Raw genomic sequence first — 57,671 nt, 5'->3', positions numbered from 1 at the left:
CAGATCGATAATGGAGATGGTGTCATCTTTCTCATTGGAAACATAAGCTGTTTCTGCATAGAGAGTAGAGGAGGCTAATAAGCTGCCTACAGCTAATGTCATAAGTGATTTTTTAAAATTCATAATTATTCCAATTTTTATTTGCTAGTGTCGGTGCAATCAGTTTCTTTGCGATCAAATCCTAAGGTATCCAGTTCATTGGTTGGGTGTAAGAAGCCGTCTTGCGGCGACATAGATACCAAGGAGCGAGGATGTACTAATGGAATAGTCTGTCTAAGTTGTCCATTCCAGCCACGAAAGTCAAGCTTGCGACCTTTAAAACCGGCTAACTGAAACTTGTCCGATTTTATATACGCTTTATTTGTTTCTGCATCGTTTGTTTGTGTGCGTGTAACCGCTTCTGCCACACTGCGAACCGCCGCCCATGCAGAGTAATCTTTACTATTCATCCAGCGCTTCGTGTTTTTCTCAAAGCGACTCTGCAGCTGTGCTGCACCATACTGCTCAACCACACGGTGCCATGCAACGGGGGTTAGCCCTTGGGTGCCAACCACGGGTCTTGGCAGCCACGTGTTGTACAGTACATATTCACCAAAATCACCACGCTCATCGGCGACAAACACAACGTCATAATCACGATGTTGTGTAAATAAAGGCATTTCCGACTGGGCCGTTCTACGTAAATCGGTATCAAAACTCCAGTCTTTTTCTTTTACGATAGACAAGCCAAAGCGTTTTGCTGAACGCTTAAACGCACGGCTAAATGCTTTATCATCAGACGTGGCGCCGGTAATCATAAAGATCTTTTGTAATCGTTTTGCTTTAAGCCATTGGGCCAATGCATCAGCTAACATCGCCCGGCTAGGCATGGTATGAAACAGGTTAGCTTCACAGGTGTGCAGTCTCAATTCATCTGCACTGGAGCCAGCGTTAAAGATGAGGGTATCTTTACCGAGTGCCTCTGTAAATTTCCTAAGCGTTTGAGCGTCGGTGTTAACAACAAAATACCTAATGCCGGCCTCATATTGCGCTTTTGCTTTATCAATTAATGCCTGAGGATCAGTACTTGTGAAGTCTTGTAGCTGATATTTGTGCTTTAAAAAACGGCCTGTCGTATTGCTATCCTTAATCGCTAGCTTGGCCCCCTGAAAGCCGGCATCTTCAGGTTCAGGAAGAATGTTGGATAATACAGGGCCGTAATCGATCTCCTGCTGTAAGTAACTAATATCAACCTCTATATCTGAGTAAGCATGGCTGCTACCCAGTAGAGCGGTCAGTGTAATAGCTATCGCGTTTTTTCTATGATTATTAATAAACATAATAGTTATACGAATTTACCGTTAGTGTATTTATCCCAGCATAGGCGGGAATTCGTGAACTCGGAATATGAAGAAAGTAGAAAACAATCAGTACCGAAGTAGCATTCTTTTACCCAGAGCGACCTTTAGGATTGTGGGCATAATAACTAATTACATAATGCTAGAGGTTAAAAATGAATTTTGCCAAAACATTTATCATGGGAACACTCGCCACTGCTCTAACGCTTTCAAGCCTTTCTTCAAAAGCTGAAGGCGATCTAACAACAAGACCAACAAAACTTCCAGACCTTGTATTAGGTACAGAAGATAATCGTTACCAGTTGTCGCAGAAAGAGTACCAGTTGGAAACGGGTAAGGCATATAAACTAAAAATCGTTTCCAGTGGCCAGACTGAGTATGCGTTCCAAGCGCCTGAGTTCTTTGCTTCTATTTTTCTACGCAAACTTGAAGCAGGCGACATGGAAATAAAAACCATGACAGTAACGGAGCTTGAGTTTGAACAAGAAGCTGAAGCTGAAATTTACTTTGTTCCTCTACAGCCCGGTAGCTTTGAGTTCTACGCTGAAGGCTTAGAAGACAAAGGGATGGAAGGCGTATTTACGATTAAGTAATTAGGCGTTTGTCCGGTTTAGTAACAAAATACCTGCCTTAATTCTAAGGTGGGTATTTTTATCTGCGGTTTACCCGTTATAGATAGGTAAAATAGGCGTCTATTCATGGTAGGATGAGGGAGTTTTATTACCCCATTTGGAGACTCCATGAAAATCCTAATTACTGATGACCATTCAGTTGTACGACAAGGATATGCTAGTGTCCTGCCGACGGTTATTGAGGATTGTGAAATCGTTGAGGCGGCGAGTGGAGAGGAGGCCTGTGAGCTTTACCGTAATGAATCCCCCGACCTTGTTATTATGGATATTAATCTGCCGGGCATCAGCGGTATCGAAGCCGCTACCCGTATATTGCAAGCGGATAGCGAGGCAAAAATCCTGTTCTTTAGCATGTATGATGAAGCGCCCATTGTTAAGCAGGCGTTAGACACAGGTGCTATGGGCTATATTACTAAATCGGGCTCCCCAAAAACCCTCGTAGATGCCGTGACCAAAATATGTAAAGGTGAAATCTTTATTGAGTACGAGCTGATTATGAAGCTGGCACTTAATTCACAAGATATTTCTGATGAGCGGTTACGCGAGTTAACCCAGCGTGAGTTTGAAGTGTTTGTCATGTTGGCGCGCGGCCAGAGCAATCAAGTGATTTCCGACACCCTTGAGCTGAATGTCAAAACTATCTCGAACTATGTGACCACGATAAAAAATAAGCTCAAAATTAGCTCGACAGCGGAATTAGTACATTTAGCGATTGATGCCGGTGTGATCAAAATTGCCCATTAGTGGCGAAAGAGTGGGTGCGATTCAGTACCTAAGTGCTAGATTGAATACTGCTATGGAGGAATACTGCCCACCCCTCCGACCTTTGCATACTAACCTATAGCGAAACCCCCACTTCGCTATATTCTGAATTAGGTATGTAGATGAAAGCAGTTTTGCGTTTAAATTTAGTTGTAGCCTTCGTATTTGTGTTTGCTCTATTGATAACCTTATATGACATGTTGCAACAAGCGACAAAAGATATAACCCGAGAAGTCTCCGCTGGGGTCAGTTTTACACATCAGCTGCTCAGTGCGGCAGTTACCGATGAAGCACTCCTAAAAAATTTACTGGAAGGTGAGACTCGTCATGTTCATCTGTCCATTGTAGAAAGTACGAAACTCCCTAAAAGTGAGCCATTGATACATGACTCTGATGAAGTGCCGGAATGGTTTTTTAAAATGATTCCAGGCCTCGATCTGGTTGAAGAGAAACAGTATTTCCGTTATTTGTCTGATGGCCGAGCACTGCACTTACAGGCGGATACCTCCGATGAAGTTGAAGAGGTGTGGGAGTCGGTACAAAACGTTTTAGTACTCTTTGCTCTCAGTGCCTTGCTGTCTAACCTAGCGATCTATATCGGTGTGCGCCAAGGAGTTAAACCGGTTACTGATTTTTTAAATGCACTCAAAGATATAGAGAAAGGCCGTTTCACCGCTAGGCTTGATCATTATTCAATCCGTGAAATCAATGACTTATCTGAACATTTTAATGCGATGGCCCATGCCCTTGAGTTAGCTGAATGTGATAATACACGTTTAACCCATGAGTTGATGCGATTGCAGGAGAAAGAGCGGGCGCATCTCGCGCGTGAACTACACGATGACTTAGGCCAGTACTTAACTGGTATTCGTGCCCAAGCTTATTTAATTAAAGCATCCGCGAATAACCCTGAGGTTGTTGCCGCTGTCGGAGAGCAGATTGCGGTTAACTGTGATGCGATGCATATTAGTTTTAGACAGCTAATACGCAAACTTCATCCGGTTATCTTGGAGCAGTTAGGTTTGTTGGAGGCGATACGTACTTTAGTTGAAAATTGGAGTCAGTCGCATCATATCAAGGTGAACCTGCATCTTCCTGAGCAGTTAGGGCTTTTATCCGATGAGAGCAATACACATATTTATAGAATTATTCAGGAAGCACTGAATAATATTGCGCGCCATGCGCAGGCCGATCGAGTGGATATAACACTAGAAATTGAGGCGGACACGCTTAGATTAAGCGTAAAAGATAATGGTGTAGGTACTGAATGTTCGAATAGCTCAGGCCTCGGTTTAAGGTCGATGCAAGAACGAGCGCGTTGTATGCAGGGCACGCTTAAATTTAAACAGTTAGCCGAAGGTGGCAGTATGGTTTCTATGGAAATCCCTGTTGTTGAGGAGGAGGAAGTATGAAAATAATCATTGCTGACGATCATGCAGTTGTTCGTCAAGGCTACTCAAGCCTTCTATCAACGATGTTAGCACCATGTGATGTTTTAGAAGCAAGTAACGGCGATCAGGCATTTAGCCTCTGTCAAACAGACAGGCCTGATATTGTCATTATGGATGTTAATATGCAGGGTATAAGTGGTGTTGAAGCCACACGACGTATTTTGCAGCGTGATTCAAATATCAATATCTTGTTTTTCAGTATGTATGATGAATCACCGGTGGTAGCGCAAGCGATGGAGGCGGGTGCAAAAGGGTATATTACCAAGAGCTGTACCCCTGAAATACTCATTGATGCCGTTAAGAAAGTGGCCGCAGGTCAGCTGTATGTTGAGCATGAACTGGCGATGCGCTTAGCGGTTACGCGTCCAGAACAGAAAGATCAGCGCCTTAAAGATATGACTCAAAGGGAGTTTGAGATTTTTGTTATGCTTGCGCAAGGCTGTAGCGTACATCAGATTTCTGAACAGTTATTTATCAGCAACAAAACCGTTTCAAACTACACCTCTATCTTAAAAAGTAAGTTGCAGATTAGTTCTACTGCTGAATTAGTTCACCTTGCTATCGAGACAGGTGTGGTTAAAGTGGGTGTTGAGATAAATTAATGTTAACGCACCGGTATTATCTGCCGGTGCGTTAATTCTCTCGCGCTTAATCTCTCGCCCAATCAAACGGGCAGTCTACACATCCATCCATGTATGTCGCTTGAAATGAAGCATAACGCTTCTGAACGCCGGTGAATATGGCGTTTTCTAGTGACGCGCCATTCAGTTTTGCTTCCTGCAAATTTGCATTCTCTAACGTAGCACCGGTTAGAATTGCTTTAGTCATCCAGGCCATTTCTAAGTTAGCTGCGCGTAACACCGCGCCTTCAAATGTCGCATTGCTTAATCGAGAGAACTCTAAGTTTGCACCATGTAGATTCGCGTTGTTAAAGTTTGCGCCTTGGCCAAAAAGTGTCCATCCATTGATGGCTTCAAGGTTGGCAGAGGCGAGGTTGGCACCCTTAACGGAGGTATGGCGCATATCTGCGCGGGCTAAGTTTGCATTAGATAGATCAGCTTTTCCTAGGTTTGCATTTTTTAAGATGGCATGACGAAGATCGGCCCCTGACAAGTTGGCGCCACTTAAATCTGCGTTACGAAGATCGACAAATTTTAAGTCAGCACCCGATAGATCCATGTTTGCGCATTGCGCTTTGGGCTCTATTTTACAGCCGTTGATAATCATCTCGTCAGCAAAAAGGTTAGACGCGCAAAATAAGAGGCCAATAGGGATAATAAATTTCATGTGTGCTCCAAAAAAAAGCCCTCTTATCATAGTGATGAAAGAGGGCTACATAGATAGATTAGAATCTATTTAAATAAAGCGAAAAACTAATAATCGTTATTTAGTCTTTAGTTTAAACGCCCAGAATGAACCACCTTGAGAAACAGGCTTAGTTAGGTCAGCCATATCGCCGCCCCATAGAGGTACAGCACCACCGTAACCGCTTGCGATACCGATGTACTGCTCACCATCCTGAGTCCACGTTACAGGAGAGGACACAATCCCTGAGCCTGTCTGGAACTTCCATAACTCTTTACCTGTTTTAGCATCGAATGCTTTCAAGAAACCTTCGCCAGTACCGGTAAAGATTAGGTTACCTTTAGTGGCAAGAACCCCTGACCATAGGGGTAGTTTCTCTTTGTGAGTCCATACGATTTTGCCTGTTTTAGGATCAACCGCACGAAGTACGCCTACGTGGTCTTCATACATTTTACGGATACGGAAACCTTGACCTAGGTATGCTGCACCTTTTTTGTAGTGAACCTCTTCAGTCCAGTAGTCTTCTTTCCAGTGGTTAGCACCTAAGTAGAAAAGGCCGGTATCTTGGCTGTACGCCATAGGGTTCCAGTTTTTACCGCCAAGGAATGGTGGTGAAACCTCAATAGATTTACCTTTTTTCTTACCTTTTTCAGGAAGCGCAGGGCGTTGACCCTCAGCTTCTACAGGGCGGCCCGTTTTAGGGTCGATATGTGTTGCCCATGTGATGTTATCAACAAATGGGAAGCCACGGATGAAGTCACCATTTTCACGGTTAACTACATAGAAGAAACCGTTACGGTCAGCATGACCCGTTGCTTTAATTGTTTTGCCGTTGTCTTTGTATTCAAACAACACAAGTTCGTTGTTGCCTGAGAAGTCCCATGCGTCATTTGGTGTGTGCTGGTAGAACCACTTCACTTCACCTGTTGATGGATCAACAGCAACCTGACCTGAGGTGTATAGGCTGTCGTAATCGGCAGGGTTGCCGCCTGGCGCTGTTCTCGCCCAACCATTCCAAGGTGCAGGGTTACCTGCGCCCACGATAATTGTGTTTGTCTCTACGTCAAAGCTAGCGGACTGCCAAGGCGCACCACCACCGTGGCTCCATGCTTCAACTTTACCTGTTGGTGAATTTGGATCATCAGGCCAAGATGGCGCTTTTGGATCACCGGTAGGTGTACCTTTCTTGCCATTTAGACGGCCGTAGTGACCCTCTACGAAAGGACGCATCCAGATCTCTTCGCCTGTCATTGGGTCGCGTGCAAACAATTTACCTACAACACCAAACTCATCACCAGAGGATCCATGAATCAAAAGAACTTTACCTGTCTTCCGATCTTTAATGATCGTAGGTGCACCGGTCATTGTGTAACCTTCGGTATGGTCACCGAATTTTTTCTTCCACTTCACTTTACCGGTTTTCTTATCAAGCGCTACGATAGCAGCGTCTAGCGTACCGAAGTAAACAAGATCACCAAAAATTGCAGCACCACGGTTAACTACGTCACAGCAAGGACGGATGTCATCCGGTAGGCGGTAAGAGTATGACCAGATCTTTTTACCGGTTTTAGCATCAACGGCAAATATGCGTGAATAAGAACCTGTAATATAGATGATGCCGTCATGTACAAGCGCTTGTGATTCTTGACCTCGCTGTTTCTCATCACCAAACGAGAATGACCATGCAGGTACAAGTGCATCGATGTTTTTATCGTTGATTTTAGTTAAATCACTCCAGCGCTGAGCTTTTGGACCGATACCGTAACCAAGAACATCTTCTGGAGTCGCGGCGTCATTTTTAATATCATTCCATGTGACAGGTTTAGCGATTGCTGTTGTGGCTGCGACCGTTAGAGTGATCGCAACACAGAGAGGCTTAATTCCTGTTCCTATTATTTTTGTCATTTTTATAAACCCTGTAACGAATAGCGTTTTATTTTTTTGTAAGTTGAGCATTGAGATTCTAGTTTTGCCGGCGGATAGGCGGCTATGGAAATGAGCCTAGTGAATACGGGATAGAGTCCCTCCTTAACGGGAAATGTGCCTTTCAATATCGGGAGATTGTCGCGAGCAAAACGCGATAACTACTACTTCATAGATGTGATGTTCAACGCTAGATAAACGGAGTGAATTCAAATCGACCCATTCTGTTTATCTGGTATTCAGTTGCTTAATGCTAGGTTTAAGGCACAACGCGTAGGTAATAAGCGCGATTCAGAGTGATAAGAAAGAAGGGAGGCATAAAATTTATTTGCAGCGTCGGTTTGTTTTTATGCATTAAATAATGTGGTGGTGCTCCAGATAGAACAAAGAGCACAACGTCTATTTATTAATAGATAATCATTCGCATTTAAAATGCATGAATCAGTACTTTGGGTGTATTTCCCTAGCCAAATTCATACTACTTAAGAGTGATTGTGTAGATGGTTTGATACCAAGGGATTAGTTTTTGGAACCCAAAGTACAATTCTTGCTGATTTTGCACAAGCAATATCATATAGGGATAACGGCTGGAGTGGGTGACTCCGGCTAATAACAAGTATTCTCGCCAGCTGCGATTAGGATGATTGCAAAGAGTAGAGCCTGGTCTTTTTTGACACAGTGTAATACCAGGCAAGGCGGACCGTATAAAAACTAAGTGGTGAATAGAGATGTCAATAAATAAAAAGATACTGGGATTAACTACAGCGGGAATGTTAGCGGCTGTTTTATCTGGCCAAGCGATGGCGCATGGGGACGTAACACCTCAAAGTGTTGATGTAACCGGCCTTAAAATGCTTGGGGAAGAGTGGTTGGAGACCAATCCATATACACCAGACTATGAAAACTATGAGCTTGCAGTGACTATAGGCACATCTGCTTACACTCAAAACTGCGCTCGCTGTCACGGCCTTGATGCTATTTCTGGCGGTATTGCGCCGGATCTACGTTACCTTGAGCCAGGTATCGAAGGTGATGAGTGGTTTAAATACCGCGTGATCAACGGTGCCGTACGTGACGGCCGTGTTTACATGCCTAAAATGGCAGAGACCCTTAGTCAAGAAGCCTTGTGGGCAATCCGTGCATACTTAGAGACTCGTGCTACTGATGAATAAACATAGCCTATTTTGTGCTACTGTTTTCACTTGCGCCAGCCTGCTCAGCAGCCTGGCGCAAGCTCGTTATTACGACGATGTAATAGATAGTGGCTATTTGACCGTTGGTTTTTATCGAGATTTTCCGCCTTACTCTTATATTGAAGATGGAAAGGCGGTGGGCGTTGATGTTGAAGTGGGTAAGCGTATAGCTAAAGGCTTAGGCGTTAACTTTAAGACCCATTGGATTACTCCGGATGAAAACCTTGAAGATGATTTACGAAATAATGTTTGGAAAGGGCATTATTTAGATAAGGACGAGGAGCAAGGTGCGCTCGCGCTTAAAAAAGTTGCGGATGTGATGATGCGCGTTCCCTATGACCGTGAATTTGCCTACATGCAAGATTCCACCGGTGCCGTCATTAACGACATGGTGGTCATGTTTGGTCCATATCAACGGGAAAGTTGGAAGGTTACCTACGATAGCCGTAAGATTGATAACGTCTCTACGGTTGCTGTTTTTCAATACCATCCGATTGGTGTTGAGATCGATAGCCTACCCGATTTTTACTTAACGTCTGCATTTGGTGGTCGTATGCGCGATAAAACTCACCACTATACAAATGCACGTGAAGCCTTTAAAGGTATGCAAAACGGTGAAGTCGATGCGGTAATGGCAATGCGTGCTGAAGTTGACTGGTTGGTGAATAAGGCCGGCGATCCTAACTTTAAGTTTGCGACAAACAGTTATCCTTCTATGGGTAAACAGAAGTGGGATATTGGTATGGCGGTTAAAACCAGCTATCGCCAATTAGGTTATGCCATCGAAGAAGTTGTCGACAAGATGGTTCGCAATGGCGAAATGGCGAAAATCTATCAATCGTACGGCCTAACGTATGAAAAACCATCACTTTATTTGGATGTTGCAGAGCCATAGTGTCTTTTTCATAATGATTTAACATTAATAAAAATAATTAAGGGGTTAAACGATGAAGCGTAAATTATCAGCCCTAGTATTGAGTGCGGTAATATCATTTCCAGCCTATGCGGTTCCTGATCCCTTAGAATCTCCGCTTTGGGATTACATGCGTCAAACATTCATAGGTAATGAGCCTTATGTCTTTGATGACAGAGTAAAGGTCGAACTACCAGAGTTTGCTGAAGACCCAACGCAAGTACCCATCACCGTAGATGCAAGTGCATTGAGCGGAGATATTCAGCGCATTATCTCTTGGGCAGATCTCAATCCAATTCAACACATCTTTACCTACTACCCCCATCCCGACATCATTCCTCGCATCTCGTTAAGGATAAAAGTTCAGCAAAGCACTGCGGTTAGAGCCGCTGTTCTGACGAAAGATGGTGTCTGGCATGTAGGTGGGCGTTACCTAGAGGCTGCAGGCGGAGGATGCTCAACACCGAGCATGGCAAACGCTGATCCATATTGGGAAAGCCATTTAGGTGAAATGAAGAGCCGTTTATTCCCAAGAGAAGAGGGCGGACGCTATAAATTCAAGGTTATCCATCCGATGGATACGGGACTTGTTGATGCAATCCCTGAATTTTATATCGAGACCATTTCCGTTCGTTCTGAGGATGGTGAGCCGTTAGCACGCATGGAGCTATCGCCACCCGTGAGCGAAAACCCGGTTATTACCTTTGATGTTCGAGATGCGTCTAAAAAGCACAGCATCTGGTTAAGGGATAATGGTGGTAACGAATTTGAGCAAGGGCTTTAAGCTTTGGGAGTATCGCAATGATTAGCAAAAAGATAGTTGTAGCTAGTTTACTCTTTGTCGCAGGGCCGCTTATAGCGGCTCCTCTCAGTTATGATTTAAAGCCACAAAAAATTGCTGACAACACATGGGTCTTGCAGGGGAAGCTTGAGGATTTTTCCAATAGAAATGGAGGAAACATCGTTAATACAAGCTTCGTGGTTACTGAGGATGGTGTTGTCGTTATTGATACCGGTCCTTCGTTAAAATACGGCAAAGAGATGCGGGCAGTTATTGCCTCTGTAACGGATAAGCCGATTAAATACGTTTTTAATACCCATCAACACCCGGACCATTTTTTAGGTAATCAGGCGTTTAAGGATATTGAGATATTCTCCCTGCCTAAAACTAAGCAACAGATACAACGGGATGGCGATAACTTTGCTGAGAATATGTACCGCTTAGTGGGCGACTGGATGCGCTCCACTGAAGTTCAGCTACCGACTAGGGTAATTGAGTCTGATCATTTAACGTTGGGCAGTCACCGTTTTCAGCTGAGCGCTTTTTCAGGCCATAGCGGTGCTGACCTTGTCATCTATGATGAAAAAACAGGCGTACTATTTGCGTCAGATATCGTGTTTTATCAGCGGGCACTCACAACGCCTCATACGCCAGGGTTAGCGATCTGGATGGATGAGATTGATCGACTTGAAAGCTTTAAGTACACGCATATCGTACCGGGCCATGGTCCTGTTACGATGGATCATCGTCCTTTAGCGCAGATGAAATCTTATTTACAGTGGTTGGATAATACATTAACAGACGCAGCAAAAGCGGGGCTGAGTATGACGGAGGTGATTAGACTGCCGATTAGTGCTGAGTTTGATTCGATTCAACTGACTCGAACAGAGTTTGTTAAGACCGTTGCCCACCTTTATCCCAAGTATGAAGAGCTGTATTTCTGATATTTTCCCTTTCTCCTGTTCCTTTCCTGAAATTCGACTAGAATTTATCCTGTAAGATGTTCTCTTTATATAGCAGCCGCCAAGGCTGCTAACTTATTGAATTGAAAAGAATAAGCGCCCCGTTAGGTATTGTCTCGTATTTTATGTCTTTCTGGTATTACTACTAAGGGATGAAGAAACTACTTCCGCTGTTTAATTGTTGAAAAAGCGGTAAAGAAAAACAATGAGGGCATGGATTGGGAATTTTTCCCGACTCTCTCTGAACGCTAATAATAAATATCCGTAGAGGAGCGTACAATGAAGAAATTCACTCTGTCAGCCTTAGTTGCAGCAATGGCTATTGCAGGCACGGCTCAAGCTGGTGTTACTGATAAAGATATCCTTAACGACCAGATGACAACAGGTGATGTATTGACTTACGGCATGGGCCTTCGTGGTCAGCGCTATAGTCCAATGGACAAAATCAATACAGAAACAGTTAAAGATATGCGTCCGGTTTGGGCGTTTTCTTTTGGTGGTGAAAAACAGCGCGGTCAAGAATCACAGCCGATGGTTAAAGATGGCGTAATGTACGTTACTGCATCTTACTCTCGTGTATTCGCTGTTGACACTAAAACAGGTGAAGAGCTATGGGAATACAATGCACGTCTACCTGACGGCATCATGCCTTGCTGTGACGTTATTAACCGTGGTGTTGCACTTTATGATGACCTAGTTATCTTCGGTACGCTTGACGCTAAACTTGTTGCCCTAAACAACAAGACGGGTAAGGTTGTTTGGAAGAAAACTGTTGAAGATTACAAAGCGGGTTACTCTATTACCGCTGCGCCAATCATTGTAAAAGGCAAGGTAATCACTGGTGTATCTGGTGGTGAGTTTGGTATCGTTGGTAAAGTTGAAGCTTACGATGCTAAAACAGGCAAACTTGCTTGGACTCGTCCTACCGTTGAAGGCCACATGGGCTACATCTGGAAAGATGGTAAGAAAGTTGAGAACGGCATTTCCGGTGGCCAAGCAGGTAAAACATGGCCTGGTGATCTATGGAAAAGCGGTGGTGCTGCTACATGGTTAGGCGGCACATACGACGCTGACGTTGATCTACTGTTCTTCGGTACAGGTAACCCTGCACCATGGAACTCTCACCTACGTCCAGGTGATAACTTGTTCTCATCTTCTCGTCTAGCAATTGACCCTGATACAGGTAAAATCGTATGGCATTTCCAGACTACTCCACATGATGGCTGGGATTACGATGGTGTAAACGAGCTGGTTTCTTTTGACTATAAAGAAGGTGGTAAAACGGTTAAAGCGGCTGCAACAGCTGACCGTAACGGTTTCATGTATGTCTTGAATCGTGAAAACGGTGATTTCATCCGAGGCTTCCCATTTATAGACGAAATTACTTGGGCTAAAGGTCTAGATCCTAAGACTGGCCGTCCAATTTATGATGAAGCGTTCCGTCCAGGTAACCCTGCTGACTCTAAAGATGGTAAGAAAGGTAGTTCTGTACACGCTGTCCCAGGTTTCTTGGGTGGTAAAAACTGGATGCCTATCTCTTACAGCCAAGATACAGGTCTGTTCTATGTACCATCAAACGAATGGGCGATGGATATCTGGAATGAGCCAACAGCCTATAAGAAAGGTGCTGCTTACCTAGGTGCTGGATTCACAATTAAACCAATGAATGATGACTACATTGGTGTTATGCGTGCGATGGATCCAAAAACGGGTAAAGAAGTATGGCGTTACAAAAACTACTCTCCTCTATGGGGTGGTGTGTTATCAACTAAAGGTAACCTAGTATTCTTCGGTACGCCTGAAGGTTACTTGCTTGGTCTAAACGCTAAGAACGGTAATGTTGAATTCAAGTTCAACACAGGTTCAGGTATCGTAGGCTCTCCAATCACTTGGGAACAGGATGGTGCACAGTACCTATCTGTTGTTTCTGGTTGGGGTGGTGCAGTACCTTTATGGGGTGGTGAAGTGGCTAAACGTGTTAAACACCTTAACCAAGGTGGCACAGTTTGGACATTCAAACTACCTTAGTAATTCTTCGGAATTACGACTAAGCACTGTAACCAGTGCTTAGCCTGTCCCAGCATAAAAAGCCAACTCATGTAGTTGGCTTTTTTCTGTTTAAAGTACAGTTTGATTTACGGATAGCCCGTGTGTTTATTGTGGCTTGCACCGGTGATTAATCGATCTAATGTCCTGAGTAGAACCTGCAACGTAAAGAGTCGGGAGATAAAAAACCGACTGGGTGCGACAGTCGGTGATGGGATTGCTCAAGGTCTGTTTGCTGATTAAACCAAATCTATAATGCTGTTAAAGGCGACAACCACTCTATCTTTTTTCCCAAAGTAGGGCAGTGCAGAGTGTTTAAGATAGGAGGGGAAGATAACAATTTGTCCCTCCACTGGCTCAAAGTCCCAGAAGCCTTGCTCGCCTAAATAAGCGGTGCCGGCATCGGCATAATGGTCCGCATTGATTCTTGGGTCATAAAAGCGATTAACTCCATTGCGGGCATCCAGTGCGCACTCTCCCGGCTCTAAATAATAGATGCCACACCATGAGCAGTTTGGGTGAGAGTGGATATCGTGATAGCCCCCATCTTTTGTGACATGAAACCATGACTCTATGATACTTGCTTCACCTTCAGCGCCTTCTGGCCAGTAGCCACGGTTCACTTCGGTCACAACGGCAGAGAGCAGTTCTTCAAGCATTCTGCGGGCTTCAATAATGACGGGAGAATCCGCTTCAAGAAAATTCAATTTGCTTTCAAATAGCTGATGTTTGGCGGTTATGGCCACATGACTATCAATCGCATGGGATTGGTTTCTTTGATACTCATAGATATAAGCCAACAGGTCGTCTTTGATAAATTCATGATCTGGGTTTGTGGTGACGAAGAGCGGGGATGTCCATGCGTTAATGGACTCTATCTCTGGGGCTTGGGAATACATTGTGACTACCTAATGAGTATAAGTAGTCGCATTGTAATGAGAGTGGCTCTATTTATCTATTGAGATAGATCAGCGCGGTGAAAATTAATGATCGATTTAGCAGAGGGCTATTAAGCGCTTATGCGTCTCAATCTGCTTTTAGCCCTGCTATTCCTTTATTTTATCACTCGGCGGTAGGTTTAATTGGAATCAGGGTTAGCTGAAGAGCCCACCCAGCTCGCTTCCAACTCATAAGAGATTGAGCGCGCTAAACCATCCAGATCAGGAAAGAGTGTCGCGTGACTGATATTCATTCGATAAAGGGCCTCCATCGCTTCGGAACGGATCTCATTTGGAATAATGATTTTGGCTAAGATTGTACCGTTATAATCGTAATTGGTGAGTAGTTCGGCTACAGACACGTCAATCTTGCCGGGAATCATAAAGGTACCGGCTTGGGCAACAATCCGTCGATCCATAGACCAAGGTTCTCCAGGCCATACCACGGGGTATTGGTTGGACAGGTAATACCTATGCAGTAGATCATGGTTACGGGGGTCTATAGCGTCTCTTGTTTGCTCAGGGAAGCCTGGTGGTTTTGCTTCATGCCATAGGGCGGGGGTATTAACGGCATACACTGCGGCCGTTGTCGTGCTGGAGTGGAGTGCAAAGTAGCTTGCGACATAAGGTGACTTGGTAAAATCCAAGAGTCGTGTGGGCGCGCCATGGTGCTGCATCAGTGCTAAGCACCGAAAGTCATCATTGAGCGCAGAGGTATCATGTAAAAAGTAATGGGCTTTGCGTTTAAATACGCGGATGGCTCGGCCCTCTTGCTCAGCCCAGCGAGCTTGAGGCACGAACTGTTTCAGTCGTCGAGTGAGTGAACTTTCAAGATCCCATGTGGCATCGCATTGGCCGCGAAAGGCCCAACCTCGAAGCTCTTCAGATTCGACTAATGTTAAAAATTCTTGCCAGCTTGTTACTTCGTATACCTTTGTCACTGCGTTGCTCCGGCCCAATAAAAAGGCGACTAACTAGGCGTTTATATCCTTGAGTGTCATTAATGTACACAAATTCTAGTGATGAGCACTAAAAACCGATAAATTAGGATATTATTATTTATAGTGCAAAATTAAGAGAATTGAAAACAATAAACCTAATATTTATCAGTGGGTTATAATAAATGTCTGTGTAAAAAGTCTGCTTGAATGCTCAATGTATGTTGAGCGGGGGCCGCGATAACTAGTACCAAATAAGTATTTTTTTGATGCCAAGGAATGATACCTGTGCTTCTTCATGGGTCGCTAATATGGGTATGTAAAAATAACCATACTGTCCAACACTCCTGACAGTAGATAAAAACAAGAGGCATTTAGAAGATGATTTACGCTAAGCCAGGTACAGACGGCGCTGTAGTTTCTTTCAAAGAACGTTATGGAAACTTTATCAATGGTCAGTGGGTTGCGCCCATTAATGGACAATATTTTACAAATCACTCGCCAGTAACAGGCGAAGCTATCTGCGAAATTCCACGTTCAACGGAAGAAGACATTAACGCTGCTATCGATGCAGCTGAAGCAGCTAAAGGTGCTTGGGGCAAAGCATCTACAGCAGAGCGTTCTGGCGTTCTACTTAAAATTGCTGACCGTATTGAAGAGCACCTAGAACGTCTCGCTGTTGCTGAAACATGGGATAACGGTAAAGCAGTACGTGAAACGCTTGCTGCCGATGTGCCTCTAATGGCAGATCACTTCCGTTATTTCGCAGGTTGTATCCGCGCACAAGAAGGTTCAATTGGTGAAATCGACGAAACAACCGTTGCTTACCACTTCCATGAGCCACTAGGTGTTGTTGGTCAGATCATTCCTTGGAACTTCCCATTGCTAATGGCTGCTTGGAAAATTGCTCCAGCGCTAGCCGCAGGTAACACGATTGTTCTTAAGCCTGCTGAGCAGACACCTGTTTCTATCCTTATTTTGATGGAATGCATCGGTGACCTTCTACCTGCAGGTACACTAAACATCGTTAACGGTTTTGGTGCTGAAGCAGGCCAAGCGCTAGCATCTAGCACACGTATCGCTAAGATCGCTTTCACTGGTTCTACGCCAGTTGGTTCGCACATCATGAAATGTGCTGCTGAAAACATCATTCCTTCTACGACTGAGTTGGGTGGTAAGTCTCCAAACGTATTCTTCAAAGACGTACTAGCTCAAGAAGATGAGTTTGTTAGCAAAGCGATTGAAGGTGCGGTTCTTGCTTACTTTAACCAAGGTGAAGTATGTACTTGTCCATCACGTATTCTTGTTCAAGAAGATATCGCTGATGAATTCATCGCTAAAGTAATCGAGCGTGCTAAGTTGATCAAACGTGGCAACCCACTTGATACTGAAACAATGGTTGGTGCGCAGGCGTCTCAAGAACAGTTCGACAAGATCCTAGGTTACATGGATATCGGTCGTGAAGAAGGTGCTGAAATCCTAATGGGTGGCGGTATCGAGAAACTAGACGGTGAATTTGGTACGGGTTACTACATCCAGCCAACACTGATCAAAGGCACAAACGATATGCGTGTCTTCCAAGAAGAGATCTTTGGCCCAGTGGTTGCCATCACTACCTTCAAAGACGAAGCAGAAGCGTTAGAAATTGCTAACGATACTGAGTTTGGTCTTGGTGCGGGCGTATGGACACGTGATACTAACCTTGCATACCGCATGGGTCGTGGCATCCAGGCTGGTCGTGTTTGGATGAACTGCTACCACTTGTACCCAGCTCACGCAGCATTCGGTGGTTACAAGAAATCGGGTGTAGGCCGTGAAAACCACAAGATGATGCTTGATCATTACCAGCAGACTAAAAACATGTTGGTAAGCTACAGCGCTAATCCTCTAGGCTTCTTCTAAGGAGAAGTTTCTAAGCGAAGTTTGTTTGTCTTCGCTTTGCACAAGCTAATTTAGCTAGCTTCTTGCATTATTGCGGCCCTATATGGGCCGCTTTTTTATGTCTGGCCCTTAGAATTATGAGGTCATACTTTGGTGCTTTTCTGTTTCCCAAAAAACAGGGTTCTCGATCTTTAATGGTAGGCTCAACAAAAAAGAGAGTAGGGTTAACCTCGTGCAGAAATTTTTAATGGTCGTTATAGCGCTCTACGCCATGGAAGGAATGGCCGCAGTGCAGGATTATCAGGTTATTCGCTTGATTATGATGAAATCAGAGTGCGTGCAAGATCAACTTACACGGACAGATAAATCGGATGGCAGTATCGAATTTTTAGCCCACTGTAAAAACTTGAGTCATTACCCTGATGGGCTTCATGTGGTGTGCAGTGACGGCGAGGATGAACGCAGCTGTAAAGTACAAACCAAAGCTAAGCAGTTTAATAGCTTAAAATTATTACAGAGCTCAGAGTAAAGATGGAGAGTTTAAAGCCACCCCTGTTAGTAACAATGTTAATGCTTTTGGCGTCCCCGACGCTTGCCGTTAATGGGGATGATCCCGTAAAAAGCGCTTTTGCCCAATGTAAAAGCATCGACGATACTACGGCCCGTTTACGTTGTTACGATGACTTAGTGATTGACGAGCTGATGGCCACAGATGAGCCGCGATTTGCGGGTAAGCATACGTTAAAGACTGACCCCTTTACTATTACGCAGCCGACGCAACTCCGTTATCAAAGTGACGGGGTTATCTTTGTAATGGCGGTTTTTAATGAGCAGGGGGAAATTATTGAAAACCTACACATCGGCGGTGGAGGCGAGGGGCGTTACCTGCTCGAATCCCCCGGACGTTACTATCTACAGATGAATGGCTCAACCACATGGCGAGTCTGGTTCGAGTCCCCGCCAAAGTAATGCCTTAATCGGCTTATGGGTAGGGGCGCTTACAGGTCGAAGATCTTGCCAGGGTTCATGATATTCTTTGGATCGAGTGCCATTTTGATTGATTTCATCATATTGATGGCCGTTGCATGCTCAACCTTGAGGTAATCTTTTTTACCGACCCCAATGCCGTGCTCACCGGTACAAGTTCCCCCCAGCTTGAGAGCCGTATCCACTACCTGAGCAGAGAGCTGTTTGGCGCGAGCCACTTGCGCATGGTCTGTTGGGTCAATCACAATGAGTAGATGATAGTTACCATCGCCCACATGACCAACAAGGGTACAAGGAAGCTGACTAGCGTGCGCATCCTGCTCGGCTTGCAAAATGCTTTTGGCTAATTTAGAGATCGGCACACATACATCGGTGGTGAGCACTTTACTGTTGGCTTGTAACTGCTGTGTTGCGTGGTAAGCATTATGTCGCGCTTTCCAGAGTTCATTGCGCTGTTCTGTACTCTCGGCCCACTTAAACGCACTGCCACCAAACTCACGGCATATATCCTCGAGTTGGGCGACTTGTTCGGCGACACTGCTTTCGCTGCCATGAAACTCCATAAACAGGGTCGGCTTTGCCTCAAACCCTTCCAGTTTTGAGTACTGTATACAGGCCTGCATCTGCAAACCATTAAGCAGCTCAATTCTTGCCATAGGGATGGCCATCTGCATCGCATTAATAACGGTATCCACCGCCGCAGCAACGCTCTCAAAGCTGCACACCGCCGCTTTAATTGTGTCTGGAATAGGATGAAGGCGTAATTGAACCTCGCTGATAACGGCTAAGGTGCCCTCTGAGCCCACCAGCAGTTGCGTCAGGTCATAGCCTGCTGCGCTTTTCCTTGCCCGTGAACCGGTTTTAATAATGTCCCCTGCAGCAGTTATTGCTGTTAACCCGATCACCGCATCCTTCATGGTGCCGTATTTAACAGCGTTGGTACCTGATGCTTGGGTTGCGGCCATCCCTCCAATGGAGGCATTAGCACCCGGATCAATAGGGAAAAACAAACCGTCATAACGGAGTGCTTTATTCAGCGCCTCCCGTGTCACACCCGCCTGTACGCGACAATCCATATCCGCAGCATTAATCTCTATCACCTGATTCATTTCAGAGAGATCAATAGATATACCGCCTTTTACGGCGAGAAGGTGGCCCTCAACAGATGAGCCTGCGCCAAAAGGAATAACTGGTATTTTGTATTTATTGCAGAGCGCCACGATCTGGGCGATCTCCTCATTACTGAAAGGATACACCACCGCATCGGGTGGCAAGTTGCCATAACTATCGTCACCACCGCCATGTTGCGCGCGTACTGAGGGGGACAGGTTGATGCGGTCACCCAAGGTCGTCGCTAACTCATTAATCACTCTGTTTAAATCAGCTTGGGAGTAAGGTTTAATTGCACGCATGGGTGTCGCTTCTTTTTTTGATTTAATGTACCGCTATTAAATCAGGAAGCTTGGCATGATTAAAGTAAAGAGACGGTGCATCTGGCCTTGAATAGAGGGGTAAGCCGAGAGAAGCGTAGGAGAAATGGCAATCCGTTGCCCACCCAGCGTTACGTATCCTTGAACATGAACACATCATATCGGCCATATATGACAAGAAGATGATGTTTTAATGGCAGATAAGCTGCGTAAACGCTTCGGCAATAAGGGCGCGAACCTGCTTCGTTAATAGGCCTTTCGTTGCTGAGGTTTGCTGATTGGGCAATAGGTTGTTTAGACTGGTTGCCACCAAGGGATCAAATTGGCGCTCATTGCCTGCAAGGGAATAAAACCGGTTAACCCAATGGGTTCCCGCCACAGCATCCGCCTCTACCATAAGCATTGCTTGCGCCAAAATGCCTTGCTTGACGGCTTTTTTATTGGGCGGCGACACCATGATTCTTTGTGCAGTCCCCGTGATTTTCAAGCCATCAATATTGAGGTTATAACGACCATCACAATAGGACCCTGGTGTTTCTCCATACTCAGCGCAAAGGCCTAGCTGCGTTAGTGCGCGTTTTATCGGCTCACATAACGCCATATAAATATCGTCTAAATCAAAATCGTCGTTATCCTGCTTGGGGAAGATGATCGAAAAATTCAATATGCCAGGGTGTAGTGGCACTGAGGTTCCACCGCTATCGCGGACAATAACCGGCCACTGTTGCGCCGCTAATGTGTTACAGGCGTCCTCAAACAGAGGAAAGCGTGTTTCCTTTCGTGTTACGACTAAACATTGAGGCACCTCCCACAGGCGTGCAGTTGCACCCCGTTTACCACAAGCCACCTCTTTTAACAGCTGAGTGTCTCTCACTAACGCCTGTTGAGGGTCCTCAGCGATAGGCTCGTCAATCAAGCGCCAGCGGATTTGTTTGCGGTAAATATCCAAAAAGTCACTATCTGCGCTCATGTGGCACTCTATCTCTCAACGTATCGTCAATATTAACAAGGACGAAAGGTCCTCTTGGTTGAGAGTACGCTTCGTCGATTAAATCGGTTAGCCCATCCACCTGTATAGGGATAAAGACTTGTTCAGTCGGAAGATGATGCTATGATCGCGGCTTAAATTCCAGCAGAACAGTTAAGCGATACTTATGCAAAAGCCAATACCCGCCGCCAATGTCGATGATTTACAAACATGGGTGAAGTACAAAAGTAAAATGTGTCAGTCCTGCCGAGGCACCTGTTGCAGCCTACCGGTTGAGGTACGTTTTGCCGATCTGGTACGCATGGGAGTGCTGGATGAGTTTGATGCTCATGAGCAGCCTAAACGGCTCGCTAAGCGCTTAATGAAAGAGGGTATTGTCGGTCACTTTAACAATAAAACCGAAGTCTATACGCTTTCCCGTTACGCGAATGATGATTGTATCTACTTAGAGCAAAAAACACGCCTGTGCATTATTTATGAGAACCGGCCTGATACCTGCCGCAAGCATCCTATGGTTGGCCCTAAACCCAACTATTGTGCATACCAGCCCAAATAACTATTAATCACAGCGGTTATCGATTAAAACGGTTATTCACTTACGCAACCGGCGAGTGGCCTTATGTCAGATCAAGTGCTTCCTATTTTATACAGTTTTCGCCGTTGCCCTTATGCAATGCGAGCACGATTAGCCATTGCGTATAGCGGTGTAAAGGTTGAGTTACGAGAGATCGTTCTTAGGGATAAGCCAACAGAGATGCTCGCGATCTCCCCAAAAGGCACGGTACCTGTTTTATTGCTGCCTGATGGCCAGCTGATTGATGAAAGCATTGATATTATGCGCTGGGCGTTACGTCAAAACGATCCTGATAATTGGTATAGCGCTGATATAGAAACCATCGACGGGCTGATCAGTGATAATGATCACCACTTTAAACCGTGGTTAGACCGTTATAAGTATGCCGACCGATACCCACAGCAATCCGCCGAGTTTTATCGGCAGCAGTGTGAAGATGAATTTATAAAGCTCGAATCCTTACTCGCTCGTCATGGCGGCTATCTGGTTACCGACCGGATCACATTGGCAGATATGGCGAGACTGCCCTTTATTCGACAGTGTGCCCATGTGGATCTGACGTGGTTTGAATCCACCCCATACCCCCATTTACAGCGTTGGTTATCGGACTTCAAAGCCTCAGGGCTGTTTGCTGACATTATGCGCAAATACCCCCTTTGGGCGTTAGGTGACCCCATCACCTCATTCCCGTAATAGATAAAATAAAAAAGCTCGCAAGAGGGGTCTCTAGCGAGCTTTTTTATTGGCTATAGGCAGGTATAGGGGCGCTTATTTACGCTGCTCTATCAGCTGTTTAAGTTCAGCAATCTGGCGAGACAAATCCTCTATCGTAATATCCCCATCCGCGATCGCTTTCTCTTTTGCTTCCTCAGCATGCTCATTTTCCATCACGTTCACCACAATACCAATGACCATGTTCAAAAAGGCAAACGTGGTTAAAAAGATAAAAGTGAGGTAGAAAATCCAGCTAAAAGGGTAGATCTCCATGGTTTCATACATGACATCAGTCCAGTCTTCAAAGGTCATTACCCTAAAGAGCGTGAGCATAGCGATGGAGATATCGCCCCATAAAACGGGATTAATCTCGACAAAAAATGATGAACCAATGGCCGCGTAGATGTAAAAAATAATAAACATCAGCAGGATGACGTAACCTAGCTGGGGCAGAGCTTTAATCAAGGAGTTAAGTAGCAACCGTAGTTCCGGAACAATGGAAACCATTCGCAAAACGCGGAAAATACGGATCAACCGGCCAATTAAGGCCATTTCACTGTCCTGAATAGGAATGACACTGACAACAACGATTAACGTATCAAAGACATTCCACGGATTTTTAAAAAAGGTTCGTTTATTCGGTTCGCCGATAAAGCGTATGCTTAGCTCGATAAAAAAGAACGCGGTAATGGCCCGGTCTAACCAAACGATGATTGAAAGAACATGCGCTGGAATATCATAGGTCTTAGCGCCAATCACTAAGGCAGAAAAGAGTATGACGGCGACAACAAACAGCTCAAACGCCTTGTTGCTTCTAATTTTAAAGAAATTAGATTGGATCGTTGTAATATTCATCATAAATTCACATAACCGATAAATTTCGCAGAACTTTACTGTTATTTCGCCCTAAAAGGTAGTCGTAAAATCAGGCTATTTTCCATTATTTTTTAGAGCAGTAACGCTTGTTCCTATAAGGGCTCACTGAGCAACTACTTGTTGATGCTTACGACGCTGAAAAAGGATGCCTTCAATACTGAAAAGGGCCAGTGCGATCCAGATAATAATGAAGGTCACTAAACGCTGCTGATCCATCGGCTCATCGTAGTAAAACACCGCAATCATAAACGCGATACTCGGGCCAATATATTGCAGTAGGCCGATCAACGTAAGGCTCAAGCGACGTGCACCTGACGCAAAGGCCAGTAAGGGGAGGCTAGTGACCAGCCCTGCGCAGAGTAGCAGCCAAACGGTATCAATATCTGTGCTTAACACTTGAAACGCATTCTGGCTGTATAACCACCCCATATACGCTAATGAGATGGGGAGTAGCCACAAGGTCTCAATAAATAAGCCACTCACGGAGTCTACCGGAATCTTTTTCCGTAGCACGCTATACGTGGAAAAACAGCACGCTAGCGTCAGTGCAACCCACGGTAGTTCACCTAATAGAAACACTTGATAGGCGACCGCACACGCCGCTAAGCCAACAGACAACCACTGAAGAAAACGCAACCGCTCGCCAAATATCATCATACCAAAAAGTATATTTAACAATGGGTTAATGAAATACCCTAAGGTTGTTTCAACGATTCGTTCTTGCCCCACAGCCCAAATAAATACCAGCCAGTTAAGCGAGATCACCAAGGCCGATAGGGCTAGGCTAGAGACAATTCTTGGCCGCTTCAGCAATTGAAACACTTCGCCCGAGCGTTGAGTTAGCGTAATAAATAGGGCAAGGAATACAACCGACCAAACCACACGGTGAGCCAACACCTCAAGGGGCTCGATATGATCAACCCATTTAAAATAAACGGGAACAAAGCCCCACATGATAAAAGCAGCGGCAGCAAAGTAGATGCCTTTTAATTGTTCCGATCGAGACGGTAAGTCCATCGAGTCGTTATTCCTATAAAGCGGCAGCGATCATAACACTGCTCTTAACCTATAAAGATAAACCTAAAAGCGGTGAGGCCTTGGGGTAATTGCGTGAACCTGCGGATGTTAATCCATATTGGCACGATGTGAACCACGAAAAATGATACAGAGTGTCGCATATAGCGGTGATTGCCGGATTAAATCAATAAAAAGTAACGAAAAAGGCCTAAAAAACGTCAGTAAACAAGGGCATACATCTTGCTCAGTATTTGCTTACAACGACAAAAATAAAAGGTAGACGCCGTGATTAACAAACGATATCAAACATTAATTTTATTGCCCTTACTGTTACTGGTTTCAATAACAGCCCAAGCCGAACCTAACATTGTTTGGAAGAAGCAGGCTGACTATATTGCCATTAGCACGCTAAGCGGAGCAAACGATAACCATCACCCAAAAGATGTTCCCGTTGAGACTATAGCAAGACTGCTGAGTCACGTTCAGGTAAAAAACAGCACCTACAACCCGAGTGATTCCATTTGGGATGACAGCGATGAGGTGTTGGTTCGGGTCTTTACCGATCGCGAAATCGATCTACTGGGTCATAAGCTCAACGATGCCTTTAAACGGGTCAAATCGAATGAGGTGATTATTTTCTCAGTATCCGACTTCCGCTCGGCGTATATAGGGCGTAAACGGCTATCCATCAGCGGAACCGTCTTTATCAAAGACAATCGCTTAAACCTCCTGATCGGTGCAATGCATGCAGACTTATTGGCAGAGAAGCTCCGCACCGGTATCACAGGCACTTATGGCCGTCTTAAAAATGACTTAAGTAATGGTGAGATTCAAGGCCAAACAACCCACGAGTGGCAGCTGGTAAGCTTTAATGGCGCTGAGCTAGTCAATAACCGTACAGACTGGTTATCGGTCGACATGCAGCGAGAGTACCCTTATGCCGTCATCAAGCAAGATAAGCAACGGACGAATGAGAAGTATTTAACTGAAGATCAACAGGCTCAATCCAGTGATGCGCTCGAAGCACGTATTATCAAACTAGAGCAGGAAAGGGGTGCTAAGGTAAATGCGCCGATTGCTGGCGAGAGTGTCATTGAAGGGCGCTTACGTAAGCTTCAAGCACTGTATGACAGTGGCGTGTTACCCGAAACCGTGTACATTGAAAAAGTACGCGCGATTATGGCTGACCTATAACAGGTTATATGCCAACGGGAGCCTGAAGATGAAAGGGCTCCCGCATTGAAACACCTACCCAGGTACAGCGCCCGTGTGCGCTGTTTTGCCTCTAAAATCACCCATTGATTTACCCAGTAAAAAAATTACTTAAAGGTACTCGTTTAATTGCAAACTTACTCTATACTGGCAAAGGATTAAACTGACTTTAATCTTTCTTTCATGATTTGTTCATATAAAAGCGTTTCCATATAAAGGTCTGCACATTAACGCAGATATTGGAAAACAAAAATCAGGATAAGGTAATGAGTAGCAAATTAAGATTAGGTGAAATTGCGTTTGACGATGATGACTTTGATCGGGGATTTAAAAAGCCAACGACGGCATTGAATTCACGAAAGAGAGCAGGCAAGCAGAAGCGCAAAAAACAAGATTCAGATAACTATTTGGTAGAACGCAGTATGAAACGTGGGGCAGCCGACAGCTTCGAACTTCACTAACCCCCTAGCAATTAGATCACACCAATTACTAAAAAAGAGCGAGCGTGAAATATCCGCATCGCTCTTTTTTTTACGTTAAGGTTTAACCCTGTACAAACGCCCCACCTTAATTGGCGTTAGCGCTTCTTTTTGCTTCCGCTGATGGCATTGGTCTTTTTCGCCGATTTCTGACCAATGATTTTGGTCCGGGTTGCTTTATTAACCCGTTTTTTAGGGCCTTTCTGGCTAATGCGTTTACGCAAACCATCACGGCTTCCAACTTCAAAGCCTGGCACATAGACACGACGGATCTGGCTACCGATTAGGCGCTCAATATTATCTAAAGCGCTTTCCTCTTCACGGCTCACAAATGAGATTGCTTGCCCTTTAGCACCTGCACGGCCTGTACGCCCAATACGGTGAACATAATCTTCAGCTAAGTAGGGAAGGTTGTAATTGACCACGTGCTCTAAGCCTTTAATATCTAGGCCGCGGGCCGCGACTTCAGTAGCAACCAACACTTGGACTTTACCGGCTTTAAAATCAGCGACCGCTCTACGGCGTGCCCCTTGGCTTTTATCGCCGTGGCAGATAACCGCATCGATACCATCAAATTTCAGATCTTTCATCAGCTCATCAGCTTGACCTTTAGTGCTGGTGAAGACTAAGACCTGAAACCAGTTATGTTTTTTAATTAACTCGGCAAATAGATCCGCTTTACGTTTCTCTTCTACGGGATAGACGACATGGTCAACCGTGTCCGCCGTGATATTCGCTTTGGCTGCGCTAATGGTTTCATGACTTGTTAGAATCTGGCGGGAGAGGGTATGTACTGCACTGGATAAGGTGGCAGAAAAAAGCATAGTCTGACGCTTTTTAGCGCTCTTTTCTAAAATGGTCATTACATCGCTAACAAAGCCCATATCCAACATGCGATCCGCTTCATCGAGCACGACAAACTCAGTTTGTGCCAAATTTACATTACAGGCGGTAATGTGCTCTAACAATCGACCTGGGGTCGCAATAAGAATATCTGTTCCATTACGCAACTTCTTTTTTTGCGTATCAAGAGTTGTACCACCGTAGACTGAGAGAATGCGCAATCCTAGATACTTATTGTAACGGGAGATCGTTTCAAGTAACTGCTGAGCAAGCTCACGGGTAGGGGTTAAGATAACCGCTCTAACTTGGGCATTGTTCAGCTCTTTAGGCTGATCAGACAGCTTTTGTAAGATAGGCAGAGCAAATGCAGCCGTTTTACCTGTACCTGTTTGGGCATTAGCTAAAATATCTTTGCCACGACGTGCAGGTACAATGGCTTGCTTCTGAATTGGGGTCATTTCATCATAACCACAATCATCCAGTGCTTGCTGGATAGCAGGTGCAAGATCTAGGGCGGTAAACTTCATATACATCTCTCAATATGTGCCAATTAGGCGCGAATAGCTAAAAGCGGAAATTATAAAGTAATTTAACCCATTTAGTTATAGCTAACTGACCCTCATCACCTATATGTTTAAGACTAAAGTAGGCAAACAACCCTTTAGTTATCTATAGTAAGATCAGCACTCAAGGCATGTAGACAATTATAACAATAACTACCTGAGTAAATAGATGACGATTAGCCAGCAACAACTCACGGTAATGTTTCGTATTGAGGCCGGTTGTTTAGGTCCGCAAGGCATTAGTCATGTCACCTCTTTTTGTAAGCATGCCAAAGCAGAGCTTGAAGCTTTATACCCCGATTTCATTGATTGGCATGTAACCCCCCGCAGTGACAAATCGCTTCCTGAGATCAGTTATAGCATCGGTGGCAGGGGGCTTAATCGCGCCCAAGCGACACGCTACTTAGCGTTATTTGGTCATCTAATCGATGAGTTTGAACACGCTGTGTTTGATCACCTACCAGAAATTATCGACCACTATTTTGGCCGCTAGCGCATAACGGCTAGGTTTATCCGCTCTATTTGGCCAAGTGTCCGTTGCTCTTCTGATATTAATCCCTAACAGAGAATGAGGTGCCTCAAGGCAAGGGGCGGCATGTTTCATTTGATTTGGCTTGATTGCGTGACTGTCACAAAATAAATCGCAAAGTAGGCCCATTGGCCACTCTGCTTATTTTTCTGTTTCACATCCCAATGCTTTTAACGGGAGAAGTGCGTAATAGGCAGTGAGAAAAGGCGTGGACAGGCTTACTAATCAGCATTTACGGATATTTACGTGACAGTCACAAAATAAGAATGCACAATAAACAGCAGCACAAATAAGCACGCGATAATCAATAGGTAGTAACTCAACCGCATAAAGGTAATGAACGACACATGACAGGCCCCCTAAACAAACAATCACCTAAGTCATCTTGCCTGTCGCCGATTAAGCGGGGGCGTAAGCCGATGTTCTCTGAGTCAATGTCAGCCTCCGAACGCAAAGCAAAACAGCGGCGAGAGCAAGATGCGCGGATAATGGATCTACCTGCATCAGAGTGGAGTGAGTCGGATTGCCTTCGCATTATGACAACTAAGCGCTTCCAACCCTTTTATGAGTTCGCGTGGCGGCGAATAGGGCAGATTAAACACTACCCATCCCAAGACTAAGCTCGCTGTACTATCTCTTGTAATACGCCCTCAATCGCTCCATGGCTCTTTTTAAGCCATACCTTACTGCGTTGCCTTTCCATTAAGCTGAGATGTTGAGTTCCACTCTCTTTAACGTTGATAGCAGCCCAAAAGCTCAAACCTAGTTTATCAATCTTATTGATCGTGGCTTCATGAAGTGCAGGTAAGGATATCTGCCTAAGCACGGGGACTTTAAGCGGATCGCCTTTAAAGTGGTCTAACGCCTCGATTCCGCTAAAGTCACTGCCACAACCATAATTTTTTACCGCAATGCAGTTTAAGTTAGCGCTGTACTTAGTTAAAAAACTATCTAACAGGTTGATCGAATCAGGCCCACCATCAACGGTATACCAATACACCAGCTCAATCCCCATCTCAGAGCACAGTGCTAATACGTCGTTTTCTTCAATCCAACGATCTAAAAACCGTTGGCTTTGAGCGGGTAGATCAATTAATACATGAAGATCCTGCTCTAGCGCTATCTCCATAATCGTGTCGATACTCTCAAATAGATCAAGATTAATCGCGCGGGTATAACCATCGTAATAACGGGTTAACGTGGGATGGGATTGATCTGCATCTAAGCCCATGTAAGCCATATCGTTATCCAGAAAATACTGGGATAAGGTACGGGAAAGTACCGATTTACCGACACCCCCTTTTTCGCCACCCACAAAGTGAATCATGCTCATGCTAACGTTTCCTTTAAATGTGCTAATCCGTTGCTTTTATGAATAGTTAGCAAGCATTGGGCCAGAGACAAATCACTGATAAAACAAAGGGTTATCAATAATGAGTTTAATGAAAAGGTAAGCATGCAAGCTTATGGTGCGTCGCGCCCAGAATAACGCACCACTATGAGCCAAAGAAGGGCCCAAAAAAAACAGCGAAAATAATAAAGGCGACGTCCACTGAGAAAGGGCTATCGATAGTGATATTTCGCCGTCGGCTGATCGTGTCGGCGAGCGGGTTTTAGCATTACCGATGTAGTATTTAGACCAAAAACAAAAAAACAAAAATCATTTATAATTAATGCATTACATCAACTATTGAACCGCCTTTGTTATTATGGGCTAGTCGCTATTGTTGGCTTTTTCAGGGCTCGATCCGTTATTGCTTGGATGACTATGAGGGGCGTTTTTAGGCAGGTAAATAACAAACGCTGTGTCGCCAGCCTTGGGAGATTCTAAAGTGATTCGACCATGCATAAGACGCGTTACCCATTGATGAACTAGGTGCAAGCCCAGTCCCGTATGGCCAAGACCTCGCCCACTGGTGACAAAGGGGTCAAATAGACTCTCTTTTAGCTCAGGGGCAACGCCTTTACCGTTATCGCTGACGGTCATAATTACCCACGTATCATCTAATCTTGCATCTAAACGGATTTCGCCGTGTGACATACCGCAGGTGCCATAGGTAATGGCGTTGATGATTAAGTTCTGGAGTATTTGGGATACGATGCCGGGGTAGCCCGTTAGCATAAGCTCAGTATCAATGTGGTTAATAATGGTTGTACCTGAGCTTTTTAATTTAGGCGTGAGCGAGCAGAGTAGGTCGCTAACGACCTGGGCTAAGTTAAAGCTCACGACCTCTTCATTTGAGCGGTCCAGTGCAAGCCGCTTGAAGCTTTTTACAAGATTAGCCGCGCGTGTGAGATTATGTTCCACCAGCGTTAATCCCTCTTCGGTGTTAGTTAAGTAGTCCTCCAGTGCTTGGCGGCTAAGCCCTTCTTCGATCGACTTTTTAAGTGATCGGTGTCCATTTTTTAAACTCGATGTTGATATGATCGCGCCACCAATGGGGGTGTTAAGCTCATGGGCAACGCCTGCCACCATCATGCCGAGTGACGAGAGTTTACGTGTTTCGACCAGCTCATTTTGCAGCAGTTGTTGACGAGAGAGCGCACCATCCAGTTCGTGGTTAAGGAGTTTTAGTTCGTGTTTTTCATGGGCCAAGGTGTGAGTCAGCTGGCGAAGGTTGTGTTGCATGGCAAAATCACGCCATAAGATCCGGCCGCCTACCAATAGAATCCCCAACATTAGCAAGAGTGCGGGCTGAAGCGATTCCCATTTGATGTTATCGATGGTCTCATCGGGTGTGCGCACCAACATATAGATGTTTTCAGCAACGGCGGGGGCCGCTTTAGTGGAGAGCATAATGAGGCGGGCGCTGATCATCGCCCCGTGGTAAGGCTCCATGGTGCTCGCTTTTTCGTTGTTAATACGCTCCCACAGCTGCGGCTCCGTTTGTTTGAGGCTGTTATAGGGCTGGCCAAGCAGGGTGCCCCATTCCTGTTTTTTGTTGGGGTGCATAAGCCAGTTACCCCATGCGTCGACAAGCATCACTTCGGCATCGGGTGTATTTAAGGACCTAACCTTGTCGATCAGGTTTGAGAGGTCATAGTTAATCATCAATAGGCCATGACGCATGCCATAGGTTTCAGTGGTTTGGTAGCCAATACGAAACACCGGTTGGAAGGGCCAGACGATGGCACCCTTCTCAATATTTAGGTCGATCGGTGAGATATAAATTTCTGGCGGTTTTACTTTCATGGCGTTTTTAAAGTAATAACGATCCCCTTTGTTTTGTAGGGCGTTTTCATTGACCGTCTCGATCTTGCCTTGCTCAATGTTGATACGTACACGTTCATGACCACGTTCATCGAGCCAGCGGATTTGTAATAGGTTATCTACCGCTTTACCGAACCGACTAAACACGGTGCTAAGTTTATGAGTATTAAGGGGGTTGAAAAGAGAGAGGCTGTCGATAATGCCGTTATCGGTTGAGAGTAGGCGCAGGGTATTGCGTATATCACCTAGTTCTCGATTAATATCAATAACCGCTAAAGTGATCTTCTCTTCATGCTGCTCACGAAGGAGGGTAATGCGCTCCTCCTTTAGTTTGCTGTACAGCACAACGCCACTAAGCATTGCCAGCGCCACTAAGCCTGCACCAAAAATAAGCCGCTTGCGGTTAAGTTTAGATTGCCATATATGTGCTTCGTTTGCGTGAGGCTTTGGGCTGTTTTGAGTGGCATCGCTCATGGCTGCGTCTGCTTAAGGAGCCACTTTACCGCATCACTAATCAACATAGGGCGCGCAAATAGGTAGCCTTGGGCAATATTGCAGCCTCGGCTCAGTAAGTGTTGCCGTTGGGTTTCCGTTTCAACCCCTTCAGCGATCACAGTAAAACCAAACTGCTCGCCTAAATGTAGCACCATCTCGATTACATGATCGCCAGCGTCATCTAAACCTAGGTGATCAACAAAGCTTTTATCGATCTTTAAGGTCGTCGCCGCTAAGTTAGCTACATGGGCCAGTGATGAATAGCCCGTACCAAAGTCATCAATACTGACCCCGACCCCACGGTCAGAGAACTTACTTAATATGGGGTTGATATGATCATAGTTCAGCATGATTTGGGATTCGGTGACTTCGATCTCAAGTAATGACCCATCAAGACCGCTTTGTATAATCATCTCTAGCAAGGTATCAACATAATCCTTCTGATTCAGGTCAATCCCGCTGGCATTAAAAGCGATAGGGAGCTTAAAACCCGCTTGCTGCAACAAAATCGCCGCAGCGATGGTTTGTTTTGCTGCCTCTAAATCGAGATGGCTAATGAGGCCTGCGGTTTCGGCTAAAGGTATAAAACGATCAGGGGCGACCACTTCACCATCGGGTTTCTGCCAGCGCAATAACGCCTCAAACCCAGCTACCTGTCCTGTATCCATATACACTTTAGGTTGCAGCATAATGAAAAAATCATCGTTATCAATCGCGTTATGAAGATCCATTAATAGGTGATGGCTAGCGGTAATATCGCCCATAATGCCGGATTCATAATCAATAATTCGCTTACCTTTTAAGCGTGCCATATTTACGGTGGATTCCGAAAGCTGAAGTATCTGTTCAGGCTTAAGTTCGGTCAATAGGTTTAAATCAACACGCGCTGCCGTCAGGGATAACCGGTGCAGGGTGTTATTTAGCATCAATCGCTGATCGATAATATCAAGCAGTTGCGCTTCAGTGGGAGCCTGTTCTTTATTTAAGAGTATGGCAAAGGTGCAGCCGCCAGTACGGGCAATCACATTACTGGGATGTTGTTGGTAAATATTGACGAGTAACGTCGACAGAATATCTTCACAGTACTGCTCGCCAAAGGTTACCATCATGCCGGCAAAATCGTTAACGACCACGACCAATAGTTCACTTCTATTCTTTTCGTCCGTTGGCATGGATGATAGTTCACGCAGTAGCCAATTTCGGTTATAGGATTTTAAAACCTGATCCCGGTAGGCGAGGTCGGTAAGGCGATTGACCAACGCAACAGCGGTAAACCCACTTTTTATGTTTTCACTAAAGACTTGCAGTAGGTTGATGTGACTATCGGTCAACTTACTGGGCGTGTGCACCAACAACATATAATGGCCCTGATCGATCTCAGGGGTTTCAAAGTAAAGGATGGTGTATTCGGGATCAAAAAGGTGGGAGCGGCTCTCGGCGGCAGTCGCAAAGGCAGTGTAAAAGTTATCGAGGTTGAATGCTGACAGCGTCTGCCGTTTTTGGTCCGAGTCACTAAAAGTCCCGCTGCTTGCTAAGACGCGGGCATCCGGTGAAAACTGCTCACCTTGGTATGAAAAACAAATGATCCCCCCCTGCGTAATACCGATGATCCGGCCAATCTCGTTTAACACTGTTTCGGTAAAGCTGGTTAGGTTTTGTTTGTTACTGATGCTACGTGCGGCGTCAACCACCATCTGTAGCCCTTGCTTCGCCTGGGTGAGTTCGAGCAGGTAACGCCATGTACGGATATGGCTACTGACAACCGTGTGAAGCGTGTCTCGAACTAAGTCTGACTTGTTCCAGTACTCATCAATATCATATTTAGTCATTACCTCACGGCGTGGTGCCATACCGGGTTGACCGGTGACTAATATAATACGTACGGTCGAATTACCTAGTACTTCGCGGATGGTGCTCGCAAGACGAAGACCTGCATCATCTTCTTCCATCACGACATCCAGAAGAATCACACTAATGTCACTATTCCGTGAGATAACATCTGCGGCTTGGCTGATAGAATTAGCCGTTAAAACCTGAACAGGGCGCTCGTAAACCATTAAATCTTTTAAGCTATACACAAGAGACGCTTGGTAGGTAATGTCATCCTCAACACTAAGAACCTTCCAAGGCATTACGGCCGTTTTATTAAAGGTAGAACTCTCAGAAAAATGGAATAATTCTAACTCTGACATGAATAATCCTTTGTTCTCGTCATTTGCTTTAAAGCCTAGCCTAAAAAAATTATTCCGCAATAAAAAAACGCTCCTAACCTACAGAGAGTGTTAGGCTTTTTATATATTTACCCTGTTTAAATGTAGGGCTTTAACTCAACACTTTAATGAATAAGAGTGCGAAAATAGTACGAGCCGCAAGCATTGATATTTTTTCTAAAACGATCCATGTATTCACAGGTATGAGTTGTAGTAAAATGCGATAAGCCCCGCTTATGGCTAAACATAAACAGGGCCAAATAGATCTATCTGTCAGTCTTGAGTAATACTCAAATCACCTTCATCGTTATCAATAAAACACCGCTAATGAGATAACTCATCTTATTCATTAAGGGATGTCGTTTTTGTAGTTTATGGATAAGTTAACCTTAAGATCTAGCTTCATCGCCACACTTTTTGGTCAAAAAATTCAAGCCATCGAACTCTCTAACAAAGGGTTGGACCTTAAATCAAAAGAGGGCCTGCAACACTTAACCTGGGACCAACTACTTAACGCCCCTGAATGCCATGCAGGTCTCTTTTTTAATACTTTGCTTATTGATGTCGAGGGCAAAACAGAGCGGATAGGGTGGCTATCAAAAGCAGAGACCGCCGTCTTTAAGCAGCGCGCCTTTCAACAGTATTATGCCTTTCACTCGGTGCGTGTTACCCAAGCTGCCCACAAAATTGATGCGCAGCTGAGTAAACTGAACTATCTAAGAAGCAGCCATATTGATCAGATCAGCAGGTTTGCATCCAATGCCGTTAAAAAGGCAAGGCTTCCTGATAAACGTTTATATGCCGCGTTACCTGATGAGCTGGTTGCCCTGTACGAAAAACTCAACAACTGGATTGAGAAGAACCCAACGTTTATCGACGCTTTGCGTTCAAAGTATGTATCTGAGCAGATCCTTAAATATAAAGCGGTCTTTGATCGCGTAGAATCAAACCCGCTGACCGAGAAGCAACGATTAGCCTGTGTTATCGACGAGGATAACAACCTTGTTCTTGCCGGCGCAGGCACCGGCAAAACCAGCACAATGATTGGACGAACCGCTTACCTTTTAGAGAGCCAACAAGCGAAAGGGCATGAAATTTTACTCTTAGCCTATGGCAATAAAGCGGCGGAAGAGATGCGTGAGCGTATTAAAGACAAGCTTAATGCCTCAACTATCGATGTGTTTACCTTCCATGCACTTGGACAAAAGATAATCGCCCATGTTGAAGGTGAAAAACCGTCCATATCCCCGCTTGCAACCGATGAGCAAAGCTTTAAATATCACGTTAACCAATGGTTTCAAGAACTGTTAAATGTGTCTAGCTATAAAGAGCTTGTTTTACACTACTTTGAACAATACCTGTTTCCAGAAGCCAACCCCTTCGAGTTTTCGACCCCCGGCGAGTATTACGAATATATCCGTGCTAACGAAATCAGGACCCTACAAGGGGAGCAGGTTAAAAGCTTTGAAGAGTGTCTAATCGCCAACTGGCTTTATGCGATGGGGGTGGAGTATTGCTATGAGTCTGCATACCTTGCGGCCAATACGAAAACCCAAGACTTTAGACAATATAAGCCAGACTTCTATCTCCCTGAGTACGATATTTACATAGAGCATTTTGGCATAAACCGAAAAGGGGAAACGGCCCCCTATGTAGATAATGAAACGTACTGGAATGGCATCACCTGGAAAAGAGACCTACACGAAAGCCATTTAACGACGCTGGTAGAAACCTACCATTACGAGCAATCAGAAGGGAACCTACTGGCTAACCTAGAAGCTAAAATAGCTGAAAAAGGGGTTAAATTTAACCCTAAACCCGCTAACACTATGCTTGATAAACTCACTGAATTTGGCGCCATTGCCCGTTTTGCTGCACTGTTATCAGACTTCTTAAGGCAATATAAAAACTCATCTTTGAGTTTAGAACAGTTAAAACAATCCGCCAAAAAACCGCAACTCGCCGCCGCGGCGACCCTGCTTGAGCCTATTATTTCACGTTATGAAAACTACTTAATTGAGCGCAATGAAATCGATTTTGAAGATATGATTAACAAAGCGATCGCTTATGTTAACGATGGGCGGTTTAAATCACCTTGGAAATTCATACTTGTTGATGAGTTCCAAGATATATCCTTCTCAAGAGCAACCCTTGTCAAAGGGCTGAGAGACTGCAAAAAGAACACATCCGTATTCTGTGTGGGTGACGATTGGCAGGCGATCTACCGCTTTACCGGCAGTGATGTGAGCTTAACAACCCACTTTGATGCGATCTTCGGCCCAACCAAAAAAACATCACTAGACAAGACCTTTAGGTTTAATAATAAAATAGGGGACTTGGCATCAAAATTTGTAATGCAAAACCCCGCCCAAGTAAAAAAAGTCATTCATTCCCACACGCAGGTAGACCAACCTGCGGTGTCATTGATGAGAAAAACCATTAACAATGACGACTATTTTGGGCACGTAATTGCTGCATTAGCAAAAATAGCCGAAGTGGCCCAACCTCAGACGACTGTTTATATTCTAGCTCGGTACCATTTTAAGCTTTTTGAACCCGCCGAGCTTCGTCAAATAAAGCTATTACACCCCACGTTAGATATTGCGCAGCTCACCTTTCATGCATCAAAAGGCAAAGAAGCCGATTTTGTCATCCTATTAGGCCTAGATAATGGGAAAAATGGTTTCCCTTCTAAAAAGCTAACCCATCCACTGATTGAAGCCTTACTGCCTAAGGCTGAAGATTACCCCGAAGCGGAAGAGCGACGTCTGTTTTATGTGGCGATAACCCGCGCAAAACATCGCTGCTACCTTATTGCCGATATGACTAGGGCTTCACCTTTTGTTAAAGAGCTATTAAAGGGTCAATATGAGTTAGCGCTGAATGAGTTTGACGTAGATGACGGGCAGTTAAACGCAAAAGGGCGCCAATGCACTGTATGTAAGTCAGGTACGCTGGTTAAGCGAGAGGGAGCCCATGGTGCATTTATGGGGTGTAATAACTACCCTTACTGCGATAATACAGAACGCACCTGCCCACGATGCAGCAGCCCAATGAACAACGCTGGCGAGTATCGCATTTGCGCTAAACCCACCTGCCGCTGGTGGATGCCCATCTGCCCTGATTGCAACGGCAGCTTACTGCTTAGGGAAAGCAAATATGGTCAGTTTTGGGGATGTGAAAACTACAGAAACGGCTGCACCCATAAGCAAAAATATATAGAAGGGCCATCGATAGAAAACCCTGCGTAACTGGCTTTAGCAGCCACAAAGGCAGGTTAAAAAACACTACTCATACTTAATGTTTTGTTTTTATAAGGCTTAGTATCTACTTGAAATTTGACAGATTTTTATCTGTCTTCAAATAAATTAACCCCTTTCTCTTAACGGTGAGTTCATCTCTATTCGTGGTCCGTTTTTTCCCACGGCCTAGCATTGATAGGCACCATAACGACTTATTAAGGAACCAAGGAAAGATTGTTCATGCTTTCTTACAGGCATAATTCAGTGACAGTCACAAAATAACGAGCGTGTGCTACGCGGTTATTAACAACACCCTTTACCCACAAAAAAAGTATTCCTCGTAACGCTTAGCACAAACCGTCAAGCCACCCAGTAAAAGCGCTCCGATTAGGCTAGGTTATGTATTTTTCATAGCTGCCTGTAGTACACTCCTAGCACACTGATTTTTAATAAAAAAAGAGGCAGCGGACGCTTCATTTTTTCCCCCGCTGGCTCTGCTAATTCGCTTCATTCAGTAGGAATACCCATGCTCACAGGCAAGCTTAAAAACCAAGTAGACGAGATCTGGGAAGTATTTTGGACAGGGGGTGTTACCAACCCAATTTCAGTGATCGAGCAGTTTACCTATCTACTGTTTATTCGCCGTTTAGATGAAATTCATACCTCCCGTGAGAAACAAGCACTGCTCTTGGACAGCTCTTTCGATAACCCCATTTTTACCACCGAGCAAGACAGCTATCGCTGGAGCAAGTTTAAGAACTTAGACCCAGACGTGATGTTTGATTTAGTCAAAGATAAGGTCTTTCCATTTATCAAAACGATTAATGGGGAAGATACCAGCTTTGCTAAGCATATGGCGGATGCCATCTTTATGATGCCCAAAGCGACGGTACTGGATAGGGTGGTTACCCTGATCGACAAAATCCCCATGGATGACCGTGATACCAAGGGTGACTTGTACGAATACATGCTGTCGAAGCTACAAAGCTCAGGCACTAATGGCCAGTTCCGAACCCCTCGCCATATCATCCAGATGATGGTTGAGATGACGCAGCCAAGATTAGATGGCAACAAGTCAGATATTATTTGTGACCCCGCTTCGGGCACCTGTGGTTTTTTAATGGCCTCAGAAGAGTATGTCCGTAAGCAGTTTACCAATGAACTGATGCGGCCTGAAAACAGCACCCACTTCCATAAAAAGATGTTCAATGCCTACGACTTTGACCAGCATATGCTGCGTATCGGCGCAATGAATCTGATGTTACATGGGGTAGAGCACCCAACAGTTGAATACAAAGACAGCTTAAGTGATCACGGTGAAAACAACATCCGTGATAAATACACGCTGATCCTTGCCAACCCGCCCTTTAAAGGCAGTGTCGCCTACGATGAGCTTTCCCCTGATCTGCTTACAGCGCTGGGTAAATCGCCCAAGAAAACCACCCCTAAAGCAGAGAAGCCCGAATACGACGAAGACGGCGAATTAATCGAAAAAAACAGGAAAAAAGGCCCGACGGAAAAAACCGAACTGCTTTTCCTCGCGCTTATTCTGCGCATGTTACAGCCCGGTGGCCGCGCCGCGGTGATTGTGCCTGACGGTGTTTTGTTTGGCTCTACTAAATCCCACAAAGAGATTCGTAAAACCATCATTGAAGATCATAAACTGGACGCCGTTATCTCGCTGCCATCGGGTGTATTTAAACCCTATGCGGGGGTATCAACGGCCATACTATTCTTCACTAAAACCAATAGTGGTGGCACCAATAATGTCTGGTTTTACGATATGCAGGCCGACGGTTTCTCGTTAGATGATAAGCGAACACCCCTGATCAAGAACCAAGCGCTGACGACTGAAGCCGATGCCATTGATACCTCTTTGTTAAACAATAATACCCCGCCATCAGAACATAAGAGCCACACACTCAATAATATCCCCGACGTGCTCTATCGCTGGAAACATTCTGATAAAGAAAGCGACCGCAAACGTACCGAGCAAAGCTTCACTGTGCCACTGGCCGAGATCATCGCTAACGATTACGACCTCTCCCTAAACCGCTATAAAGAAGTGGTGTATGAAGAGGTGAAGTATGACGATCCGAAAGTGATTTTAGAACGCATCAAATCACTGCAACAGGCGATGGATAAAGGGATTGCTGATTTGGAGAAGATGTTGTGAGCTGGCCTTTGGTAAACATTAACGATATATGTCGCCCAAAGCAGTGGAAAACAGTTTCGTCTTCTAAGCTACTTGAAGAAGGCTATCCTGTTTATGGTGCTAATGGTCGGATAGGTTACTACTCTGAATACACTCATGAATTTCCAACACTGATGATTACTTGCCGTGGTGCTACATGTGGGAATGTACACATTTCTGTTCCAAAGGCATATATCAACGGCAATGCTATGGCACTTGATGGGCTGGATAGTGAAAAATATAGCATCAAATATTTGTTCTATTACTTTAAAAGTCGCGGGTTTAATGATGTTATATCTGGTTCAGCACAACCACAAATCACTAGGCAAGGTCTTTCAAAAATAGAAATCCCACTTCCACCACTACCTGTACAAAAACAAATTGCGGCGGTGTTAGAAAAAGCAGATACCTTACGCAGCCAATGCCAACAGATGGAACAAGAACTAAACTCACTCGCTCAATCCCTGTTTTTGGATATGTTTGGTGATCCAGTTACAAACCCCAAAGGCTGGGAACAGCGAACGCTTCAAGATGTTTGTAGTAAAGTGACTGACGGTACACACCAAGCCCCTGAGTGGGCAGAAAAAGGCGTGCCATTTTTGTTCATTAGTAACATACGTAATGGTCAAGTTGACTTTAACACCAATAAATTCATTACAGAAAGATGCTATAAGGAACTAACCAGAACAACTCCAATTGAAATTAATGACATTCTATATACAACTGTAGGAAGCTACGGGCATGTATCTATCGTAGATGAAACTTTTCCTAAGTTTTGCTTCCAGCGACATATTGCTCAGATAAAGCCTGATAAGAATAAGGTAAACCCATCTTTCCTTTTTTATCAACTACAAACCAGTGCTATAAAACACTTAGCAGACGTGGCAGTACGAGGCATTGCTCAAAAAACTCTGAATCTTAAAGATTTAAAGTCGTTTACAATTTTGCTACCTCCTAAAGACTTACAGGCCAAGCTAGTTGAGCGCATGGATATAATCAAGAGTCAAAGTATTCGAATCAATACTGTTTCTGCTAAGAATCACGAATTGTTCAATTCTCTAATGCAACGCGCCTTTAAAGGCGAATTAGAACTAAAGGATGTGGCCTAGTGCCTGAGAGGTAAGGAAACGACAGCCGATGAGTGAACTACAGATCTATCAGAATGACGATGGCAGTTTGCAGCTGAACGTCACCTTGCAGCATGAAAGTTTGTGGTTATCTCAGTCGCAAATGGCGCAGCTGTTTGATACCAGCGCAGATAACATCAGCTTACACTTAAAAAATGTGTTCAGCTCAGGTGAACTGGACGAAACAGCAACTACCGAGGATTTCTCGGTAGTTCGCCAGGAAGGTAAGCGACAAGTCAAAAGGCGACTTAAACACTACAACTTAGATGCCATCATATCTGTGGGATATAGAGTCAGCTCGGTTAACGCCACAAAATTTCGCCAATGGGCCACTCAAACCCTCAAACAGCACCTGCTACAGGGCTTCACCCTTAATCAGCAACGCTTACAACATAACGCGCAGGAACTGGATAAAGCCCTACAGCTGGTTAAACGGGCCGCTGCTTTACCGGTAAACAGCGAGTTTGGTGCGGGTTTAGTCGATATTATCGCCAGCTATACCCAAACCTTTTTATGGCTACAACAATACGATGAAGGGTTGTTAGCAACACCAACAGGGCAGCCCGGCGGCACGTTAACCCCAGTGGCGGATGCTAAGGCGGCGATAGCCGCGCTTAAAAAGCAACTGATGGCAAAAGGGGAGGCCACTCAGCTCTTTGCCAATGAACGAGAAGATGGCTTATCGTCTATTTGGGGCACGCTAGAACAAAGTATATTTGGCGAACCGGCTTACCCTACAATTGAATCAAAGGCGGCACATTTATTGTATTTTGTCGTTAAAAATCATCCCTTTAGTGATGGCAATAAACGCAGTGCTGCATTTTTACTGGTTGATTTTCTTAACCGCAATCAACGTCTGTTTAATGCTGACTATCAGCCCGTTATCAACGATACTGGCTTAGCGGCTATCACCTTATTAGTGGCTGAGTCAGACCCAAAAGAGAAAGATATCGTTATACGTTTAATACAAAACCTATTGTCGAAGCCAGATCAGTAGGCTTTACAGCGTTGTACAGGGAAAAGTATGTCGAACTTTGAGTTTCTAAATGAATGGCCTGAGTTGCAAGAACATGCGAAACAAGCCGAAGCGGTTGTTAACTCAGACCCACGCTCAAGCTGTTTTTACAGCCGTTATACCTTAGAGCGCACCGTTTATTGGATCTTTGAGTTCGACGCCTGGCTTGCCCGATGCAAGCCAAAATATGATTCCACCTTAAATACCTTAATCAACCAGTCTGAGTTTAAACGTTCGCTCGGTAGTAATGTCTTCCCTAAAATTAAGGCGGTGCAAAAGGCTGGGAATAACGCCGTTCACAGTGAACGCAAAGTATCAGCGCGTGAATCCACCCAAAGCTTAAAAGAGCTTCACCATATCCTCTATTGGTTTTACCGCACCTATACGGCCGTCAAACCTGCGGCGGATCAGGTGTTTGATCTTAACAAGATACCGCAAACGGTTCAGGTGGATGCCAAGCTGGTAATGACCAGCGCCAAAAAGCTTAAAGAACTACAAAAAGCACTGGCTGAACAGGACGATCAACATCAAGAAACGCTCGAAAAAGCGCGCAAACAAAACAGTGCGTTACAACAACAGCTCACGCAACTGCAACAGCAGTTAGCCGAACAAAAAGCGCAAAACAGTAAAGCAGCCGAACAGGTTAAAGACCCTCATGATTATTGCGAGGCAGAGACCCGCAAGTACCTGATCGACCAATACCTTAAAGAGATGGACTGGAATCTGGATGCGCCTAACGTCAAGGAGTTTCCTGTTACGGGGATGCCTATCTCTAAGCAAAACCCGAAAGGTAATGGTTATGTAGATTATGTGCTTTGGGGGAAAGATGGTAAGCCGTTAGCGGTGGTTGAGGCAAAGAGGACGACCCGCAGCGCAAAAGAGGGTAAACGGCAGGCAGAGCTCTATGCTGACTGTTTAGGCAATGATCCTCAGTTGGGTGGCCAGCGCCCCCTGATCTATTACACCAATGGTTACGAGATCTATTTCTGGGACGACCTGAACTACACCGAACGCAAAGTGCAGGGCTTTTTAAATCAGGATGAGATGCAGCGTATCATTGATCGACGCGCATTAGCACTAGATTTAAAAGCGGTTGAGCTAGACACTCATATTGCCGGTAAGGGCCGACCCTATCAGCGCTTGGCCATTGAGTCGGTCTGTGAGCAGTTTGGCATTGAACGTCAACGTAAGTCGCTGTTAGTCATGGCGACGGGAACGGGTAAGACACGCACCACCATCGCTTTAGTGGATCTGTTAATGCGTGCAGGCTGGGTGAAAAACACACTGTTTTTGGCCGATCGTAATGCCTTGGTGAATCAAGCGAAGAAAGAGTTTTCAAAACTGTTACCTAAATCCTCACCGGAAATACTCTCCAGTGGCACCCGCTCGCTAAAAGGGCGTGTATATCTTTCTACGTATCCCACCATGATGAATCTGCTCAGTGCCGCGCCTGATACACGGTTATTTGGTGTTGGACACTTTGATCTGGTGATTGTTGATGAAGCCCACCGAAGTATTTATAAAAAGTACCGTTATATTTTCGATTATTTCGATGCCTTGCTACTCGGATTAACAGCAACGCCTAAAAGTGAAATTGATAAAAACACGTACGATATTTTTGAGCAGCCCGACGACGACCCGACCTTTGCTTATGAATTACATGAGGCTATTGCGGATAAATTCTTAGTGCCCCCCAAAGACGTAAAAGTTGATTTAGGCTTTGTGCGCAAGGGTATTAAGTACTCAGAGCTTTCTGATGATGAAAAAGATGAGTGGGAAAGCAAAGAGCAGCTAGAAGATCGTGATGAAGTCTTACCCAGTGAAGTGAATCAGTTTCTGTTCAACAAAGACACCGTAGATAAAGCGCTCGAGATACTGATGGAGCGCGGTATTAAGGTTGCTGGCGGGGACAGGCTGGGTAAAACAATTATCTTTGCGGCCAACAACGCTCATGCTGAATTTATCGTAGAGCGGTTTGATGCAAACTATCCTAAATATAAAGGTAAGTTTGCCCGTGTTATCACATATAAAGAAACCTATGCTGACTCATTGATTGATGAGTTTAAAGGTGAGAAAAAGCCGTCTGATCCCAATATACCACTGACCATAGCGGTATCTGTCGATATGCTGGATACGGGGATTGATGTACCTGAAGTCGTTAACTTGATGTTCTTTAAGGTGATCAAATCAAAAGTTAAGTTCTTACAGATGCTGGGCCGTGGTACCCGACTGTGCGAAAACCTGTTTGGGCCAGAGGATAATAAGCAGTTTTTTAAAGTGTTTGATATTTGTAAAAACTTTGAATACTTCGAAATGAATCCAGACGGCGCGAAAGACAATGGCACTAAGTCGCTCTCGCAGGCAATTTTTGAAAAGCGTTTAACCTTGTCACAACAGCTAATCGATAATGAAAAGTTTGGGCTATACGGTGCGGAACTTCAGCGCTATTTAATAGAGACCTTGCACCATAGAGTTGAGGGCATGAACCTAGATAACTTTATTGTGCGGCCAGTTCGACGGGTAGTAGAAAAGTACAAGAAACTCGATGCTTGGTGGAAATTAGACAACGAGAGTCTGGCTGAACTTGAGAAGCAAGTTGCCATCCTGCCCACTGAAGCTGAGCCCTTAGCACCCGACGAACAAGATGAGGAGTTAGCACTTCGGTTTGATCATATGGTGCTGATGATGCAACTGGCGTTAACAGACAACACAGGCATTAGTGATTATTATCAGGACAAGCTAACGCAAATAGCCTCCAAGCTTGAAAGCAAAGCCAGTGTGCCTGCGGTCAGTGACCAGCTGGAGTGGATTCAGTATGTGCAGTCTGCTCATTTCTGGACTGATCTATCACTGGAAGAGCTAGAACAAACACGAAGAAAACTACGTTTATTATTGCGTCATATCGAGACAGAAAGTAAAGGTGTGGTTTACACCAACTTCCAAGACGAAGTACTCGGTATTGAAGAGAATGAAGGCGTCTATGAGTTCAGCAGTGAAGGGGGGTTAGCACTTTACCGAAAGCGTGTTGAATCATACATCCGAGAGCATCAGGACGACTTAACCATACAGCGAATTAAACGCAATCAATCCATTACCAAGCTGGACTTAGCGCAGCTAGACAACAAACTATTTGAAGCCAGCGGTATTCCAGATAAGGAATCCTACCTATCAACCATTCACCCAGATAAATCGCTTGGCGTGTTTATTCGTGAACTGGTTGGCCTTGACCGTGGCGCGGCCAAAGAAGCGTTTTCTGTGTATTTAGATGAAGCGACTTACAACAGCCAACAGATACGATTCGTAAATACGATTATCGATTACCTGACTCAAAACGGTGTCATGAGCCCTGCCATGTTGGCTAAACCACCGTTCTCAGATATTCATTTTGAGGGCGTCTTTGGCCTGTTTGATGATGGTGCTGTAATGGATCTGAGAAATCGAATTAAAGGAATAGAGGCTTCAGCAGTAGGAGAGTAGAGGGCTTAGGGATAATGCTTCCTGCTTTGCTTATTGGTAAATTGATAATTTAAATTGCCACCTCAAGAGTTATTTAATCTTAAATATTATAAAGTTAGGCTATCTTCTTAAAGCCACTAAAAACAAGAAAAACTTACGGAAAATCGATGTCTATCCCTAAATACAACGAAATCATGCCCAACATTCTGCGTTATCTTGCGGAGCATGGAGAACAGCAATTCAGGAGCCTAGAACAACCACTGGCTTCTGAATTTAAGCTAACAGAAAAGCAAATTTCCCAGGAATACGAATCAGGAAATGGCACTGTATTTTTGGATAGAATTAGCTGGGCGCTAAGCTATCTGACGAACAGCGGGCTTACAGAAAGGCCGCGCAGAGGTGTGTACAAAATAACAGATACCGCCCAGAAGTTTCTTGATAAAAGCTCCGAAGAGATTCAGCAGTTTGTTAAAGCACAAATGGCACTGAGAACGGCTGAGCAAAAAGCCATGAAAGTAGAGCAGGGGTTTGATGATGACAGGACTGAATTGCTGCCTACGAGCAATCAAACCCCGCAAGAGATGTTGAATACAGCGTATAAGAGCATCCGTCAGTCCACTTATGACCAGATCATAGACACCGTACTGAGTAAGACACCATCAGAGTTTGAAGGCCTTGTGGTTAAGCTTCTGGAGCGTATGGGCTACGGCGGAGAAGTAAAAAACGCAGGAACGGTCACACAGGCCTCAAATGATGGTGGCATAGACGGAATTATTAAAGAAGACATCCTTGGGCTAGGAAAAATACATATCCAAGCTAAACGTTATGCAAGAAGCAACACGGTAGGACGTGAGGAGGTTCAGAAGTTTGTTGGCGCTCTGGCCGTCGCTCAATCTAATAAAGGTGTATTCATCACAACGTCATCATACAGTGCTGGTGCAATTGCTTATGCCGAGAGTCTAAACGGTACCACCAATTTGGTTTTGATCAATGGTGAGCAGCTGGCTAAGTATATGTATGACTACAGCCTTGGAATGCAAACTAAGCAACATATCGAAATCAAAGAGATGGATTCTGATTTCTGGGATGGTATGCAGAACGACTCAAAAGTCAGCTAAAAAGAAATAATAAACAACGTGCGCTACGTTGTTCTTTACGACACTTTACCCACGAAAAAGTATTTTACGAAGCTCTCCGCACGACGGGCAAACAGGCCAAACTCAAAAAGTATCAGCCTTAGTTTGAAACTAGGTTTTCCTGATAACTACTCGACAGCCGCAATAACATGCACCAGTAGGGTTAGGACGTTTCAGGTGTGGTTGATTTGAGTATCAGTATCAATCTAAAACATCATCAGTGCTGCGCTACAGATTCACTAAACTGGACAAAGAGTCATTTGAATCTGAAAACAACATCTGAAAACAACAAAACAAAAAGGGCAAACCAACCTATAGTCAGATAATTATTCTATTTAACATAATATATATTGCTCTGTTCTTATTTTATGCAAAAAGGGGAGTTTAATATTGCCCTAGGCCGCGTCATTGCTGTTTCGACTGGCTAGGGCTTCTGTAAAAAATTCGGCTAACTCTGGCTCTTTAAAGCCATCTTCATGTAGCTCTTTTACTACTTTCAATGAGTCAATTTTGAGGAACTTTGCTATGCGGTATCCCTCTATAATTCCTATACCATTTCGTCCCGTTTTCCAGTGACCTATTGCGCTTCGAGATACGTTCAGCCAATTTGCTAGATTATTGTCTGAATCCCGCTCGCCACGGCGCTTTAGCTCTTCTCTGCATAGCTCTACATAGCGTTGCGTATTATTCATTTTGAACCAGCGTTAATTATTAATATCCCTCAAGTTTAGCGTGTATAGTTCAAATTTCACCTGACAGATGAACTCGACATGGCAGTCGAACTAAACGTATAGTCTGTTTCAACATTCATTCAGGGCTAATAGATGAATCAGGGCAAGTATTACTACGAATTTAATCACGGGGTTTATTACCTCATGCTTCTTGATGGGGAATTCCAAGAATTCCGCTCTTATCAGGATATGGTTTCTTTTGTAGATGATCCTGCTTCTATTTTTGTCGAGGTAACTCTTGAAAACTGGCATCGATTATACGAAGAGGGGGCGTTTTTCTAATGAGCGTTCATCAATCCGTATCTACTAATTTCAACGCTATTCACGACTATCTTTCCTTTACTTGGGCACCTCAGCTAATGGCAGCTTATCGCCGTTTAGCCGCAAGGGAAAAAATGACGGTTAAGAAGTACTTAGAAAGTGCTGAGCCTTTAGATTTTCACCAGATGGCGCTTGAAGATATCCCGTTTGATTGTGATTCAAAGGCGGTAAAGGGTTTTAACCCTATTAGTTATTTGATGCCTGAATTCTCCGAAACTGCTGCGGGTTACGGTATGACTTTAAGTCAGTGGTCTAAAGAAATTGATAAACCGCATGTTAACGATGCTGGTCAGATTGATATAGGCCGTCTTGATGATCTTTGCTTTTCGGAACTCACTAATTTTTTAAATACAGTTTCTAAAGAGTTTTTCCAGCTTGAGCACATTAAAGATTTAGCCACTCAGGAAGCATGGGAGGAGGTTTTTGTAGCGATTCAAAGACCATCAGGCATGTTGGGTTATCGTCGATCTTTTGATCTTTGGTTTAACGGTTATCATATCGGAATAGCTGCCTCCGGTGCTTCAAATGGTGGTTGTTACCTTTCATTTTCGGGTACAGGCTGTGCTCTCTTAGACTTCCAGAAAGTCTTTGAAGTTATTCGCGTTCTTCCTGCTATTCGTATTACTCGCCTAGATATCGCTGTTGATTTTATGAATGGTGAATACTCGGTTGATGATTTTGTGGAGATATATAAAGACGGGGGCTTTGCTTGGAACAATGTTTCCCCTAAATGGCATATGCACTCAGGTGGTGAGCTGCAAGGTCGTGAAATGATTCCTAACGAGGGTCGTACTTTAAACATCGGTAAGCGCGCTAACGGGAAGATGTTTCGCGCTTATGAAAAGGGCCGTCAGATGGGAGATCCTGGCAGTAAATGGGTAAGGGGAGAAGTTGAGCTAAGGTCGAAAGATCGAGAAATTCCGTTGTATGCCCTGCAACGTCCGGCGGATTACTTCGCTGGTGCTTATCCCTGTTTAGCTGATGTTATTAATTCAGATGAAGTTGTTGAAGTTACTCGGATTCAAACACGGAAAAAAAAAGTAGAGATCACATATTCAAATCTTAAGGGCCACGCTAAGACCGCTTATGGTGCATTGATTAATGTTATGCGTAGCTCTGCACAAATGTCAGATAAAGAAATTGTTGAAACGCTAATAAGACCTGATTGTGTACCTAAATCAATTAATGCTGCTAATGAGGTTACGCCTTATGAGCGTCCAGAAGTTCATTTTAACGAATCTGTTTTTGGTGTTGTCTATCAACAAATGCTTGAAGAGGTACAGACCAAGTTCTCAACGCTTTTTAGGGTTCTAAAGAATTCTAAAGAGTTATCAGAAGTCGAAATCTTTAATTTAATCACAAACAATAATTCTGTGACTGTCACAGATAAGGGGCAACCATGTCTAAGTTAGTTATTGAAATTCATTCAGAGAAAGTCGAACACCGCAAAGGCGTATCACGTGGAACGGGTAAAGAATGGGAAATGTGGAACCAAGATTATTGGGTTCGTATGCCTGAGTCTCCACATCCTGAGAAAGCCTCTTTAAATCTTAAAGATGGTAACTCCATGAAGAAGGGTATTTATACGCTTGATACAGCGCCTTTGTTAAAAATTGGCGGTTACGGTTCTTTAGAAATTGATGATCGCCAAATTCAAGATCTTTTGAAATTTGAAAAGCCGTTAGCTGATAAGGCTTCATAATGCCTTGCTCTAACTGTGACTGTCACGGAATCTGCACAAATCGGTGTAAATGATGGCTGGGAATTATGTTGTCTGTCCCGATGGTGTTTCCATTGATTTTGATTCATTGGGCCGCGCGCGTTGCATGGAAGATGGTGTATCGCAATGGGAGATACATCATACAGACGAACTGATTCCTGTTGATTTAACACCAATTAATAATTTAGTCGATGCACTAGATATTTTGTTCACTTTTGATCCTGAGTTGTTCGGGATTGTGTTGTTTGGTTGTGTCATGCTTTTTACCACTGGGTGGGGTACTGGCGTCGTCATTCGACTTTTAACTAAGGGCAATTAAGCCCAAAGGAGATTTACTATGGTTCGTAAAATGAAAAATATGATGGCTAATAACTATCGTAAAGCTGCCGTTGCTGCTGCTGCAATTGCTGCGTCTGGTCAAGCACTTGCTTTAGATGCTGCTCAAAATACTGCGATTACAGATGGTTATACCAATGTTGAGGTGACTGTAGCTGTTGTAATTGCTGGTTTGCTGGGCGTAATTCTAGGTATTGCGGGTTGGTCAATCATCAAAGGTCTTCTTAAGTAAGGTGATTTTTTCAATCCTATTGGCTTGTATGTGGTGGGCCTCGTTTATGTATGGCTTTTACACTGGGCGCATCACGTAAGCCAGTGTGATTGCTAAATAAATAGGGGGCTTAGGCTCCCTTTTTTTGGTCTTATATTATGAATATTTTAGTTCGTTATTTAAAACCTAACTTTCAAATTACTTATTATTTAAATCTGTTTTTGGTTCTTGTTGTTTTTATTGGATCTTTTTCAATATCTTCAATTGCTTTGGCTTTTGATGATGATGGTTCATGGCAAGACGGCAAGTATTGGTTGTATTTTAATGCTAATAATTCCTCATCTGGTTATGCTCCAACCGCTTCGGGTTTGTGTGCTAATCTTGGTGGTCAATATGATGCTTCAAGATTTGGTGTTAATTATTGTCAAGGAATTGGTTATATGTACCACGAATTTTGTGGTTCCTATCAATCCACATCTACTTTTATAAATGAGTCAGGATGCGGCCAATTTCCCGATCCTGTAATTGACTGTGCTGGTTCTGACGGTTCACCTGTAAATTTACATGTGCCGCTCAAATCAGAGAATGGCCAGCCTATCATTGGCGAGGGTTCCTTTCCGACAGATGTTATGTATTCAGATGGTTGCAAATATGGTTTAGAGGATTCAAATTCAACGCCTGAACTAGTTGAAATTACTGATACCGAAACGGGTGAAGTTTTTTTGGCCCTTCAAAATTCCTATGTTTTTTTGAATTCAGAACCGACTTCTCCCGATGGCTCTTTAGATGTTCCGTCACCTTCAGAAACAAATGATATAAATCCTAATTACAGTTCAGATAATACGGTTGATACAACAGATACAACAACGTCTGATCCTGTTTCTGTTACAAATCCTGATGGCTCAGAGGTCACAACAGAGCAAACGTCAACAACAGAGACTAGGGGTGATGGAACGACAGTTACAACAACTTCGGATACTCAATTTGTTTCTGAATCTAACGGCATTATTAAAAATGAGATCACAACAACAACTACCTATGATTTTGTAGATGGAACTTCAACTGTAGAAACCGAAACTCATACTGAATACACGCAGACACCTATCACTAATTACACAATTGATAATTCAACAGGAACAATTGTTGTTAATGCGAATGGTGGTAGCTCAGCTGGTACGACAACTATTACTACTGATACATATGATTCGGCAGGCAATAAAGTTTCTAGCTCTCAAACGTCAACGAATCAGGGGGGGGGTGATGCTCAAGAACAAAAAGAGTCAGAGGAATGTAAGGCCGACCCGTCTTCATGTAAAGAGTTTAAAAAAACGGGTTCAGGCTCGTTTGATTTAGCTGGTGCCTCTGCTGATCTTGAGGCGGCAAAGCTAGCATATTCTGAATATATAGATACGTTGAAATCAGAGGTTTCTGATTCGATCGGCTTTAATTTTACAGGCGGCGGGCAAATTGAATCCTATGAAGTTGATTTTCATGGTGTCACTGGTGACATTGGTTTAACACGCTGGATACCTTATTTTGATGCTTTTGATCTTGGGGCATTAGTGATGTTTATCGCTGCTATGGTTTCATTATATATATTGTTAGGAGGTCGCAGTGATTGAAGCTCTGCAAGGCATTTATGACTGGCTTGTTAATGGTTCCTACACGTTTGTTCAGGAAATTGTAGCTGCAGTTATGATCTGGGGTATTACGCTCTGGTTTAAGTTTAAAGTTGCGGCGCTCGCATTCATGTGGGGTGTTGCGTCATCAATGATTGATCAGCTTGGCTTGTCTGCGCTAATAAATCAATTCTGGGGCGAGCTCAATAATTCATTTGTTGGCTTTTTAACTAGATACAACATTCCAGAGGCGCTAAACCTTGTTTTGAATGCTCGTATCACTAGATTTATCTGGAATATGATATGACTTGTGTTATTCATCACGGGCCTCCGGGTTCTTACAAATCTTTTGGTACTATTCAACGTGCTGTAATTCCTGCGTTGGTCGGTAAGGAAGTAAAAAACGAAGCTGGTGAAAAAGAGCTTGTTGGTCGAACTGTCGTTACTAATATTCGTGGATTAGATTCGATTGAACGGATAGAAGAAGCGCTGGATGTTTCATTGCATCCGGATTCACAAATCATTTTTGTTGATGCAGATGATGAAACGGGTTTTCAGGCAATGCGTTTCTTTTTTCATTGGGTTCCGTTTGGGGCACTGATTGCGATGGATGAAACTCAGCGTATTTTTTCTAAAAAGCGACATCGTGATCTTAAGTTCTTGGACCTTAAGCTTACAGATGGCGAGGGTAATCGTCGTGATGCAGATATTATAAAATCAGAATCTCAGTATTGGGACGGTGATTATAATCGTCCTGAAACGGTTGAGACTGCGTTTGATCAACATAGGCATATGAACTGGGATATTTATTGTACGACTCCTAATATTTCAAAAGTGCATCCTGAAATAAGAGAAGTTGTAGAAATTGCATATAGACATCGCGGACTTGGCGCTCTTTTGCCGTGGTGGCGTAACAAATGGATGGAATTCACTCATGATTCAGAAACAAGCGGGAAATCTGCGAGCCATTACTTGGGTAGTCCGAAAACCTACAAAGCAGACACCCGAATCTTTAGCTGTTATCAATCAACTAAAACAGGAAAAGCCCTCGGTACTTCAGAAGCTCGTTATATTTACAACGACCCTAAGTTTCAGATGCTTTCCATCGGGTTTCTCGTTGCGATCCTTGCTTTTATCGGCATGGGGGTTAAGGTCTACCAGACCAGTCCTTTTCTTAACGGGTTTCGTGAACCTAGCATTCAGGAAGATATCAAAACTATTCCTCAGACTGTTGATAATGACAGTAGGAATGATATTGGTATCTCTGATCCTGCGTCTGATCTTGAAGCTAAGTTTAACGATTTAGCAAAGCCTGAAGTTGATGATATTAATCAGCATCAGGAAGGGGTGTTTACAGGTTCTACGACTAAAACGGTTGATATTACGGGCCTTTCAACTTTTATTGGTTCATATCATAAACAGGGGTTTACTGTTCGTCTTGCGGCTATTGTTACAATGTCTGATCGTTTGTTCTATCGAATTCATGTTTTTGATCGTGATATACAGATTGATGATATTTCACAATCACAAATTATAAAGATGGGCTATCAGCACTCATTTGATGGTGATTCATTGCGTATTGAATCGCGTTCTGAGAGCTTTATGATTCGTCCTTACGGTTCGATTGAGACTACGGGAAATTCTTCGGGAGGACGCAGCTATGCAAGGACGAAAGAAGATTCCCGTAGTCTCAATGATGCATTTTAGCTGTTTTATAAATTGCGCATAATGTAACTCCGTTAAGTTACTGATTTGCTTGCAAATCAGCCTGAATACACGATCTGTAAAATCTTTAAACAGATCGTGCATTTACACATAACAGAGTATTATGCGAATATTTTCATATTATATTTTGTCCTTGCTGTCTTTCTCGAATATTTTTTCATATGATTACTTTACAGCCCTTCTTTTTTATCATATGATAATTGCTCCAGTTACTTAAGCCTTCAAGGGTCTTTCATATGAAAACAACTATCCAAATTAGTGTTGATTCTGATTTTGTTGATCACATCAAACTCCTTACTCGTCAGAAAACAGGTTCTAAAGCCTTTCTTTTTGCGGTTGAGCGTTTTGAGAGGCTTTCAAATGAATGTTCTTCAAAACGTGAGCGTATTGATGATCTCTTACTTGAATTGGAACGTTATAGGCATTTAGTTAAGGCAATTGAGAGGCCATATCGCGAAGTACAAGAGCTTTTAGGTCAAGAGGATATTTTTAATGATTAAACGTTGGCTTCAGCTTCGAGTAGAGGCTCATACAGATATTTATTTAATGGATCATTTTAAATCTATTGATGATCCCGATTTACGAAAGCACTTTAAATCTGTTAAGCGATATAATTTATTTTGCTCAAGACTGTATCAATTTTTATTGAGTTTTTTCTGAAGTTGGAGCGGGCCGTTTTCTATGTGATATGAGGAACGATTATCATATTGAAAAACCGCAATAGAGCTGATCTTTATAGATGTGATTAACGCTAAGAAGGGGGCTTGTGCTCCTTTTTTTGTGGGTGTGGCTCGGAATTACTCCCCCCGCATAGTAATACGGGGGGAAGAAACTACATAATCCGAATTACGTGTCTCTATTTGTAGAAACTTCTTTTTCTTTTTATTTATTTTTTATCCATGACGCTGGTAAGAGCTGTGTCTCTCAGGGAATGGGTACGGTGTGTTGCTGGTAAGAGCTGTGTCTCTCAGAACACACATATTTGACCTTACGTTATCCATGACGCTGGTAAGAGCTGTGTCTCTCAGGGAATGGGTACGGTGTGTTGCTGGTAAGAGCTGTGTCTCTCAGAACACACATATTTGACCTTACGTTATCCATGACGCTGGTAAGAGCTGTGTCTCTCAGGGAATGGGTACGGTGTGTTGCTGGTAAGAGCTGTGTCTCTCAGAACACACATATTTGACCTTACGTTATCCATGACGCTGGTAAGAGCTGTGTCTCTCAGGGAATGGGTACGGTGTGTTGCTGGTAAGAGCTGTGTCTCTCAGAACACACATATTTGACCTTACGTTATCCATGACGCTGGTAAGAGCTGTGTCTCTCAGGGAATGGGTACGGTGTGTTGCTGGTAAGAGCTGTGTCTCTCAGAACACACATATTTGACCTTACGTTATCCATGACGCTGGTAAGAGCTGTGTCTCTCAGGGAATGGGTACGGTGTGTTGCTGGTAAGAGCTGTGTCTCTCAGAACACACATATTTCTGGTTGATAATGGGGATGCTGGAAAGTGCTGTGTCACTCAGATCCCCGTTAAATATTACCTTCCGGTTTTTATGTACCGTAGATAAGCATCGCAGCTTCGTTTCATTTCTTTTCTGCTAACTTCGCTGTCTTTCTGGGCATTCATCCGCTTCCAGTCACTGCACGATCGCTTAAGTGAGATTCCTTTTTTACTATTTGTTCTTTCCTTTTCTTCATGTTCAGTTCTAATTTTTTGGGCTTTTGCGTTATTTTCTGCTCTCATTGCTGCTATTAATGCTGCTTCTTCTTCAGCTTTAGCTAGCTCCTGCCTTAATTCATAAGCTGCATATTTCGCAGAAACATAGTTAGAAATCAGGTTTCCAGATGCAACAGATATGGTTATGACTATTGATAGTACAAAATAATGAATAGGGGGCATGAACAAAAATCCTTTTTTGATTTTAATCTTAATTTTCAATTAATTACTTTATCAATTGGATGTTTATTTAACTAGCTTGATGGTTCTCTGTGGTTTTGATTCATTGTTAACATATACTCTAACTTCGCTTCTTTCTTTGATCTTTTCTTTAAGTTTTTGGTTCTCATCCATTAGGTTCTTCATATCTCTGTTGATGTCCTTCATCAGCATCATAAAGAATGAAAAGTTTTCGAGTTGTACGTGATTGACCATGAAACCGTTAGGGCATGATATTTCACCGTCAATAACATACCAGCCTGTCGGCCAATCGGGTATAGCCCCAATCATTTTGATCTTTAGTAATTCTGTATGAGCATCACTAAGCTTTTGGTGTCCGTTAATTATCTTGTTTGCATGGGATCGTGAAAAGCCCAGAATGTCTATTAGGTCGCGTTCTCTAACAAATGCAGTTCTGTAATTGTCGGTTATCTTTAATTTCTTTTCCCAAGCCGCCTTTTTTTCTTGAAATTTTTTCATAACAAATAGCTTCCGTGTCCATAATTATGCGCGATAAATGCGCGGCATGAAAAATACGGGATATAGAGCACAAAATAAGCTCTATAAACGCGTGTTATACGAAATATGAAAAGTAGGGATCTGCTCATTATGAGACAAAATATCGTATTTAACATAATATATATTATGCGAATATGTGATTCTGCGTTTATGGAGGGCTACAGATTAGCTAATGCTTACTATTATTAGGTTTTGTCTTGGGGTCTATAACGTGAAATAAAGCAAATGCGGGAGATGTTTACGATGCCTGAGTTAAAATTCTAGGCATGAGATACAGGCGTATCGGGTGATTGATAGCTGCACAGCAATGCTGGATGAAGCTGTATCAACTCGCCCGTTACGTCTGATTCGACAATAAGTCTTGATGGCTCTGGTGCCATGCAATGGAGCTTGGCGACAACCTCATAGGCCTGGTACTTATGAAGCTTAAAGGTGTTGGATTCGTATAGATCCGCATCAAGCATGACGCTATCGCCTATGGAGATTTCATTCCACAGAAACTCTGTTTCCATATGTAGCTCAGTAAAATCGAGAACGCCCATAGTGCCCACCTTATGCGTTGATTGTATTAAGCTTGGACGATATTGTGGCGAATTGCGAGGTGAACGAGCTCTGAATTATTGCTGATGGATAGCTTTCTAAAAATATTAGTACGGTGTGCATGTATGGTTTTAGGGCTAAGAAACATGACTTTCGCCACTTGTGAGACCGTTCTTCCCTCTGCCAATAACGCAAATATCTGAAGCTCTCGCTTGGTTAAGCTCCCAATTGATGCACTTTCTGTGCAGCCTCCACCGTTAATTCTTAAGCGTATCTCTTCGGTAATGTACTCTTCACCGTCATGGATGGCTTTTACGGCAGCTAACAGCTCGTCTGGCGCACAGCGCTTAGTCAGAAAGCCCTTGGCGCCCGCATTTACAACATGAGCAGGAAATGGGTCGATCTCCATGGCGGTTAATACCAGAACTTTTGCTTTTGCATCATGGGAGATGATTCTACGAATCGCCTCAAGCCCGCCATTTAGGTTATTACTGATATCATCAGTTGATGAATCATTGGGCATATTGAGATCCATGATGACAACGTCTGGATTATGAGTTGCGTACATGTCGCATGCAGATTGCCCATTATCCGCTTCGCCAACTATCTCAATACTGTCATCAGATATAAGCAAGCGTTGAAATCCAGCCCTGACCAAAGGGTGGTCATCAACAAGGAGGATTTTAATTGGATCTGTCATTTATGTTCCTGTAATTTGTTTTATTGTATTTTATTAGCTTTAATCTTTTTATCGATTAAAAACAACAAATTAGATGGATAATCTTAAGTGCTTATTTATAAGATTATGTGCTTTCGTCAGGCAGGATTGCATCGGCACCCTTATAAACATCATGACAATTAATGTCGAGCGCGCCAGCGCTTGATATCTCTTCTGCGGGCACACTTGAAGGCAAGGCGACCAACTCATCACTGTAGCCGATAAGCTGTATACCCTCATTTTTACAATGTTTGAGTACTTTTTCGAGCGCTTTAATAACGGTAATCTGCCGACTATTGAGCAAACCGGCGTTCAGCGCTTTGTTTTTAGGCTTGCTTGTTACCTGTCTAATGGCATAACCGCCCTCATCAAGCAGCTGAATAGTAACATTCTTGAGCTTTTCTTGGATGAGAAGTTTTTTGGAGCGCTCAAAAGTAGCTACATCTTGGCAGCACACAGCGTCTTCAGGACTACATTTATGCAGTGCATCTAATATCACTACATCTTCTGCTTCAAGATTTAAAACTATATCCATATTAATGAGATACCTAAGAAAGCTAGACTCGGTGTTACGCTATATAGAGCAAATACAGGCGTACAGATTAACATTCCTCTCGGTTTAGCACTAGCTTATCCCCCGCTTCAGCGCGCTAACCTCTGCATTTAACTGCATATTCTCCATTTGAAGGGATGATTTCTCATTAATGAGCATCTCGAGCTGCTTAGTTAAGCGCTTGTTTTCTTCCTTGAGCGTCCGGTTTGTGACTTGAATTTCAATATATTCATCAATATCTTGCGCTCCCTTGCTCATAATTTTCATCTGCTTGAGTTCGCGCTCTAGGGATTCGTTTTTTGCTTGCAGTGCCATCAGTGTATTTTCCTGCTGAAATAACGTCCCTTGCAGCGTTAATTTCTGTTCGGCGCATTTTTCATTTTCTTTAAGTAAGCGAAGACATTGTGCGCGCAGCTCTTTCATCTCGTGATGATCACTTTCTGAGGCGCTAGATATTAGTTTGATCTTTTCCCTGTACTCACTTTCAAGGCTTAACCGCCTCTGCTCAAGCTCCTTCTCCGCATAAGCGAGCGCCTGGAGCCATAGCTTGCTTGCGCTTTCTGCGACAGGGTCAGGCAGCATAGGGTGGCTCGTACTAACCTTCAGGCGCTCACCAAGCTCCTGCCACCACACATTTAATGCTTTATTGATGGTTGTGATGGAGCCACACCCCATTCTCGCTCTTACGTTTTGCTGGGTTGGGCGAACACCTTCTTGCAAAAGGGCATCGGCAGTCTCCTTGGCAAGTTCTTGCGTAGAGCTCTTTTTTGTCATTTTAATATCCAATATGTATCAAATAATACATATTGTAGCTAAATATCTTAATCATTCCATCTTTAATGAATATCTTTTCGCAGCCTCCCCTGTTCTGGACTATTCTGAAAAAAGAGAGACAACACAAGGAGTTACCTTATGAGCATACGTGTAGCTATTAACGGTTATGGTCGCATTGGAAGAAATATCCTTCGTGCAATCTATGAATCCAACCAGCAAGACGATATCAAGGTGGTTGCCATCAATGACCTATGCGATCCAAAGGTAAATGCCCATTTAACGGAATACGACAGCGTACACGGCCGGTTTATGCATAGCGTAACGGCCGCCGACGATCACCTTGAAATCAATGGTGATCGCATAGAGATCCTGCAGGAAAAAATGATCAGCGCCCTCCCCTGGGATCAGTTAGAGATCGACATCGTGTTTGAATGCACTGGATTATTTACCAGCAAAGATGCAGCAATGGCGCATATTAAGCGCGGCGCAAAGCAAGTATTGGTTTCTGCTCCCACAAAAGATGCTGACGCGACGGTGGTTTTCGGTGTGAACCACCACACATTACGCGAGAGCGACCTTATTGTGTCCAACGCTTCCTGCACAAC

Annotated in this window: 55 protein-coding genes (2 of these 55 running past the window's edge); 34 read left to right on the top strand and 21 right to left on the bottom strand. The window is 43.9% G+C overall.

The window, feature by feature from the left end; genetic code table 11:
- Positions 1–123, bottom strand: partial view of a YVTN family beta-propeller repeat protein gene (locus A3773_RS12105; protein ID WP_067986365.1) — the beginning only. The gene continues 849 nt to the left of window position 1, outside the view; 123 of the gene's 972 nt are visible here — the first part of the coding sequence; the start codon lies at positions 121–123; its stop codon lies off the left edge, out of view.
- 14 nt (positions 124–137) lie between these two features.
- On the bottom strand, positions 138–1,319 hold the full coding sequence (locus A3773_RS12100) for an ABC transporter substrate-binding protein (RefSeq protein ID WP_067986364.1): 1,182 nt from the start codon (positions 1,317–1,319) through the stop codon (positions 138–140).
- A 173-nt stretch (positions 1,320–1,492) separates the two neighbouring features.
- Here A3773_RS12100 and A3773_RS12095 point away from each other — a divergent pair, with 173 nt between their 5' ends.
- From A3773_RS12095 to A3773_RS12080, 4 genes are all read left to right on the top strand, one after another.
- A complete protein-coding gene (locus A3773_RS12095) occupies positions 1,493–1,930 on the top strand; it encodes a cupredoxin domain-containing protein (protein ID WP_067986363.1) in 438 nt (145 codons plus the stop codon).
- A gap of 147 nt (positions 1,931–2,077) precedes the next feature.
- Positions 2,078–2,713: a response regulator gene (locus A3773_RS12090; RefSeq protein WP_067986362.1), complete on the top strand. Its 636-nt coding sequence runs from the start codon at positions 2,078–2,080 to the stop codon at positions 2,711–2,713.
- Between the two features lie 140 nt (positions 2,714–2,853).
- Positions 2,854–4,143 carry a HAMP domain-containing sensor histidine kinase gene (locus A3773_RS12085; protein ID WP_067986360.1) on the top strand — a complete coding sequence of 430 codons (1,290 nt, stop codon included), beginning with the start codon at positions 2,854–2,856 and terminating at the stop codon, positions 4,141–4,143.
- Positions 4,140–4,784, top strand: a complete 645-nt coding sequence (locus tag A3773_RS12080; RefSeq protein ID WP_067986358.1) for a response regulator — start codon at positions 4,140–4,142, stop codon at positions 4,782–4,784. The genes A3773_RS12085 and A3773_RS12080 overlap by 4 nt, the downstream gene beginning before the upstream one ends.
- A 46-nt stretch (positions 4,785–4,830) precedes the next feature.
- On the opposite strand, the gene A3773_RS12075 is transcribed toward A3773_RS12080, so the two are convergent.
- Both A3773_RS12075 and A3773_RS12070 read right to left on the bottom strand, forming a co-directional pair.
- Complete coding sequence (locus tag A3773_RS12075) at positions 4,831–5,469, bottom strand: pentapeptide repeat-containing protein (protein WP_067986348.1); 639 nt, start codon at positions 5,467–5,469, stop codon at positions 4,831–4,833.
- Positions 5,470–5,565: 96 nt separating this feature from the next.
- The gene (locus A3773_RS12070; protein WP_067986346.1) at positions 5,566–7,392 is read right to left on the bottom strand and encodes a PQQ-dependent methanol/ethanol family dehydrogenase; all 1,827 of its coding nucleotides are present in this window, start codon (positions 7,390–7,392) and stop codon (positions 5,566–5,568) included.
- Between the two features lie 746 nt (positions 7,393–8,138).
- On the opposite strand from A3773_RS12070, the gene pedF reads away from it, so the two are divergent.
- The 5 genes from pedF to A3773_RS12045 all read left to right on the top strand — a co-directional run bounded on the left by pedF (position 8,139) and on the right by A3773_RS12045 (position 13,287).
- The gene (pedF, locus tag A3773_RS12065) at positions 8,139–8,582 is read left to right on the top strand and encodes a cytochrome c-550 PedF (RefSeq protein ID WP_156473520.1); all 444 of its coding nucleotides are present in this window, start codon (positions 8,139–8,141) and stop codon (positions 8,580–8,582) included.
- Entirely contained in the window at positions 8,575–9,498 is a 924-nt protein-coding gene (locus A3773_RS12060) for a substrate-binding periplasmic protein (RefSeq protein WP_067986344.1), read from the top strand. The genes pedF and A3773_RS12060 overlap by 8 nt, the downstream gene beginning before the upstream one ends.
- 52 nt (positions 9,499–9,550) lie before the next feature.
- Entirely contained in the window at positions 9,551–10,300 is a 750-nt protein-coding gene (locus A3773_RS12055) for a quinoprotein dehydrogenase-associated SoxYZ-like carrier (RefSeq protein ID WP_067986343.1), read from the top strand.
- Positions 10,301–10,317: 17 nt separating this feature from the next.
- On the top strand, positions 10,318–11,241 hold the full coding sequence (locus A3773_RS12050; protein ID WP_067986342.1) for a quinoprotein relay system zinc metallohydrolase 1: 924 nt from the start codon (positions 10,318–10,320) through the stop codon (positions 11,239–11,241).
- Positions 11,242–11,538: 297 nt separating this feature from the next.
- A complete protein-coding gene (locus A3773_RS12045; RefSeq protein ID WP_067986341.1) occupies positions 11,539–13,287 on the top strand; it encodes a PQQ-dependent methanol/ethanol family dehydrogenase in 1,749 nt (582 codons plus the stop codon).
- 257 nt (positions 13,288–13,544) lie between these two features.
- Here the strand turns inward: A3773_RS12045 and A3773_RS12040 are convergent, their stop codons facing one another.
- Together A3773_RS12040 and A3773_RS12035 are read right to left on the bottom strand one after the other, a co-directional pair.
- Entirely contained in the window at positions 13,545–14,204 is a 660-nt protein-coding gene (locus A3773_RS12040) for a putative 2OG-Fe(II) oxygenase (RefSeq protein WP_067986340.1), read from the bottom strand.
- A gap of 179 nt (positions 14,205–14,383) precedes the next feature.
- Positions 14,384–15,184 carry an FRG domain-containing protein gene (locus tag A3773_RS12035; RefSeq protein ID WP_067986337.1) on the bottom strand — a complete coding sequence of 267 codons (801 nt, stop codon included), beginning with the start codon at positions 15,182–15,184 and terminating at the stop codon, positions 14,384–14,386.
- 378 nt (positions 15,185–15,562) lie between these two features.
- Between A3773_RS12035 and exaC the strand changes: the two genes are divergently transcribed.
- The 3 genes from exaC to A3773_RS12020 all read left to right on the top strand — a co-directional run bounded on the left by exaC (position 15,563) and on the right by A3773_RS12020 (position 18,031).
- Complete coding sequence (exaC, locus tag A3773_RS12030) at positions 15,563–17,083, top strand: acetaldehyde dehydrogenase ExaC (RefSeq protein WP_067986335.1); 1,521 nt, start codon at positions 15,563–15,565, stop codon at positions 17,081–17,083.
- A gap of 211 nt (positions 17,084–17,294) precedes the next feature.
- Complete coding sequence (locus tag A3773_RS12025) at positions 17,295–17,591, top strand: hypothetical protein (RefSeq protein ID WP_067986333.1); 297 nt, start codon at positions 17,295–17,297, stop codon at positions 17,589–17,591.
- 41 nt (positions 17,592–17,632) lie between these two features.
- Positions 17,633–18,031 (top strand): hypothetical protein, encoded by a 399-nt coding sequence (locus A3773_RS12020; protein WP_075109558.1) that lies wholly within the window; start codon positions 17,633–17,635, stop codon positions 18,029–18,031.
- Between the two features lie 29 nt (positions 18,032–18,060).
- Here A3773_RS12020 and A3773_RS12015 read toward each other — a convergent pair whose 3' ends face one another.
- A complete protein-coding gene (locus tag A3773_RS12015; protein WP_082800618.1) occupies positions 18,061–19,461 on the bottom strand; it encodes an FAD-binding oxidoreductase in 1,401 nt (466 codons plus the stop codon).
- Positions 19,462–19,669: 208 nt separating this feature from the next.
- Entirely contained in the window at positions 19,670–20,449 is a 780-nt protein-coding gene (locus tag A3773_RS12010; RefSeq protein WP_067986329.1) for a lipoyl protein ligase domain-containing protein, read from the bottom strand.
- A gap of 184 nt (positions 20,450–20,633) precedes the next feature.
- Between A3773_RS12010 and A3773_RS12005 the strand changes: the two genes are divergently transcribed.
- Both A3773_RS12005 and A3773_RS12000 read left to right on the top strand, forming a co-directional pair.
- Positions 20,634–21,023: a YkgJ family cysteine cluster protein gene (locus A3773_RS12005; RefSeq protein WP_067986327.1), complete on the top strand. Its 390-nt coding sequence runs from the start codon at positions 20,634–20,636 to the stop codon at positions 21,021–21,023.
- Between the two features lie 63 nt (positions 21,024–21,086).
- Positions 21,087–21,734 (top strand): glutathione S-transferase, encoded by a 648-nt coding sequence (locus A3773_RS12000; RefSeq protein ID WP_067986325.1) that lies wholly within the window; start codon positions 21,087–21,089, stop codon positions 21,732–21,734.
- A gap of 75 nt (positions 21,735–21,809) precedes the next feature.
- Here A3773_RS12000 and A3773_RS11995 read toward each other — a convergent pair whose 3' ends face one another.
- Together A3773_RS11995 and rarD are read right to left on the bottom strand one after the other, a co-directional pair.
- Positions 21,810–22,613, bottom strand: a complete 804-nt coding sequence (locus A3773_RS11995) for an ion transporter (protein ID WP_067986323.1) — start codon at positions 22,611–22,613, stop codon at positions 21,810–21,812.
- Between the two features lie 120 nt (positions 22,614–22,733).
- On the bottom strand, positions 22,734–23,648 hold the full coding sequence (rarD, locus tag A3773_RS11990; protein ID WP_067986321.1) for an EamA family transporter RarD: 915 nt from the start codon (positions 23,646–23,648) through the stop codon (positions 22,734–22,736).
- Between the two features lie 285 nt (positions 23,649–23,933).
- Between rarD and A3773_RS11985 the strand changes: the two genes are divergently transcribed.
- Together A3773_RS11985 and A3773_RS11980 are read left to right on the top strand one after the other, a co-directional pair.
- Positions 23,934–24,842: a hypothetical protein gene (locus tag A3773_RS11985; protein ID WP_067986319.1), complete on the top strand. Its 909-nt coding sequence runs from the start codon at positions 23,934–23,936 to the stop codon at positions 24,840–24,842.
- Positions 24,843–25,126: 284 nt separating this feature from the next.
- Positions 25,127–25,321 carry a hypothetical protein gene (locus tag A3773_RS11980; RefSeq protein WP_067986317.1) on the top strand — a complete coding sequence of 65 codons (195 nt, stop codon included), beginning with the start codon at positions 25,127–25,129 and terminating at the stop codon, positions 25,319–25,321.
- Between the two features lie 116 nt (positions 25,322–25,437).
- Here the strand turns inward: A3773_RS11980 and A3773_RS11975 are convergent, their stop codons facing one another.
- Positions 25,438–26,709, bottom strand: coding sequence for a DEAD/DEAH box helicase (locus A3773_RS11975; RefSeq protein ID WP_067986310.1), 1,272 nt, complete (start codon positions 26,707–26,709; stop codon positions 25,438–25,440).
- Positions 26,710–26,914: 205 nt separating this feature from the next.
- On the opposite strand from A3773_RS11975, the gene A3773_RS11970 reads away from it, so the two are divergent.
- Positions 26,915–27,238, top strand: coding sequence for a hypothetical protein (locus tag A3773_RS11970; RefSeq protein WP_067986308.1), 324 nt, complete (start codon positions 26,915–26,917; stop codon positions 27,236–27,238).
- A 383-nt stretch (positions 27,239–27,621) separates the two neighbouring features.
- Entirely contained in the window at positions 27,622–27,894 is a 273-nt protein-coding gene (locus A3773_RS11965) for a hypothetical protein (protein WP_067986306.1), read from the top strand.
- Here A3773_RS11965 and A3773_RS11960 read toward each other — a convergent pair.
- The 3 genes from A3773_RS11960 to A3773_RS11950 all read right to left on the bottom strand — a co-directional run bounded on the left by A3773_RS11960 (position 27,891) and on the right by A3773_RS11950 (position 33,172).
- A complete protein-coding gene (locus A3773_RS11960; RefSeq protein WP_067986304.1) occupies positions 27,891–28,607 on the bottom strand; it encodes a P-loop NTPase family protein in 717 nt (238 codons plus the stop codon). The genes A3773_RS11965 and A3773_RS11960 overlap by 4 nt on opposite strands.
- Positions 28,608–28,988: 381 nt before the next feature.
- The gene (locus A3773_RS11955) at positions 28,989–30,959 is read right to left on the bottom strand and encodes a sensor histidine kinase (protein WP_067986302.1); all 1,971 of its coding nucleotides are present in this window, start codon (positions 30,957–30,959) and stop codon (positions 28,989–28,991) included.
- Positions 30,956–33,172 carry an EAL domain-containing protein gene (locus A3773_RS11950; protein ID WP_067986301.1) on the bottom strand — a complete coding sequence of 739 codons (2,217 nt, stop codon included), beginning with the start codon at positions 33,170–33,172 and terminating at the stop codon, positions 30,956–30,958. Before A3773_RS11950 ends, A3773_RS11955 begins: the two co-directional genes overlap by 4 nt.
- 392 nt (positions 33,173–33,564) lie before the next feature.
- On the opposite strand from A3773_RS11950, the gene A3773_RS11945 reads away from it, so the two are divergent.
- The 6 genes from A3773_RS11945 (at position 33,565) to A3773_RS11920 (ending at position 45,342) form a co-directional block, all read left to right on the top strand.
- Positions 33,565–36,441, top strand: a complete 2,877-nt coding sequence (locus tag A3773_RS11945) for a UvrD-helicase domain-containing protein (protein WP_075109551.1) — start codon at positions 33,565–33,567, stop codon at positions 36,439–36,441.
- A 517-nt stretch (positions 36,442–36,958) separates the two neighbouring features.
- Positions 36,959–38,608, top strand: coding sequence for a type I restriction-modification system subunit M (locus A3773_RS11940; protein ID WP_067986299.1), 1,650 nt, complete (start codon positions 36,959–36,961; stop codon positions 38,606–38,608).
- Positions 38,605–39,735, top strand: a complete 1,131-nt coding sequence (locus tag A3773_RS11935; RefSeq protein ID WP_067986297.1) for a restriction endonuclease subunit S — start codon at positions 38,605–38,607, stop codon at positions 39,733–39,735. The genes A3773_RS11940 and A3773_RS11935 overlap by 4 nt, the downstream gene beginning before the upstream one ends.
- A gap of 28 nt (positions 39,736–39,763) precedes the next feature.
- The gene (locus tag A3773_RS11930; RefSeq protein ID WP_067986295.1) at positions 39,764–40,750 is read left to right on the top strand and encodes a virulence RhuM family protein/type II toxin-antitoxin system death-on-curing family toxin; all 987 of its coding nucleotides are present in this window, start codon (positions 39,764–39,766) and stop codon (positions 40,748–40,750) included.
- 27 nt (positions 40,751–40,777) lie between these two features.
- Positions 40,778–44,245 carry a DEAD/DEAH box helicase family protein gene (locus tag A3773_RS11925; RefSeq protein WP_067986293.1) on the top strand — a complete coding sequence of 1,156 codons (3,468 nt, stop codon included), beginning with the start codon at positions 40,778–40,780 and terminating at the stop codon, positions 44,243–44,245.
- 146 nt (positions 44,246–44,391) lie between these two features.
- Positions 44,392–45,342, top strand: a complete 951-nt coding sequence (locus A3773_RS11920) for a restriction endonuclease (protein ID WP_067986291.1) — start codon at positions 44,392–44,394, stop codon at positions 45,340–45,342.
- Positions 45,343–45,755: 413 nt separating this feature from the next.
- Here the strand turns inward: A3773_RS11920 and A3773_RS11915 are convergent, their stop codons facing one another.
- On the bottom strand, positions 45,756–46,052 hold the full coding sequence (locus A3773_RS11915; protein ID WP_067986286.1) for a hypothetical protein: 297 nt from the start codon (positions 46,050–46,052) through the stop codon (positions 45,756–45,758).
- A gap of 132 nt (positions 46,053–46,184) precedes the next feature.
- Here A3773_RS11915 and A3773_RS11910 point away from each other — a divergent pair, with 132 nt between their 5' ends.
- The 9 genes from A3773_RS11910 to A3773_RS11870 all read left to right on the top strand — a co-directional run bounded on the left by A3773_RS11910 (position 46,185) and on the right by A3773_RS11870 (position 52,523).
- On the top strand, positions 46,185–46,373 hold the full coding sequence (locus tag A3773_RS11910; RefSeq protein WP_067986283.1) for a hypothetical protein: 189 nt from the start codon (positions 46,185–46,187) through the stop codon (positions 46,371–46,373).
- A complete protein-coding gene (locus A3773_RS11905) occupies positions 46,373–47,824 on the top strand; it encodes a replication initiation factor domain-containing protein (protein ID WP_067986281.1) in 1,452 nt (483 codons plus the stop codon). Before A3773_RS11910 ends, A3773_RS11905 begins: the two co-directional genes overlap by 1 nt.
- The gene (locus A3773_RS11900; RefSeq protein ID WP_067986280.1) at positions 47,812–48,114 is read left to right on the top strand and encodes a single-stranded DNA-binding protein; all 303 of its coding nucleotides are present in this window, start codon (positions 47,812–47,814) and stop codon (positions 48,112–48,114) included. The genes A3773_RS11905 and A3773_RS11900 overlap by 13 nt, the downstream gene beginning before the upstream one ends.
- Positions 48,115–48,163: 49 nt before the next feature.
- Positions 48,164–48,451: a hypothetical protein gene (locus tag A3773_RS11895; protein WP_156473519.1), complete on the top strand. Its 288-nt coding sequence runs from the start codon at positions 48,164–48,166 to the stop codon at positions 48,449–48,451.
- Between the two features lie 18 nt (positions 48,452–48,469).
- Positions 48,470–48,700, top strand: a complete 231-nt coding sequence (locus A3773_RS11890; RefSeq protein ID WP_067986277.1) for a hypothetical protein — start codon at positions 48,470–48,472, stop codon at positions 48,698–48,700.
- Between the two features lie 137 nt (positions 48,701–48,837).
- Entirely contained in the window at positions 48,838–50,301 is a 1,464-nt protein-coding gene (locus A3773_RS11885; RefSeq protein ID WP_067986275.1) for a hypothetical protein, read from the top strand.
- Positions 50,294–50,605, top strand: coding sequence for a DUF2523 family protein (locus A3773_RS11880; RefSeq protein WP_067986273.1), 312 nt, complete (start codon positions 50,294–50,296; stop codon positions 50,603–50,605). The genes A3773_RS11885 and A3773_RS11880 overlap by 8 nt, the downstream gene beginning before the upstream one ends.
- The gene (locus A3773_RS11875; protein WP_067986272.1) at positions 50,602–52,005 is read left to right on the top strand and encodes a zonular occludens toxin family protein; all 1,404 of its coding nucleotides are present in this window, start codon (positions 50,602–50,604) and stop codon (positions 52,003–52,005) included. The genes A3773_RS11880 and A3773_RS11875 overlap by 4 nt, the downstream gene beginning before the upstream one ends.
- A gap of 254 nt (positions 52,006–52,259) precedes the next feature.
- Positions 52,260–52,523 carry a hypothetical protein gene (locus tag A3773_RS11870; protein WP_067986270.1) on the top strand — a complete coding sequence of 88 codons (264 nt, stop codon included), beginning with the start codon at positions 52,260–52,262 and terminating at the stop codon, positions 52,521–52,523.
- 1,040 nt (positions 52,524–53,563) lie between these two features.
- Here A3773_RS11870 and A3773_RS11865 read toward each other — a convergent pair.
- The 6 genes from A3773_RS11865 to A3773_RS11840 all read right to left on the bottom strand — a co-directional run bounded on the left by A3773_RS11865 (position 53,564) and on the right by A3773_RS11840 (position 57,066).
- Positions 53,564–53,965, bottom strand: a complete 402-nt coding sequence (locus tag A3773_RS11865; protein WP_156473518.1) for a hypothetical protein — start codon at positions 53,963–53,965, stop codon at positions 53,564–53,566.
- 24 nt (positions 53,966–53,989) lie between these two features.
- Complete coding sequence (locus A3773_RS11860; protein ID WP_067986266.1) at positions 53,990–54,442, bottom strand: hypothetical protein; 453 nt, start codon at positions 54,440–54,442, stop codon at positions 53,990–53,992.
- A gap of 299 nt (positions 54,443–54,741) precedes the next feature.
- Complete coding sequence (locus A3773_RS11855; RefSeq protein ID WP_067986264.1) at positions 54,742–55,023, bottom strand: hypothetical protein; 282 nt, start codon at positions 55,021–55,023, stop codon at positions 54,742–54,744.
- 26 nt (positions 55,024–55,049) lie between these two features.
- Positions 55,050–55,721, bottom strand: coding sequence for a response regulator (locus A3773_RS11850; RefSeq protein WP_067986262.1), 672 nt, complete (start codon positions 55,719–55,721; stop codon positions 55,050–55,052).
- A gap of 103 nt (positions 55,722–55,824) precedes the next feature.
- Positions 55,825–56,274, bottom strand: coding sequence for a response regulator (locus A3773_RS11845; RefSeq protein ID WP_067986260.1), 450 nt, complete (start codon positions 56,272–56,274; stop codon positions 55,825–55,827).
- 90 nt (positions 56,275–56,364) lie between these two features.
- The gene (locus tag A3773_RS11840) at positions 56,365–57,066 is read right to left on the bottom strand and encodes a DNA-binding protein (RefSeq protein ID WP_067986258.1); all 702 of its coding nucleotides are present in this window, start codon (positions 57,064–57,066) and stop codon (positions 56,365–56,367) included.
- A gap of 138 nt (positions 57,067–57,204) precedes the next feature.
- On the opposite strand from A3773_RS11840, the gene gap reads away from it, so the two are divergent.
- Positions 57,205–57,671, top strand: partial view of a type I glyceraldehyde-3-phosphate dehydrogenase gene (gene gap, locus A3773_RS11835; RefSeq protein WP_067986256.1) — the 5' portion only. It continues 547 nt past the right edge of the window; the window shows 467 of its 1,014 coding nt (coding positions 1–467); its start codon is at positions 57,205–57,207; its stop codon lies beyond the right edge, outside the window.

The sequence above is a fragment of the Neptuniibacter pectenicola genome, assembly GCF_001597735.1.
GTDB lineage: Bacteria > Pseudomonadota > Gammaproteobacteria > Pseudomonadales > Balneatricaceae > Neptuniibacter > Neptuniibacter pectenicola.
Note: the sequence above shows the minus strand (reverse complement) of the source record. Positions and strands in the feature narration are given on the sequence as shown.

What these genes read in the sequence shown, in the direction of transcription:
- A3773_RS11995 (WP_067986323.1), bottom strand. Translation starts at nt 22,613, where the DNA reads ATGATGAATATTACAACGATCCAATCTAATTTCTTTAAAATTAGAAGC.
- A3773_RS11940 (WP_067986299.1), top strand. Translation starts at nt 36,959, where the DNA reads ATGCTCACAGGCAAGCTTAAAAACCAAGTAGACGAGATCTGGGAAGTA.
- A3773_RS12045 (WP_067986341.1), top strand. Translation starts at nt 11,539, where the DNA reads ATGAAGAAATTCACTCTGTCAGCCTTAGTTGCAGCAATGGCTATTGCA.
- exaC (WP_067986335.1), top strand. Translation starts at nt 15,563, where the DNA reads ATGATTTACGCTAAGCCAGGTACAGACGGCGCTGTAGTTTCTTTCAAA.
- rarD (WP_067986321.1), bottom strand. Translation starts at nt 23,648, where the DNA reads ATGGACTTACCGTCTCGATCGGAACAATTAAAAGGCATCTACTTTGCT.
- A3773_RS12055 (WP_067986343.1), top strand. Translation starts at nt 9,551, where the DNA reads ATGAAGCGTAAATTATCAGCCCTAGTATTGAGTGCGGTAATATCATTT.
- A3773_RS12050 (WP_067986342.1), top strand. Translation starts at nt 10,318, where the DNA reads ATGATTAGCAAAAAGATAGTTGTAGCTAGTTTACTCTTTGTCGCAGGG.
- A3773_RS11905 (WP_067986281.1), top strand. Translation starts at nt 46,373, where the DNA reads ATGAGCGTTCATCAATCCGTATCTACTAATTTCAACGCTATTCACGAC.
- A3773_RS11855 (WP_067986264.1), bottom strand. Translation starts at nt 55,023, where the DNA reads ATGGGCGTTCTCGATTTTACTGAGCTACATATGGAAACAGAGTTTCTG.
- A3773_RS11850 (WP_067986262.1), bottom strand. Translation starts at nt 55,721, where the DNA reads ATGACAGATCCAATTAAAATCCTCCTTGTTGATGACCACCCTTTGGTC.
- A3773_RS11970 (WP_067986308.1), top strand. Translation starts at nt 26,915, where the DNA reads ATGACGATTAGCCAGCAACAACTCACGGTAATGTTTCGTATTGAGGCC.
- A3773_RS12040 (WP_067986340.1), bottom strand. Translation starts at nt 14,204, where the DNA reads ATGTATTCCCAAGCCCCAGAGATAGAGTCCATTAACGCATGGACATCC.
- A3773_RS12100 (WP_067986364.1), bottom strand. Translation starts at nt 1,319, where the DNA reads ATGTTTATTAATAATCATAGAAAAAACGCGATAGCTATTACACTGACC.
- A3773_RS11920 (WP_067986291.1), top strand. Translation starts at nt 44,392, where the DNA reads ATGTCTATCCCTAAATACAACGAAATCATGCCCAACATTCTGCGTTAT.
- A3773_RS11955 (WP_067986302.1), bottom strand. Translation starts at nt 30,959, where the DNA reads ATGAGCGATGCCACTCAAAACAGCCCAAAGCCTCACGCAAACGAAGCA.
- A3773_RS11925 (WP_067986293.1), top strand. Translation starts at nt 40,778, where the DNA reads ATGTCGAACTTTGAGTTTCTAAATGAATGGCCTGAGTTGCAAGAACAT.
- A3773_RS12010 (WP_067986329.1), bottom strand. Translation starts at nt 20,449, where the DNA reads ATGAGCGCAGATAGTGACTTTTTGGATATTTACCGCAAACAAATCCGC.
- A3773_RS11885 (WP_067986275.1), top strand. Translation starts at nt 48,838, where the DNA reads ATGAATATTTTAGTTCGTTATTTAAAACCTAACTTTCAAATTACTTAT.
- A3773_RS12060 (WP_067986344.1), top strand. Translation starts at nt 8,575, where the DNA reads ATGAATAAACATAGCCTATTTTGTGCTACTGTTTTCACTTGCGCCAGC.
- A3773_RS11840 (WP_067986258.1), bottom strand. Translation starts at nt 57,066, where the DNA reads ATGACAAAAAAGAGCTCTACGCAAGAACTTGCCAAGGAGACTGCCGAT.
- A3773_RS12070 (WP_067986346.1), bottom strand. Translation starts at nt 7,392, where the DNA reads ATGACAAAAATAATAGGAACAGGAATTAAGCCTCTCTGTGTTGCGATC.
- A3773_RS12080 (WP_067986358.1), top strand. Translation starts at nt 4,140, where the DNA reads ATGAAAATAATCATTGCTGACGATCATGCAGTTGTTCGTCAAGGCTAC.
- A3773_RS12015 (WP_082800618.1), bottom strand. Translation starts at nt 19,461, where the DNA reads ATGCGTGCAATTAAACCTTACTCCCAAGCTGATTTAAACAGAGTGATT.
- pedF (WP_156473520.1), top strand. Translation starts at nt 8,139, where the DNA reads ATGTCAATAAATAAAAAGATACTGGGATTAACTACAGCGGGAATGTTA.
- A3773_RS12095 (WP_067986363.1), top strand. Translation starts at nt 1,493, where the DNA reads ATGAATTTTGCCAAAACATTTATCATGGGAACACTCGCCACTGCTCTA.
- A3773_RS11965 (WP_067986306.1), top strand. Translation starts at nt 27,622, where the DNA reads ATGACAGGCCCCCTAAACAAACAATCACCTAAGTCATCTTGCCTGTCG.
- A3773_RS12000 (WP_067986325.1), top strand. Translation starts at nt 21,087, where the DNA reads ATGTCAGATCAAGTGCTTCCTATTTTATACAGTTTTCGCCGTTGCCCT.
- A3773_RS12085 (WP_067986360.1), top strand. Translation starts at nt 2,854, where the DNA reads ATGAAAGCAGTTTTGCGTTTAAATTTAGTTGTAGCCTTCGTATTTGTG.
- A3773_RS12090 (WP_067986362.1), top strand. Translation starts at nt 2,078, where the DNA reads ATGAAAATCCTAATTACTGATGACCATTCAGTTGTACGACAAGGATAT.
- A3773_RS11895 (WP_156473519.1), top strand. Translation starts at nt 48,164, where the DNA reads ATGATGGCTGGGAATTATGTTGTCTGTCCCGATGGTGTTTCCATTGAT.
- A3773_RS11875 (WP_067986272.1), top strand. Translation starts at nt 50,602, where the DNA reads ATGACTTGTGTTATTCATCACGGGCCTCCGGGTTCTTACAAATCTTTT.
- A3773_RS11860 (WP_067986266.1), bottom strand. Translation starts at nt 54,442, where the DNA reads ATGAAAAAATTTCAAGAAAAAAAGGCGGCTTGGGAAAAGAAATTAAAG.
- A3773_RS11870 (WP_067986270.1), top strand. Translation starts at nt 52,260, where the DNA reads ATGAAAACAACTATCCAAATTAGTGTTGATTCTGATTTTGTTGATCAC.
- A3773_RS11960 (WP_067986304.1), bottom strand. Translation starts at nt 28,607, where the DNA reads ATGAGCATGATTCACTTTGTGGGTGGCGAAAAAGGGGGTGTCGGTAAA.
- A3773_RS11890 (WP_067986277.1), top strand. Translation starts at nt 48,470, where the DNA reads ATGGTTCGTAAAATGAAAAATATGATGGCTAATAACTATCGTAAAGCT.
- A3773_RS11950 (WP_067986301.1), bottom strand. Translation starts at nt 33,172, where the DNA reads ATGTCAGAGTTAGAATTATTCCATTTTTCTGAGAGTTCTACCTTTAAT.
- A3773_RS12020 (WP_075109558.1), top strand. Translation starts at nt 17,633, where the DNA reads ATGCTTTTGGCGTCCCCGACGCTTGCCGTTAATGGGGATGATCCCGTA.
- A3773_RS11945 (WP_075109551.1), top strand. Translation starts at nt 33,565, where the DNA reads ATGGATAAGTTAACCTTAAGATCTAGCTTCATCGCCACACTTTTTGGT.
- A3773_RS12005 (WP_067986327.1), top strand. Translation starts at nt 20,634, where the DNA reads ATGCAAAAGCCAATACCCGCCGCCAATGTCGATGATTTACAAACATGG.
- A3773_RS11900 (WP_067986280.1), top strand. Translation starts at nt 47,812, where the DNA reads ATGTCTAAGTTAGTTATTGAAATTCATTCAGAGAAAGTCGAACACCGC.
- A3773_RS11980 (WP_067986317.1), top strand. Translation starts at nt 25,127, where the DNA reads ATGAGTAGCAAATTAAGATTAGGTGAAATTGCGTTTGACGATGATGAC.
- A3773_RS12075 (WP_067986348.1), bottom strand. Translation starts at nt 5,469, where the DNA reads ATGAAATTTATTATCCCTATTGGCCTCTTATTTTGCGCGTCTAACCTT.
- A3773_RS11975 (WP_067986310.1), bottom strand. Translation starts at nt 26,709, where the DNA reads ATGAAGTTTACCGCCCTAGATCTTGCACCTGCTATCCAGCAAGCACTG.
- A3773_RS11930 (WP_067986295.1), top strand. Translation starts at nt 39,764, where the DNA reads ATGAGTGAACTACAGATCTATCAGAATGACGATGGCAGTTTGCAGCTG.
- A3773_RS11915 (WP_067986286.1), bottom strand. Translation starts at nt 46,052, where the DNA reads ATGAATAATACGCAACGCTATGTAGAGCTATGCAGAGAAGAGCTAAAG.
- A3773_RS11845 (WP_067986260.1), bottom strand. Translation starts at nt 56,274, where the DNA reads ATGGATATAGTTTTAAATCTTGAAGCAGAAGATGTAGTGATATTAGAT.
- A3773_RS11910 (WP_067986283.1), top strand. Translation starts at nt 46,185, where the DNA reads ATGAATCAGGGCAAGTATTACTACGAATTTAATCACGGGGTTTATTAC.